This window comes from Streptomyces sp. NPDC059582 (assembly GCF_042735715.1).
Taxonomy (GTDB): Bacteria; Actinomycetota; Actinomycetes; order Streptomycetales; family Streptomycetaceae; genus Streptomyces.
Genome location: NZ_JBHWCC010000042.1, coordinates 1 through 55,473 on the forward strand (window position 1 = coordinate 1; position 55,473 = coordinate 55,473).

Here is a 55,473-nt window from a genome sequence, read left to right on the forward strand (position 1 = left end):
GGGTGTGGGGGGGCGTGGCTTTGGCGTGCCCTAGGGCCACCGGGGGTGTGATTGCCGCGGGCCCGGCCCGGTTTCGGGGGCGGGGCCCGCGGGCGTAGCTGGGTGTGACCGGCGGAGGATCAGCCGTAGGTGTAGAAGCCGGAGCCGGACTTCCGGCCCAGCCGTCCCGCGTCGACCATGCGCTGGAGCAGCGGGGGAGCGGCGTACAGCGGCTCCTTGTACTCCTCGTACATCGAGTAGGCCACCGAGGCGACCGTGTCCAGGCCGATCAGGTCGGACAGCTTCAGCGGGCCCATCGGGTGGGCGCAGCCCAGCTCCATGCCGTTGTCGATGTCCTCGCGGCTGGCGATGCCCGACTCGAACATCCGGATCGCGGAGAGCAGGTACGGGATCAGCAGCGCGTTGACCACGAAGCCGGACCGGTCCTGGGCGCGGATGGCGTGCTTGCCGAGCACCTTCTCGGCGAACAGCTGCGCCCGGCCGAGCGTGCCCTCGGAGGTGGTCAGCGCCGGGATCAGCTCGACGAGCTGCTGCACCGGGGCCGGGTTGAAGAAGTGGATGCCGACGACCTGGTCCGGCCGCGAGGTGGCGACCGCCAGCCGCACCAGCGGGATGGAGGAGGTGTTGGAGGCCAGGATGGCGTCCGGGCGGGTCACGACCTGGTCCAGGACCTGGAAGATCTCCGTCTTGACCTGCTCGTTCTCGACGACCGCCTCGATCACCAGATCGCGGTCCGCGAACTCGCCGAGGTCGGTGGTGAAGCTGAGCCGCGCCTGCGTCTGCGCCAGCTCCTCCTCGGAGATCTTGCCGCGCTCGGCTGCCTTGGCCAGGGAGGTGAACAGCCGGGTCCGGCCGTACTCCAGGGCTTCGCCCGTCGTCTCGGCGACCTTGACGTCCAGGCCGGAACGGGCGCAGACCTCGGCGATGCCCGCTCCCATCTGGCCGCAGCCCACCACTCCGACGCGTTCGATGTCGGTCACATCGTCCCTTTCGCTGCGCTGATCTACGGCTGGGGCAGAGCGCCGTGGTTCGGTGCCTGCTCCGTTCGTGCACGTTACCGCCAAGTATCGATGATCGATCGCCCGGGTGCGGCATTCTGGGGCGCGCAGACGGTCCGTGACGACGCGGATCCAGGGCGCACTGGGGGTGTACGGCATGGGGCGACCGACCCGGCGTGTCTTCGCGCTGGCGGCGCTGACGGCGCTGACGACCACAGGAGCGGCGGCGCGGACCGGGCCGCTGGACTCGGGGCGGCGGCGGGCCGCCGAGGAGATGCGGGGCGTGTGGCTGGCGACGGTGACCAACCGCGACTGGCCCTCCCGCTCCGGGCTGACGGCGGCCGCGCAGCGCACCGAACTGATCGCCCATCTGGACCGGGCGGTGCGCGACCGGCTCAACACGGTGGTCTTCCAGGTGCGGCCGTCGGCGGACGCGCTGTGGCCCTCCCCGCACGAGCCGTGGTCGCAGTACCTGACCGGCACCCAGGGCAAGAACCCGGGCTGGGACCCGCTCGGCACGGCCGTCACGGAGGCCCATGCCCGCGGGCTCCAGCTGCACGCCTGGTTCAACCCGTACCGGATCGCCCTGCACGCCGACCCGGCGCGACTGGTCGCCTCCCACCCGGCCAGGCGGCACCCGGACTGGGTGGTGCGGTACGGCGGGAAGCTGTACTACAACCCGGGGCTGCCCCAGGTGCGCGCCTTCGTCCAGGACGCGATGCTCGACGCCGTCGCCCGGTACCCGGTCGACGCGGTGCACTTCGACGACTACTTCTATCCGTATCCGGTGGCGGGCCAGAGCTTCGACGACGACGCCGCCTACGACGCGCACGGCGGTGCCTTCCCGAACCGGGCTGCCTGGCGCCGTGACAACATCAACCGGCTGGTGCGCGAGATGGCGGCCCGGGTCAAGCGGGTCCGGCCCGGCACCCGGTTCGGCGTGAGCCCCTTCGGGGTGTGGCGCAACGCCGCCACGGACCGGCTCGGCTCCGACACCCGGGCGGGCGTGCAGACGTACGACGACCTGTACGCGGACACCCGGACCTGGGTCCGCAAGCACTGGATCGACTACCTGGTCCCGCAGCTGTACTGGAACATCGGCCTGTCCGCCGCCGACTACGCCAAGCTCGTGCCCTGGTGGGCGGAGGTCGCGCGGGGCACGAAGACGCAGCTGTACCTGGGCGAGGCGCTGTACAAGGCGGGCGACCCGGCGCAGCCCAAGGCCTGGCAGGACCCGGCCGAACTGTCCCGTCACCTCACCCTCGCCGCGCGCCACCCGGAGGTGCGGGGGCACGTCTTCTTCGCCGCCCGAGAGGTGTCGAAGGACCGGATCGGGGCCATGGCGCGGGTGGTCGCCGACCACTACCGGCAGCCGGCGAAACCCCCGCGCTGACTCACCGGTCCCGGTTCGGGTGGCGGACCTCGCAGTCGGGACCGGGGGACATGACTGCCTCGTGCCCGTCGGCGAAGCGGACCCGGTAGGGCGGGTTGCCCTCCGTGCCCATCACCTCGACGACTTCCGACACCTGATCGTGCTGGCCGACCACCCTGCCGTGCTGGACAAGCTGGTCGCCTTTGGTTGCGCGCATCTCAGGACCTCCTCGCCGGTGCGCGCTCAGCCGCGCGCCCGCTGGGTGACGGCGATGCAGACGAGTACGGCGGCGGCCGTCAACGGGGCGGCCGGCGTGAGGTGCTCGCCGAGCAGCAGCACCGACCACACCAGTGTGAGCAGCGGCTGCGCCAACTGCAACTGGCTCGCCTTGGGGATGCCGATCGCCGCCATGCCCCGGTACCAGACGACCAGCCCCAGGAACTGCGAGCCGGCCGCGACCCACAGCAGCCCCGCGACACTGTGCGCGGTCAGGTGCGCCGGCCGGTGGGCGAGGGCGACGGCGGCGACGGGCAGGGTGAGGGGCAGGCACAGCACCAGCGCCCAGCCGATCACCTGCCAGCCCGGCAGCACCCGGGCCAGCCGGCCGCCCTCGGTGTAGCCGGCCGCGCACACCAGCAGGGCGCCGAAGAGGTACAGGTCGGCGGAGGACAGAGCGCCCCCGCTCTGCTGCGCGGTGAAGGCGGCCACGGCGGCGGCGCCCGCCAGCGACGCCACCCAGAAGGTGCGCGAGGGTCGGGCACCGACCCGCAGGGCGGACAGCAGCGCGGTGGTGAGCGGGAGCAGCCCGACCACGACGGCGGCGTGCGCGGTGGTGGACGTCTCCAGGGCGAGCGTGGTGAGCAGCGGGAAGCCGAGGACGACCCCGGCGGCGACGACCGCGAGCCCGGGCCAGTGCGCGCGGGCCGGCCGCGGCACGCGCAGCGCGAGCAGGCAGCCGCCCGCGATCACGGCCGCGAGGACGCTGCGCACGGACACCAGGGCCCAGGGGCCGAATCCCTCCAGGCCCCAGGCGGTGGCCGGGAAGGTGAGGGAGAAGGCGAGCACACCGAGGGCGGCCTGGGCCAGCCCCGCGGACGTTCCGGCGGAGGGGGTGTCGACCGCTATCCGGGTCGCGGTAGTAGCGCTACTCTGTGCTCTCATGCAAGAGCGTAGCAGTGTCGGTGAACTGGCGAATCAGCTGCGACGCGAGCTTGACCGCTACTCTCCTGGTGGAAAGCTCCCGTCGAGCCGGGCCCTCGTCGAACGGTTCCGGGTGAGCCCGGTGACCGTCTCGCGCGCCCTCGCGCAGCTGGCCGCCGAGGGGCTGGTGGTCACCCGGCCCGGAGCCGGCGCGTTCCGCGCGCGCCCGCGCGCCAGGACCGAACCCGTCGGCGACACCTCCTGGCAGGAGGTCGCCCTCAGCGCGGATGGCGCCGACCTCGTCCCGCGCACGGTGGACGCCTCCGGGGTCACGGTCTCGCTGGCCGCGCCGCCGCCCGGGGTGATCGAGTTCAACGGCGGCTATCTGCACCCCTCGCTCCAGCCCGAGCGGGCCATGGCCGCCGCCCTGTCACGCGCCGGGCGCCGTCCCGGGGCCTGGGGGCGGCCGCCCATGGAGGGGCTGCCGGAGCTGCGGGAGTGGTTCGCGCGCGGCATCGGCGGATCGGTCACGGCTGCCGAGGTGCTGGTCACGTCCGGCGGCCAGTCCGCGCTGACCACCGCGCTGCGCGCGCTGGCGCCGCCCGGCGCCCCGGTGCTCGTGGAGTCGCCCACCTACCCCGGCATGCTGGCCATCGCCCGTGCGGCGGGCCTGCGCCCGGTGCCGGTCCCCGTGGACGCCGACGGGGTGCGCCCGGACCTGCTCGCCGACGCGTTCCGGGCCACCGGCGCCCGCGTCCTCGTCTGCCAGCCGCTGTTCCAGAACCCGACCGGCGCCGTGCTCGCCCCGGCCCGCCGCGGCGAGGTGCTGCGCATCGCGCGCGAGGCGGGCGCGTTCGTCGTCGAGGACGACTTCGTCCGGCGGCTCGTGCACGAGGACGCGGGGGAGTTGCCGCGCCCGCTCGTCGCGGACGATCCGGACGGCGTCGTCGTCCATGTCGGTTCGCTCACCAAGGCCACGTCGCCGAGCTTCCGGGTCAGCGCCCTGGCCGCGCGCGGCCCGGTCCTGGAGCGGCTGCGCGCCATCCAGGTGGTCGACACCTTCTTCGTCCCCCGGCCGCTCCAGGAGGCGGCGCTGGAACTCGTCGGCTCGCCCGCCTGGCCGCGGCACCTGCGGGCGATCTCGGCGGAACTGCGCACCCGCCGCGACACGATGACGGGCGCCCTGCGCCTGCACCTGAGCGAACTCGCCCTGCCGCACATCCCGTCCGGCGGCTACCACCTGTGGCTGCGCCTGCCCGACGGCGCCGACGAGACCGCCCTGACCGCCGCCGCCCTGCGCGCGGGCGTCGCGCTGACCCCCGGCCGGCCGTACTTCAGCGCCGAACCCCCGGCCGGGCACCTCCGGCTGAGCTTCGCGGCGGTCGCGGGGACCGGCGAGATCACGGAGGGCGTACGGCGGCTGCGGACCGCTTGCGACGAGGTGCTGCCGCGATCGGGAAACCGTTCGACACGCGGTGTCTGAGCTTGTGAGGATCCCGCCATGACCGATACCCCGAGCCTCGCCGAGGGCTACGAGATCTCCACCGACCCCGACCGGATCGACGCCGAGCGCGTGCACCGCTGGCTGTCCGCCGACGCGTACTGGGCGATCGGCCGGCCGCGCGAGCAGCAGGACCGGGCGATCGCCGGGTCCCTCAACTTCGGGGTGTACGACACGGTTTCGGGTGAACAGGTCGCTTATGCGCGGGTTGTCACCGACCGGGCGACCTTCGCCTGGCTGTGCGACGTGTACGTGCATCCGTCGGTGCGGGGCAAGGGGATCGGTACGGCCCTGGTGGGAGCCGTGCGCGAGCAGGTCCGGCCGTACGGGCTGCGGCGCGTCCTGCTCGCCACCCACGACGCCCACGGGGTCTACGAGAAGCTGGGCTTTCGGGCGCTGGAGCGGCCCGACCGTTGGATGGCGCTCGTCTTCGAGTGAGGCTTTCGCGTGGATCGTCCGGTAGGTCCGGCAGGTCCTGACCTTGGGACAAGACTTGGCGCACCCTCGGTAAATCCCCGTCAGCACCCCTTGACCAGCGGACTCTCGCGGCTCACGATCGCCGCATGCCACTTCGGCTCACATTCGTCGCCGCCGCGCGCAGTTCCCCGTTGCTCGCGGAACGCTTCGAGGACGACCGGCCGCTGGACCAGGCGGGCTGGGAGGAGGTGCAGCGCGCCGCCGGCGGACTGCTGCCGCTCGCCGCCGCGGAGCTGCGCTACTGCTCGCCGACCCCGCGCAGCCGTGCCACCGGGGACGCCCTCGGCTACGCGCCGCTCGTGCAGCTCGCCCTGCGGGACTGTGACATGGGCCGCTGGCGCGGGCTGACCCTCGGTGAGGCGATGGCCCGGGAGCCGGAGGCCGTGGACGCGTGGCTCTCCGACCCGCGCTCCAACCCGCACGGCGGGGAGTCATTGCTCGCGTTCATCTCCCGGGTCGGCGGCTGGCTGGACACCCGCCCGGTCGAGGACGGCGGCCGTATCGTCGCCGTGGCCGAGCCCTCGGTGATCCGAGCCGCCCTGGTGTACGCCCTGAAGTCGCCGCCCTCGACGTACTGGAACGTCGACGTGCGCCCGCTGTCGACGATCACCGTCACGGGCCAGGCGAGCCGCTGGAACCTGCGCTTCGACCCCGGGTCCGCTCAGTCCTCGCGGACGTAGTCGGTGGTGAGGACGAGGTCCTTCGCGGGGCCGCCGACGCGCCAGACCGTGCGCCAGTGGCCGGCGTCCCGGACGGTGAACTCGCCCCGGTAGAAGTCGGCGGCGCAGGGGTGGTCGGCCACATACCGTCCTGACGACAGGTCCAGGTCGTGGAAGGCCCGCCCGTCCGCGAACCGTACGTCCGCCGTGCCCGGGGCCGCGCCGGGCAGGAACCGCAGGGTCCGCTCGGCGGGCCGGGCGACCCCCCGCCAGACGAAGACGCCGCTCTCGTGGTGCAGCAGCCCACCGCCGTCCAGCGGGCCGAAGACGGTGGCGCCCTCGAAACGGCCCTCGTCGCCGCCGCTGAGATCCCGCACGGTGCGCTCCACCCGCCAGCGCCCGGCCAGATGGGCCAGTACGTCGGGCACGGGCCAGAACTCGCCCATCGCCATCCCTCCTCGGTCGGCGCCTCGCGTCGCCGACGGCGGCGCGTCCCCGCCGTCGACCCTACGGGCTGTCGGACACCCCACTGACACGCTCATGCCCCCTTCGCGCCGGAGGCGGTGAGCACGCAGACGGCGACCGCGGTCGCGCCGGTGACCTCGACGTTCACCGGGGTCGCCGACCGGTTCACGTCCACCTTCCCCCTCCTCCCCGGCGAACTCCGTCACCTTCCTGCGGATCAGGCTGAGGTGGCCGGGTCCTCGGCGGGCCGCTGCCCCAGCGGCAGCAGCCCGCGCTCGGCGAACACCTGCTTCGCGGCGAAGGTCGCGTTCAGCGCCTTCGGCATGCCGCAGTAGACGGCGGAGTGCAGCAGCGCCTCGGTGATCTCCTCGGGGGTGAGGCCCACGTTCAGTGCCGCGTTCACGTGCACGTGGAGCTGGGCCTCGCAGCCGCCGAGGGCGGTCAGCATGCCCAGTGTCACCAGCTGGCGGTCGCGCGCGGCGAGTCCGGGACGGTCGTAGATCTCGCCGAAGGCCCAGGCGACGACCTGGTGGCCGAGTTCCGGGCTGACGTCCGCGAGGGAGTCGACGACCCGCCGGCCGGCCTCGCCGTCGACCCGGTTCAGGACCTCCAGACCGTGGGCGAAACGCTCGTCGCGGGTGGTGTGCTCGCTCATGTCCTGTCATCCGTTCCCGGCCGTTCCCCGGGGAGCGGCCCGTTCGTAGCGGTCGATCGTGTCGTCCGGCGCGCGGCGTTTCCGGCACGGTGCCTCGGTCGGGTCGGTCGACGCGAGGCGATGGCCCCGGCTGCGGGAGAGGGCTCTCCGCCGGTCATGGGAAGACCGTAGAACTTGGAGCGCGCTCCAAGACAAGCCGGCCGCCGTGCCACTTTCCTTCACTTCCGATCCCCGTGCGGGACTATTTCTGTTTCCCGGGTGTTCATCGTGACTTTCGTGAGATCCGCGTCCGATTTCGAAAGGACCCTCACCAATTCCCGACGGGGCACAACCATTCGGAATCCCAGTCCGTCTAAGGCGGCGAATCAGTAATGCGGGGGAGTGACACCCCTGGACGAGACGCCATGCGCGCCACTTCCCCTGGGAGCCTGCCGACAATGGAACGCCCGACTTTACCCACCGCCCTTTCGTGTGGCATTCCTCACAGGAGCCCGGGGCGTCGTCCGTACAGGAACAGGGTGTGAAACCGACCGTCCGTCCGGAGCCGCAGTCGGCGCCCGCGCCGCCCTCCGATCCGGCGTCCGACCGGACCCGAGAGCGCCGTACTCCGCTGTGGTCGCGCCGCCCGGCGGTCGGGCCGCAGCAGGCCGCCGCCCTGCTCGCGGCCGCTGTCGCGGTCCTCGTGTGCTGCGCCGCCGACGCCGTGGCACGCAGCTACCCCTTCGGGCCCCGCACCCGCAACGTCAGCGACCTGGGCAACCAGTACGTACCGTTCCACGCCCACCTGTGGGACCTGCTGCACGGAAGGGCCGACGGCGGCCTGCTGGTGAACTGGCAGTCCGGATTCGGCTCCAGCTTCCTGCCCGACCTCGGCACGTACCTCAGCAGTCCGTTCGCCCTGCTCGTGGTGGTGTTCCCGAGGGACGAGATCGACCTCGCGGTCTATGTGATCACCGTGCTCAAGACGGCGTGCGCCGGAGCGGCCATGGCCTGGCTGCTGCTCGCCCTGCGCCCCGGCCGCTGGTGGGCGGCGGGGCTGCTCGGCGCCTCCTACGCCCTGTGCGGCTGGAGCGTGCTGACGGCCGCGGTCAACCCCATGTGGCTGGACGGCCTCGTCGCCCTGCCGCTGCTGTGCCTGGTCGGCGAGTGGGCGCTGAACGGACGGCGACCGGTGCTCGGCACGCTGATCGTGGCGGTCGCCTGGATCGCCAACTTCTACACCGCGTACATGGCCACCCTCGGCGCCGGTCTGGTGCTGGCGCTGCGGCTGTGGCTGTCCGGCCTCCCGCCGCGGCGGCGGATCGCGGCGGCAAGCCGGGCGGGACTGAGCACCGTGCTCGGCATCGGCCTGGCCGCACCGCTGGTCGCCGTCGTGTATTTCGGGACCAGGCACGCACATCCGGGCCGGGTCACCCAGTTCAGGCCGCTGGCGACCGCGTACCTGCTGGCCCACCTGCTGCCGACGTCGTACAGCTTCAGCAGTCCGGCCGTCTACGTGGGCACGGCGGCGCTGCTGCTCGCCCTCGCCCTGCCCTTCCACCGGGCGGTTCCCCGGCGGGTGCGCGCCGGATGGACCCTGCTGGTGGTGGCGGTGACGCTGTCGATGCGATGGGAGCCGACCCACCTGGTCTGGCACGCCTTCGCCACCCCGCAGGGCAGCGCGTACCGGCAGACCTTCGTGCTGTGCGGGCTGCTGGTGATCTCCGCCTGGACCGCGCTCTCGTACGGCCCGCCCGACCTGCGCGCGCTGGGCGCGGCGGCCGGACTGCTCGCACTGATCACGGCCGTCGCGGCCGGAAGCGCACCGGCACGCCATTCCTTCACGCTGCCGATCGCCCTGCTCGCCGCCCTGGCCGCGCTGGCCGGGCTGGCCCTGTTGGGCCGGGCGGACGGCGGGTGGGGCATGGACGGCCGGCTCTGCACCGCGCTGGCCGCGGCCCTGCTTCTCGGCGGGCAGATCGGCGAGGCCACCGCAACCTCCGCCGTGGCCACGCGGGCGCGGGTCACCCACATGGACAACCACGTCCCCTGGGGCGCACGCCAGCAGACCCAGTCGGAGGCGATCGCCGGCGCCGACGACTGGCCCCGGTACCGCACCGAACCGGGCCGGGAACAGACCGTCGGCAACGACCCGATGGAGGTGGGGGGCCAGGGCGCCCAGTACTACAGCAGCCTCACCTCCGACGTCCTCAGCCGCACGCTCACCGCCCTCGGGGACGGCTGGACCTCGCGGGGCCGCAATGTGCAGAGCCTGGACAACGCCGTCACGGACGCGCTCTTCTCCGTCGGCGCCCGGGTGCACTCCCCGCCGGACCCGCACCAGACACGCTTCCCCCAGGACGGCAGCCGGACGACCGTGACCCGGCAGCAGGCGCCGCCCCTGGTCACGGTGCGGCCGTCCGGAGCCGGCACGCACGGGGGCCGTACGGACGTCCTCGCCTTCGGGCCGTCGCCGTACCGCAACCAGGAGCTGCTGCTGGGCACCCGCGTCTACACAGTGCCCCGCCTGACCGTGCGTACTGGCGACGGGACAGTCCCGGACCGCAGCGACGACTGGCGGCCGGGCCGGCGCCTGGAGGCCCTCCCGGACGCCACCGCCGCACGGCAGCCGACGATCACGGCCCGCTGCCGGGCCGGCAGCGAGGTCTACCTGTGGGCGCCGTACTTCTCGGGCACCGCACGCCTGGCCGACGCCTCCGTGCACGGCCCGAACGGACGGTTCCGGTCCGACTATCCCGTCACCATGATCGCCTCCATGCAGCGGCTCGGCCGGGTGCCCGCCTCCGGACAGCTGCGGATCGACCTGGCCCCGGACCGGCCGAGCCTCGTCCCGGACGGCGCGGTCGGCTGTCTGGACACCGGCCGGCTGCGCACCGCGGTCGAACGGCTCAAGGCCACCGGCGCCACCGAGGTGACCGTCTCCGACGGCACCGTCCGGGCCCGGCTTCCCGCGGGCAGCAGGGGAATCGCGGTCGTCGCGGCCCCGAGGATCGCCGGCTGGCGCTGCGCCACGGGCGACGGCGCCGCCGTACCCGCCCGGGACTACCACGGGCTGATCGCCGTGCCGCTCGACGGTTCCTCGACCAGCCTCACCTGCACGTTCCACCCGCCCGGTCTCCGGCTGGGCACGGCGGTCGGGGGCGTGGCACTGCTGGGCCTGGCCCTGCTCGGCGCCCTCACCGCCGTCCGCGGACGGCGTGCCGCGGCACGCTCCACGACCACTCGTCCACCCGCCCGCGCCGGCGCGCGACCGGCGCTCTGACAGCGCGCTCCAGGGGGAGAACCATGCTCATCTCGATCGTCGCACCCTGTTACAACGAGGAAGACGTCATCGAGCGTTTCCACGACCATGTCCAGCGGGTCGCGGACGAACTTCTGCCACGCGGTCACGACATGGAGTTCGTCTACGTCGACGACGGCAGCCGCGACCGCGCGGACGAACTTCTGCCACGCGGTCACGACATGGAGTTCGTCTACGTCGACGACGGCAGCCGCGACCGTACGCTCGCCGTCCTGAAGAGGCTCGCGGACCTCGACCCGCGCGTGCGGTACGTCTCCTTCAGCCGCAACTTCGGCAAGGAGGCGGCGCTGCTGGCCGGTCTGCGCCACGCCTCGGGAGACTCCGTGATCGTCATGGACTCCGACCTCCAGCACCCGCCGGCACTGATCACACGCATGGTGGAGCTGCACGGACAGGGCTACGACCAGGTCATCGCCAAGCGCACCCGCAGCGGCGACGGGATGCTGCGCACGGTCACCGCGCGCCTGTACTACCGGCTCGTCAACCGGCTCGTCGACGTGGAACTCGTGGACGGAGCCGGTGACTTCCGGCTCCTGTCCCGCCGTGTGGTGGACGCGATCCTGGCGCTCACCGAGACCAACCGCTTCTCCAAGGGCCTGTTCGCCTGGGTGGGGTTCCCCGCTGTCACCTTCGAGTACGAGAACGCCGTGCGCGAGCACGGCCGCAGCTCGTGGAGCTTCCGGGGCCTACTCAACTACGGAATCGACGGACTGCTCTCGTTCAACAACCGCCCGCTGCGGGCCGCCCTCTACCTTGGTATGACCCTGTTGCTGTGCGCCGGGCTGTACACGGCGTGGATCGTGGGCGCGGCGCTCGTCAACGGCGTGGAGACACCCGGCTACGTGACGGTCGTCACCGCCGTCACGGCCCTCGCGGGCGTCCAGATGACCATGCTGGGGGTCATCGGGGAGTACACGGGCCGGATCTACTACGAGGTGAAGGGGCGTCCGCACTTCCTGGTGAAGGCGACCAACGTGGAACGAGTGAAGGACCTGATTCCCTGATGCGCACCGCGACCTCGCGCCCTGTGACCTCGCGCCCGGTGCGGCGGCAGATTCTCACCTTCGCCGCGATCGGTGTGATCAACACGGCCACGTACTACGGTTTTTACCTCCTGTTTCTCATCCCCTTGCCTTATCTCGGCGCCCATGTGCTTGCGTTTCTTCTCAGCATGACCGGCTCCTTCTTTCTGAATGCGCGCTTCACCTACCGGACGCGGCCGACCTGGCGTAAATTCCTGCTGTTTCCCCTGACGAATGCGGCCAATTTCCTGATCACCACGGCAGGTGTGTACGTGATCGTCGGCGTCCTGCACCAGGGGAGCCGGTTCGCTCCCCTCGTCGCGTCCATGGCGGCGATCCCGGTGACGTTCGTGGTCTCCCGCTGGGTCATGGACTCCGAAGCGGGTGCCGTCCGGATGATTGCATAAACGTGCATCGCGACGTATAGTCATGCCATCCAGGAGGAGGGTGACATGGCGGTACGAGCAGCGGTGGCCGGGGCGAGCGGATACGCGGGCGGAGAGGTCCTGCGGCTGCTCCTGGCACACCCCGAGATCGAGATCGGCGCCCTGACCGGCAACTCCAACGCCGGGCAGGAACTGGGCGCGCTCCAGCCGCATCTGCTGCCGCTGGCCGACCGGGTGCTCCAGGAGACCACCCCCGAGGTGCTCGCCGGGCACGACGTCGTCTTCCTCGCCCTGCCCCACGGGCAGTCCGCCGCCGTCGCCGAGCGGCTCGGTCCGGACGTCCTCGTCGTCGACATGGGCGCCGACTTCCGGCTCAAGGACGCGGCCGACTGGGAGCGGTTCTACGGCTCCGCGCATGCCGGGACCTGGCCCTACGGCCTCCCCGAACTGCCGGGCGGCCGCGCCGCGCTGGAGGGGTCCAAGCGCATCGCGGTGCCCGGTTGCTACCCGACGGCCGCCTCGCTCGCCCTCTTCCCGGCGTACGCGGCCGGCCTGGCCGAGGCCGAGGCCGTGATCGTCGCCGCCTCCGGCACGTCCGGCGCGGGCAAGGCGCCCAAGGCCCATCTGCTCGGCAGCGAGGTCATGGGCTCCATGTCGCCGTACGGCGTCGGCGGCGGCCACCGGCACACCCCCGAGATGATCCAGAACCTCGGTGCGGCCGCCGGCGAGCCGGTCACCGTCTCCTTCACGCCCACGCTCGCCCCGATGCCCCGCGGCATCCTCGCCACGTGCAGCGCCAAGGCCCGGCCCGGCGTCACCGCCGAAGCCGTGCGCGCCGCCTACGAGAAGGCCTTCGCCGACGAGCCCTTCGTCCATCTGCTCCCCGAGGGCCGCTGGCCCGCCACGGCGTCCGTCTACGGTTCCAACGCCGTTCAGGTGCAGGTCGCATTCGACGAGGCGGCGGGCCGCATCATCGCGATCAGCGCCATCGACAACCTGACCAAGGGCACCGCGGGCGGTGCCGTCCAGAGCATGAACATCGCCCTCGGGCTCGACGAGACCACCGGGCTTTCCACGATCGGAGTCGCACCGTGAGCGTCACGGCAGCCAAGGGATTCACGGCGGCGGGCATCGCCGCCGGGATCAAGGCGAACGGCAACCCGGACCTGGCCCTCGTGGTCAACGACGGGCCCCGCCGCACCGCCGCCGGCGTCTTCACCTCCAACCGCGTGAAGGCCGCGCCGGTCCTGTGGTCCGAGCAGGTCCTCAAGAGCGGCCAGGTCTCCGCCGTCGTCCTCAATTCCGGCGGCGCCAACGCCTGCACCGGGCCGAAGGGCTTCCAGGACACGCACGCCACCGCGGAGAAGGTCGCGGACACGCTCGGCCACAGCGCCGCCGAGGTCGCGGTCGCCTCGACGGGACTCATCGGCGTACTCCTGCCCATGGACAAGCTCCTGCCGGGCGTCGAGGCCGCGGCCGCCACTCTGAGCGAGCACGGCGGCGAGAGGGCCGCCATCGCCATCAAGACCACCGACAGCGTCCACAAGACGTCCGTCGTCACCCGGGACGGCTGGACCGTCGGCGGCATGGCCAAGGGCGCGGGCATGCTCGCCCCCGGCCTGGCCACCATGCTCGTCGTCCTCACCACCGACGCCGACCTCGACAGCGACGTACTGGACGGGGCGCTGCGGGCCGCGACCCGCACGACCTTCGACCGCGTCGACTCCGACGGCTGCATGTCCACCAACGACACCGTGCTCCTGCTGGCCTCGGGGGCCTCCGGCGTCACCCCCGGGTACGCGGAGTTCGCCGAGGCCGTCCGCACCGTCTGCGACGATCTCGGTCAGCAGCTCATCCGCGACGCCGAGGGCGCCAGCAAGGACATCAAGGTCGAGGTGATCAACGCCGCGAGCGAGGAGGACGCCGTCGAGGTGGGCCGCTCCATCGCCCGCAACAACCTCCTCAAGTGCGCCATCCACGGCGAGGACCCCAACTGGGGACGGGTGCTGTCCGCCATCGGCACCACCTCCGCCGCCTTCGAGCCCGACCAGCTCAACGTGGCCATCAACGGCGTGTGGGTGTGCAAGAGCGGCGGCGTCGGCGAGGACCGCGACAAGGTCGACATGCGCTACCGCGAGGTGCACATCGTCGCCGACCTCGCGGCCGGTCCCGAGACCGCCACCATCTGGACCAACGACCTCACCGCGGACTACGTCCACGAGAACAGCGCGTACTCGTCATGAGCATCACGCGCAAGCACACCGCGCTGCCCAAGGCCCAGATCCTCATCGAGGCGCTGCCGTGGCTGACCCGGCACAACGGCAAGACCGTCGTCGTCAAGTTCGGCGGCAACGCCATGATCGACGAGGAGCTGAAGGCGGCGTTCGCGCAGGACATCGTGTTCCTGCGGCACGCGGGTCTCAAGCCCGTCGTCGTGCACGGCGGCGGCCCGCAGATCAGCGCGGCCCTCGACCGGCACGGCATCGTCAGCGAGTTCAAGGCGGGCCTGCGGGTCACCACCGAGGACGCCATGGACGTCGTGCGCATGGTGCTCGCCGGACAGGTCCAGCGCGAGCTGGTCGGGCTGCTCAACCAGCACGGCCCGCTCGCCGTCGGCCTCACCGGCGAGGACGCGCACACCATCACCGCAACCAAGCACCGGCCCGAGATCGACGGCGAACTGGTCGACATCGGGCGGGTGGGCGAGATCACCTCGATCGACACGGGCGCGATCGAGGCACTGCTCGCCGACGGCCGCATCCCGGTCGTCTCGTCGATCGCCCGTAGTCAGGATGACGGACATGTCTACAACGTCAATGCTGATACGGCGGCTGCGGCACTCGCTGCGGCACTGGGAGCCGAAACCCTCATGGTCCTCACGGACGTCGAGGGTCTCTACGAGGACTGGCCGCACAGCGACGAGGTGATCAGCCGCCTCACCGCTTCCCAGCTGGAGAAGCTCCTGCCGGAGCTGTCCTCCGGCATGGTGCCGAAGATGGAGGGCTGTCTGCACGCCGTACGCAACGGCGTCACCACCGCCCGTGTCATCGACGGCCGGGTCCAGCACTCGATCCTGCTGGAGATCTTCACCGACGAGGGCATCGGCACGATGGTCGTGCCGGACGACGAGGGGGACGCATGACCGGCACCGCGACCAACGCGGAGCTCACCCAGCGGTGGCAGGGCGCTCTCATGAACAACTACGGCACCCCGCGACTGCCCCTCGTGCGCGGTGAGGGCACCCGGCTGTGGGACGCCGACGGCAAGGAGTACGTCGACTTCGTCGGCGGTATCGCGGTCAACGCCCTCGGCCACGCGCACCCGGCGGTCGTCGATGCCGTCAGCAGGCAGATCGCCTCCCTCGGCCATGTCTCCAACCTCTTCGTCGCCGAACCGCCCGTCGCCCTCGCCGAACGGCTGCTCCAGCACTTCGGCCGCGACGGCAGGGTCTACTTCTGCAACTCCGGCGCCGAGGCCAACGAGGGCGCCTTCAAGATCGGCCGGCTGACCGGGCGGACCCACATGGTCGCCACCGACGGCGGCTTCCACGGCCGCACGATGGGTGCCCTCGCGCTCACCGGCCAGTCCGGCAAGCGCGAGCCGTTCCTGCCGCTGCCCGGCGATGTCACGCACGTGCCCTACGGCGACGCGCAGGCGCTGGCCGCCGCGGTCACCGAGGAGACCGCGCTGGTGATCATCGAGCCCGTCCAGGGCGAGAACGGCGTCGTCGTCCCGCCGGCCGGCTATCTCAAGGCCGCCCGGGCGATCACCGCCGCCGCCGGGGCGCTGCTCGTCCTCGACGAGGTGCAGACCGGTGTGGGCCGTACCGGGCACTGGTTCGAGTACCAGGCCCACGAGGGCGTCCTGCCGGACGTCGTCACCCTCGCCAAGGGCCTCGGCGGCGGACTGCCGCTCGGCGCGACCGTCGCCTTCGGAGACGCCGCCGAACTGCTCCAGCCCGGTCACCACGGGACGACCTTCGGCGGCAACCCCGTCGCCTGCGCGGCCGGACTCGCCGTCCTCGACACCATCGAGAAGGACGGCCTCCTCGAGAACGTCAAGAACCAGAGCGAAAAACTGCGCGACGGAATCGAGTCTCTCGGGCACCCGTTGATCGACCACGTCAGGGGCGCGGGCCTCCTCCTGGGTATCGTGCTCACGGAGCCGCTCGCGCAGAAGGCGCAGCAGGCGGCTCAGGACGCCGGCTTCCTCGTGAACGCGCCCGCACCCGATGTCGTACGGCTGATGCCGGCGCTGAATCTCGGCGACGACGACGTGGACGCGTTCCTCGGGGCGCTGCCCGGCGTGCTGGACGTGGCCAACGGGGACGGACGATCCGGGGAATGAGACGACGATGAGCCAGGCGCAGGATCACGAGCAGACCGGGGGGCCCGCCCTGCCGCAGACCCGCACCGCCCGTCACCGGCGGATCGTGGACATCCTCAACCGGCAGCCGGTCCGTTCCCAGAGCCAGTTGGCGAAGCTCCTCGCCGACGACGGACTGACCGTCACCCAGGCGACGCTCTCCCGGGACCTCGACGAGCTGAACGCGGTGAAGATCCGCAACACGGACGGCGACCTCATCTACGCGGTCCCCAGCGAGGGCGGCTTCCGCACCCCGCGGGCCCCGCTGGGTGAGTCGGCGAAGGAGGAGCGGATGCGGCGCCTCTCGCAGGAGCTGCTGATCTCCGCGGAGGCCTCCGCCAACCTCGTGGTCCTGCGCACCCCTCCGGGGGCGGCGCAGTTCCTGGCCTCGGCGATCGACCAGGCCGAACTGCACGACATCCTGGGCACGATCGCGGGCGACGACACACTGATGCTGATCAGCCGGAACCCGACCGGGGGCCAGGCCCTGGCGGACCACCTGCTGCGACTGGCCCAGAACGGCCACTGAGGCGCCTTGCGCCGGAGCCGGGCTCTTCGGCTCCGCGAGGGGTCCGGTGCTCCTTGCCCTGGGGGGTCCGGGCACTGCGTGCGGGGTTCCTGGCGCTGCGCGCGACGGCGGTTCCGGGCACCGTGTGCGCCGGGTGTGCCGGGTGTTCCGCGGCGCGCGGAGCCGGACGCCGCCCGCTGCTGAGGCTATGTCAGGTGCCCTCGTGTCGCGGGGGCTTGCGGGCTTCTCGTCGTGCGGGGGTGTCGGCCGTCCAGTCAGGCGGGGATTCGGGCGGTGCGTGCCGTGGTCGCATCGGGTGTTTCTGGGATGAGCGCATCGGGCGCTGCCCGTTAGTGAGGGTGTGTCAGGTGTTGCCCTCGTGTTGCAGGGGATTGCGGGCTTCTCGTCGTGCGGGGGTGTCGGCCGTCCAGTCAGGCGGGGATTCGGGCGGTGCGTGCCGTGGTCGCATCGGGTGTTTCTGGCGTGAGCGAATCGGACGCTGCCCGTTGCTGAGGGCGTATCAGGTGCTCGCGTGCCGTGGGGAATTGCGGACACCTCGTCCTGTGAGGGTGTCAACTGCCCGGTACTGCGGGGGTCGGGCCGTCCCTGCCGCACGGTTGGCGGGTTTCCGTGTTCCGTGTCACGAGGGGCCGAGGCTTCCGCGTCCCGAAGGACCGAGGTTTTCGCGCTGTGAGGGACCGAGGTTTCCGAGCCGCGAGGGGCCGATTCCGTGCCCCGAGGGCATCCGGCGGCCCGTGCTCGTGAGGGTATTCCGCGACCCTTGCTCGTCAGGGCATCCGGCGGCCCGTGCTCGTGAGGGAACCGGCCAATTCGTGCCGCAGGCGGGGCCGCGCGTCCCAACTGGTGTGAGCCGCCGTCCCGTTGTCGCCGGAGGAGCGGGCGAAGCGCCGGGAACCGGGTCGGCTCCCGGGCGGCGGGGGCGATGGCCTCGGCCGACCGACCGGCCACGGGACCGGACGGTGCGCGTACGTGCCGAGGCCGTCGCTGCCCGGTGGCTTGCGGCGTATCCGCGCTCATGTCGGCGAGGTCAGCCCAGCCGTGCCCCGAGCCCCCCGGTGCACCGCACCTCGTCGCCGGCCGTGATCAGCAGCGCCTCCACGTCCGGCAGGCCCTCCAGCCAGTTCAGCGCCTCCCGCGAACCCATCGCGAACGCGGCCGTGGCCCAGCAGTCCGACCAGGTCAGCGACGGGCCGACCACGGTCACGGCCACCAGGTCGGTCACCGCGGAGCGTCCCGTACGCGGATCCACGATGTGCGCGCCCCGTTCGGCGGTGCCGGACGTCGCCACCGCCAGCCGGTCCGTCCCGGCCGCGGAGATCACCGCGGCCAGCCCGCCGGGCCGGAGCGGATCGGACACGCCCACGCGCCAAGGCCGTTGCGGCCCCGGAGCACCGCGCAGCTGGACGTCCCCGCCGCCGTTCACACTCACGCCGGTCACCCCGGGTACCGCCGCCAGCAGCCCGGCGGCCCGTTCGGCGGCCCAGCCCTTGACGATCCCGGTCGGGTCGAGGCGCCCCTGGTACGACATGCTGAACCAGCCGTCGCTCACCCGCTCCGCCTCGGCGCCCAGTTCCAGCACCTCGGCCACCTCGGGAGCGCACTCCTCGACGGACAGCTCACCGCGGGCCAGCCGGGAGACCTGGCTGCTGTCGCGGTAGGTGCTGAACACCTCGTCGGCCCGGTGCAGTGCGGCGACGGCCTCGTCGAGCGCGTCCCGTACGGCATCGGTCTCGCCGCCCCGGACGTCGAAGGAGAAGACGGTCCCCATGACCTCCTCCGCATGGCGAACCGGGGCGGGCGCTTCCGCGGACTCGGCCACCGACTCAGCCACCGGCCTGGTCCAGTGCCGACTGGAGCGACTGCTTGTAGCCGGTGCTGGTGTAGGTCGCCCCGGACACCGCGTCGATGTCCGAGCTGCCGGCCGCGACGGCCTCCTGGTTGAGCTTGGGCACGGCCAGTTCGGTCTTCTGGGTGCTGGTGCCGCCGCTGGGCGCCTGGAGCGCCTCCGCCTTGGTGATCTTGCCGCCGCTGACCGTGATACGGACCTGGACCGGACCGTACTGGGTCTGGGCCACACGTCCGGTGAGGATACGGACCTGCGCGGCCGGGGCGGACGCGCCGCCGGCCCCGGCCGACCCGCCGGCGGTCCTGGCCTTGTCCAGTGCCGACTGGAGGGACTGCTTGTAGCCGGTGCTCGTGTACGTGGCCCCGGAGACCGCGTCGATCTCGGCGCTCTGCGCGGCGACGGCCTCCTGGTTGAGCTTGGGCACGGCCAGTTCGGTCTTCTGGGTGCTGGTGCCGCCGCTGGGAGCCTGGACGGCCTCGGCCTTGGTGATCCTGCCGCCGCTCATGGTGAGCCGCACCTGGACGGGGCCGTACTGGGTCTGGACCACGTTTCCGGTGACCGCGTCCGCTCCGGCGGCCTCGGCGCCGCCCTGGGCGGACTCCTGCGCGGCGGCCGTCTGCTGGGGGGCCGTGCCGCCGGCCGCCTGCGCGGCGCCCGGGTCGGACGCCGGCTTCAGCGACAGCAGCAGCACGATTCCGGACACGGTGGCGGCGGTGGCGAGCACCACACGCCGAAGGGGGTGGCTCTTCTTCATCGCTCCTGACTCCCGTCGCTCACATCTCGAACGACTCGTGATGGATGCGGCGGGCGGGGACCCCCGCGCCGCGCAGCGCCTCGTACACCTGCTGGGCGAAGCCGGGCGGCCCGCACATGAAGACGTCGTGGCGGTCGATGTCACCGATCTTCCGGCGCAGGCTCTCCGCCGAGATGTCGGGCCGTTCGCCGTCGGGACTGTTGACCGCGTACATCAGCCGCGCTCCCCGCTCACCGGCGATCTTCGACAGCTCGTCCCACAGCGCCAGATCCTGGGTGCTGTTGGCCCGGTAGAGCAGGGTGATGTCGCCGGCCGCGCCGGGCAGGGTCTCGAACAGGGCCCGCATCGGGGTGATGCCGACGCCGCCCGCGACCAGCAGCACCTTGCCGCGGCTGCGCCGGGACGCGGTCAGCGCGCCGTACGGGCCCTCGGCCCACACCCGGGTGCCGGGAGTGAGCTCGCGCAGCCCGGCGCTGTGGTCGCCGATCGCCTTCACGGTGATCCGGAGCATGTCCGGGCGGGGCGCCGCCGACAGCGAGTACGGGTGCGAGCTGAACCGCATGCCCGGTGCCAGGAACCGCCAGCGGAAGAACTGCCCGGCCTCCGCACCCATCCGGTGCAGCTTCTTCCCGCCGATCAGCACCGACACGATCCCCGGCGTCTCCTCGATGACCGCCTCGACCCGCATCCGGTGCCGCAGGTTCAGCCGGATCGGCGTGAGGATCCGGTACCAGAGCACCAGCGCCGTGACCGAGCCGTACAGCACGTACCACGCGGTCTTCGCGACCGGCTCGACGGCGAAGTCGTTGCCGGTGGTGATCTGGTGCCAGAACGTCAGGAACACCGCCGCGTACGTCATCAGATGGATGTGGTACCAGGTGTCGTACGGCATCAGCTTGCGGATCCCGCCGACCGACACCAGCCCGATGAGGACCAGCAGGCCCGTGCCGATGGCGGCCTTGCCCATGTCCGGCAGCTGGTTGACCGAGTCGATCGTCTGCTGGACGATGTCGCCGAGCGACTTGCCGGCCTGGAGCGCGTAGCCCCACATCGTGAGGAAGACGTGCGCGATGACCAGACTGAGCGTGTAGCGCCCGCTCATCGCGTGCCAGCGGGCCACCCGGTCGGAGCCCACCCGGCGCTCCAGCGCGGGGACGCGGGCCATCTGCAGGACGACGAGCGCCATCAGGTATCCGGCGAGCAGGCCGGTGATCCGGCCCGCGTTGAGGATCCTGCTGCTGTTGTCGGCGATCGACGGTGTGTTGTGCCACCACAGCCACAGCACGCCCACCGCGCCCGCCCACACGGCGAGCAGCAGGGGGACGGCAGGGGAGCGGCGCGGACGGATGCGGCGCATCGTCTGGCGTCGGGCGGCACGGCCGCCCGCGAGCGTGGTGGTCACGGTTCCTCCGTGGGGACTTGACCCTTGGCCCACAGATACGTGCCGCGACTGCCGAGTGTTCAGCCTGCTGGAGAGTCGAATGCGAAGGCGAGTGACCGATGGGGAGCGTCAGTACCGCGTGATCGCCGTCGGTCCGTCGTCGGTGCCGATCGCGATGTGCGGACGCAGCGCGGGGTCGGCCCAGCGCAGCAGCGCGCGCATCGCGTCCGACGGTACCGAGACGCATCCGGCGGTCGCCCCGGACCCGTTGACGTGCAGGAAGATTCCGGCGCCGCGCCCGCGTACGCGTTCGTGGTAGTTGAAGCCGATGACGAGCGCGTACGCGTACTGCGTCCGGTACGAGATCAAGTGCTCGGACTCGGCGGCCCGGCAGTCGGACGGGCGGGGCTCGGTCCAGCGGTTGTAGGACCGGGAGTCGTTGTCCTGGCACCACCAGGACTCCGCCCGCACCGGCCGGTACCCGAGCGCGGTGCCGACCGGCGCCTTCTCGACGCCGAACGCGAACGGCAGGTCGTACAGCCCGGTCGGCGTCGTGTTCGTGCCCTGCGCCCGTGAGGCGCCCTCGACCAGTCCCTTCGCCCCGAACCTGGCCGGCGCGGAACCGGCCCGCACCCACCGCCCGTTGCGCAGGTCCCACCAGGTGAGCGTGCCGGACGTCGAACCGGTGTCCGGTGCCTGAGCGGTGATCAGCTGGGTGCCGCCCCCGGTGTCCGCCAGCAGCGCGGGCAGCGGCGGCCGCGCATCGGGCGCGGCGGCACCCAGCATCAGAAGGGACAGGGAGACGAGACCGGCGACGGCACCAGAGCGCATGCTCAGACGCTAGACGGCGGCAGCGGCAACGGCAGCCCGGGTAGTCCATCCAGGCTGGTCGCCACGTGGTCCTTCTTCTGGAAGTAGTCGTTCAGCGAGTCGTCGTCCTCGCGGGCGAAGCGCCTGGCGTGCAGGTCGCGGTCCTCGTCGTACGTCATGAGGGGCACCGCGTACCCGCAGGTGTCGCGCACGAGTTCGGCCCTCACCACGATGATCGCGCGCAGGCCGTGCGGGGTGGGGTCGATGTCCGGGAAATGGGCGAGGAGCTCGTTGAAGCGGGGGTCGTCACGGAAGACCGGCTCCCCGTGGCCGTGGACGCGCACGATGTTCGGCGGCCCCTGGAACGCACACCACATCAGGGTGATCCGGCCGTTCTCGCGCAGGTGCGCGATGGTCTCGGCGTTGGATCCGGCGAAGTCGAGGTAGGCGACGGAGTGTTCGTCGAGTACGACGAGCGAGCCCCTGAGGCCCTTGGGGGAGAGGTTGACCGTACCGTCGCCGGACAGCGGGGCGGTCGCGGTGAAGAAGAGGGGCTGCTCCTCGATGAACGTGCGGAGCCTGCCCTCGATGCGTTCGTAAGTCTTTCCCATGTCTAACGATTATCGACGAACACCCTCGCGCCCGTCCCCAGGAATCGCCGGGTCCCGTTACGGCTCGTCGGGGCCGCTCTGCGTTCGTCGTGGCCGCCTGCCCTTGCCGTGGCCGCCGCTTGCCGTGGCCGCCCCGGCCGGCGCTCATTCGGGGCGGCCACAGCTGCCTGTCACCTCGCTGTTCGAGGGTGCAGGCGGCCGGCGAGTCCAGGCCCTGGGGCTTGGCGGCGGTACGGCCGATGGAGAGGGCGATCCGGTCGATGGCCGAGACGCGCTCGTCCTCGAGCGGGCCGAGGACGGCGTTCGGGACGAAGTCGGGTCCGCCCCGGCCGACGGTGTCGACGAGTCGCTTGTTCGCTTCGTCGATCTGGGTCCGGAGCAGGGCGAGGTTGGGGTCGACCTCGGCCTGCGCGGTGGCGGGGATCGCGGGCAACCGCGAGGCGACGTCCGGGCAGGTGATGGTGCCGGCGTCCGCCAGGGTCCGGGCGTTCGTGCTGTCGTTCCCGGACGGCTCTCCGGCCCAGGCGGAACCGGCGATGACCGCGCCGGACAGCACCAGGCGGCGGCGCCGCCGATGGACGCGACGCGGCGCTTGTCGTACTTCGGCAAAGCCCTGGACACGCGGATGCCTCACCAGGGTCGGGGGGTGTCTGTCGTCCCTCGGTCGACGCGGCGCCTGCGGCGGACAGGAATACGAGAAAGCGGTTTCCCGCGTTCAGGTGACCGCGGAGAAGTCCGCACGGACCGGGACGCGATGCACTCCCGCCACCCACCGCGGGCGCCCGCCCCTGACCCCCCGCCCCTGATTGACGAATCATGCAGAGTTCTGCATACTCATGCATAGAGCAGGCGGAGCCTGACGCGGACCTCGCACATCACCACCTTCGAGGAGCAACCCAAGTGAGCAGCAACAGCGGTGACGTACGGCTCTGGGGCGGCCGTTTCGCCGACGGTCCCGCCGAGGCCCTGGCGAAGCTGTCCGCGTCCGTCCACTTCGACTGGCGTCTCGCGCCCTACGACATCGCGGGTTCGCGTGCCCACGCGCGCGTGCTGCACAAGGCGGCGCTGCTCACGGACGACGAGCTGACCCGGATGCTGGCCGGCCTCGACCTCCTGGAGTCGGCGGTGGCGGACGGCTCCTTCGTCGGCACGGTCGCCGACGAGGACGTGCACACCGCCCTGGAGCGGGGCCTGCTGGAGCGCCTCGGCCCCGACCTCGGCGGCAAGCTGCGCGCCGGCCGGTCCCGCAACGACCAGGTCGCCACCCTCTTCCGGATGTACCTGCGCGACCACGCCCGGATCATCGGCGGCCTGATCGCCGACCTCCAGGACGCGCTGGTCGGCCTGGCGGAGGCCCACCCGGACGTGGCGATGCCCGGCCGCACCCACCTCCAGCACGCCCAGCCGGTGCTCTTCGCCCACCATGTGCTCGCCCATGTCCAGTCGCTGTCCCGGGACGCCGAACGCCTGCGCCAGTGGGACGAGCGGACGGCCGTCTCGCCGTACGGCGCCGGGGCGCTCGCGGGCAGCAGCCTCGGCCTGGACCCGGAGTCGGTGGCCGCGGACCTCGGCTTCGAGCGCGGCAGCGTCGGCAACTCCATCGACGGCACGGCCTCCCGTGACTTCGCCGCCGAGTTCGCCTTCGTCACCGCGATGATCGGGGTCGACCTCTCCCGGATCTCGGAGGAGATCATCATCTGGAACACGAAGGAATTCTCCTTCGTGACCCTGCACGACGCGTTCTCCACGGGCTCGTCGATCATGCCGCAGAAGAAGAACCCCGACATCGCCGAGCTGGCGCGCGGCAAGTCGGGACGCCTGATCGGCAACCTGACCGGCCTCATGGCCACGCTCAAGGCGCTCCCGCTCGCGTACAACCGCGATCTCCAGGAGGACAAGGAGCCGGTCTTCGACTCCTGCGACCAGCTGGAAGTCCTGCTTCCGGCCTTCACCGGCATGATCGCCACCCTCACCGTGCACCGCGACCGCATGGAGGAGCTGGCCCCGGCCGGTTTCTCCCTCGCGACCGACATCGCCGAGTGGCTGGTCAAGCAGGGCGTGCCGTTCCGCGTGGCGCACGAGGTCGCGGGCGAGTGCGTGAAGGTCGCCGAGGCCGACGGCAAGGAACTCGACGGCCTGACGGACGAGCAGTTCGCGAAGATCTCCCCCCACCTCACCCCCGAGGTCCGCTCGGTCCTCAACGTCCCCGGCGCCCTCGCGTCCCGCAACGGCCGGGGCGGTACGGCCCCGGAGGCGGTCGCCGTGCAGCTCGCCGAGGTGAAGGCGGACGTGGCGGCGCAGCACACGTGGGCCGACGCCCGCCGGTGAGCGACCGCGCACCCTCCTCCTGAATGTCCGGAACCGGCGCCACCCTGACAACTCGGTGTGGCGCCGGTGCAGTTGTCCGGAGCGGGGCGGTCATGGGGCGGGGACGTCCGGCCGTGCGCGTGGCCGCACTGCCGGCCACGACAGCGCGGGGTGCGGCGACTCACGCCGACCGGCCGGCCGAGGCGCTGCGCGTACGGCGCCGTCGGCGGCGACGGCCTCGGCGGTGTGGACGCCGTCGCGGTCGCGGCCGACAGCGGACAGGTGCGCCACACGTTCGAGCCCGGCGTCCGCTACAACGTCGAGTGCGGCAGGGTCATCGTCAGACCGGGACCGTCCCTCCAGGGCGCCCACGCCAACCTCCTGCGTGCCGAGCCGGCCGGCCTGGTGCGGGAGGCGGCGCCGCCCGGGTGAGGGCGGGTTACGTTGGTCGTGAGCCGCATGGAGCCACCGGAACGGAGCACGCGATGCCTTTCGACCGCCTGAGCGCAGCGACGACTCCCACCGCCCACCTCGGTCTCGGCCTCGCCGCCGTCGGCCGTCCCGGTTACATCAACCTCGGCCGGGAGCGGGACCTGCCGTCCGTCCGCAGCGTCGACGCCCTGCGCGAGCGCACCCACGAACTCCTCGACGCCGCCTACGCCCAGGGTGTGCGGTACTTCGACGTCGCCCGCTCCTACGGCCGTTCCGAGGAGTTCCTCGCCGACTGGCTGAACGCGCGTCCCGGCCTCGACGGCGTCGTCGTCGGCAGCAAGTGGGGCTACACCTACACCGCGGGCTGGTCCACCGACGCCGAACGGCACGAGGTCAAGGACCACGGCGTGCGGACGTACGAGAGGCAGCGCGCCGAGACCGCCGCCCTGCTCGGCGACCGGCTCGACCTCTATCAGATCCACTCGGTGACCCCGGACAGTCCCGCCCTCACCGACAAGGAGCTCCACGCGAAGCTCGCCGAGACCGCCGCCAACGGCGTCACCATCGGCTTCTCCACCAGCGGCCCGGCCCAGGCCGACGCCATCCGTGCCGCGCTCGCCGTGACAGTCGACGGCGAGCCCCTCTTCCGTACCGTCCAGTCGACGTACAACGCCCTGGAGACCTCGGCCGGACCCGCTCTCGCCGAGGCGCGCGACGCGGGACTCACGGTGATCGTCAAGGAGGGCATGGCCAACGGGCGGCTCGCGCAGCCGTACGCGCCGGACGCGTTGCGGGAGGTGGCGGAGCGGACGTCCCTCGGGTGCGACGCGGTCGCCCTCGCCCTGGTCCTGCGCGAGCCCTGGGCCGGGGTGGTCCTCTCCGGTGCCGCGACCGCCGACCAGCTCGCCTCCAACCTGCACGCGGCCGTCGTCGACCTCGACGAGGACCAGTTGGCCCGGCTGGCCACGCTCGTGGAGGAGCCGCACGCGTACTGGGAGCGGCGCGGGCGACTGCCCTGGCACTGATGAGGCACCCCTCGCACCGCCGAGCGTGATCGTCTCCGGCGCGCCGCGCCCGGTGTCCATGAGGCACACGCGCCCACGATGAGACAAGTGTGTCTCATTTGGTCTATCCTTGTCTCATGGCCGTCGATCGTGACCACGTGCTGCGCAGCGCAGCCGCCCTGCTGACCCGCAAATCCACCGCGACCATGGACGAGGTCGCCAAGGCCGCCGGAATCAGCCGGGCCACCCTGCACCGCCAGTTCGCCGGGCGGGACGTGCTCGTCCGGGCGCTGGAGTCGCTCGGCATCGCCGAGTGCGAGGCCGCGCTGGACGCCGCCCGCCTGGACGAGGGCCCGGCCCGCGACGCCGTGCACCGGCTGGTGCGCGCCATCGAACCCGCCGCCGGGCTGCTGGCCTTCCTCTACACCGAGAACCAGCTGTTCGAGGGCGAGGAGCAGAACGCGGGCTGGACCCGGATCGACGACCGCATCGCGGCCCTGTTCCGCAAGGGGCAGGCGACCGGCGAGTTCCGCATCGACCTCACCCCGGCCTGGCTGACCGAGGCGCTGTACGGCCTGCTGGCCTCGGCCGCCTGGGCGGTCTCGGAAGGCCGGGTCGCCGCGAAGGACTTCACGCACATGACCGTCGAACTGCTTCTGGGCGGCGCGCTTCGACGGGACGAACCACGGAGAGAGGAATCATGACCAGCACCCTGCGGCCGGCGGCCACGACGGAGGCGGTGCGGCGCCCGGGCCGATGGCTCGCGCTGTGCGTCCTCGTGCTCGCCGTGCTGCTGGTGGCCGTGGACGCGACCGTCCTCGGCCTCGCGACCCCCTATATCAGCGAGGACCTGGAGCCGACCGGCACCCAGCTCCTGTGGATCGGCGACGTCTACTCCTTCGTCATCGCGGGTCTGCTCGTCTCCATGGGCAGCCTCGGCGACCGCATCGGCCGCAAGCGGATCCTGCTCGGCGGCGCCACGGCGTTCGGCGCGATATCCGTCCTGAACGCCTACGCGACCACGCCGGAGACGATGATCCTGGCCCGGGCGCTGCTCGGTGTCGCCGGTGCCACCCTGATGCCGGCCACTCTGGCCCTGATCCGCAACCTCTTCCACGACCCGCGTGAGCGCAGCCTCGCCATCGGTATCTGGGGTGCCGCCGCCTCTGCGGGCACGGCGATCGGACCGATCGTCGGCGGCTTCCTGCTCGAGCACTTCTGGTGGGGTTCCGTCTTTCTGATCAACCTGCCCGTGATGGTCGTCCTCGTCCTCGTCGGCATCAGGCTGCTGCCGGAGTCCCGCAACCCGAACCCCGGCCCCTGGGACCTCATCAGCGTGGTGCTGTCCCTGGTCGGCATGATCGGTGTCGTGTACGCGGTCAAGGAGGCCGCCACCCACGGACTCACCTGGGAGACATGCGCCGCGGGCCTGCTGGGCGCGTCCGCCCTGTACGGGTTCATCCGGCGTCAGCTCACCATGCCGACCCCGCTGCTCGACATGCGGCTGTTCCGCAGCCGCGGTTTCAGCGGTGCCGTCCTCGCCGATCTGCTGACCGTGCTGGGCCTGTCCGGCCTGGTGTTCTTCCTCTCCCAGTACCTGCAACTCGTCCAGGGCAGGGGCCCGTTCGAGGCCGGCCTGGCCGAGTTGCCCGCCGCGATCGGCGCGGTGGCGGCCGGTCTGGTCGCGGGTCGCGCGGCACGGCGCTTCTCGGTGCGGGCCGTGGTCTCGGGCGGTCTGGCCGCCGTAGGGCTCGCGCTGGCCGCGCTCACCGTGCTGGACCGGTCGACGGGCTACCCGCTGCTCGGCACCGCCCTGCTCGTCGTCGGTGTCGGCGCAGGCTTCTCCTTCACCGTCACCGCCGACGTGATCCTCTCCAGCGTGCCGAAGGAACAGGCGGGCGCCGCGTCCGCGGTCTCCGAGACGGCGTACGAACTGGGCGCGGCCCTCGGCATCGCCGTACTCGGCTCCATCATGACGGGCGTCTACCGCGACTTCACGGGGCCTGCGGGCACCCCGGCCGCTGCGCACGAGTCCCTGGGCGGCGCGGTCGAGTCGGCGGCACACCTGCCCCCGGACACCGCGGAGCGACTTCTGACCGCGGCTCGCGAGGCCTTCGTGCACGGGCTGAGCCTGGCGGCGGGCGCGGGCGCGGCGGTACTGCTCGCGACGGCGGCGGCAGCCTGGTTCCTGCTGCGCGACCAGCGGCTGTGACAACCGACCCGAGCGGGCGGGGGGCGGAACGTAGAACCCACTGAAAGGGGCGCGGGGAAGTGTGCTAAAAGGGGCGCGGGGAACTGCGCAAAACCACACCGCACCCGCGCCCAGAAGCCGACCGCAGCGACCGTGACGACCGCAGCGACCGTGACGACCGCAGCGACCGCGGCGAGCGCAGCGCTACGCGGCCTTCGCCTTCGTCGCGTACATGTCCACGTACTCCTGCCCGGAGAGCAGCATGACCTCGGTCATCACGGAGTCCGTCACGGCCCGCAGTACATAGCGGTCCCGGTCCATCCCCTCGTAGCGGGAGAACTCCATCGGCTCCCCGAACCGGACCGTGACCCGGCTCGGCCGGGGCATCCCGGACCCGCCCGGCTGGATCTTGTCCGTGCCGATCATGGCGAAGGGGACGACGGGCGCCCCGGTCATCAGTGTCAGTCGCGCGATACCGGTACGCCCGCGGTAGAGGCGGCCGTCGGGCGAGCGCGTGCCCTCGGGGTAGATGCCGAAGACCCGGCCCTCCTCCAGGATCCGACGGCCGGTCATCAGCGCCGCGACCCCGCCCTTGCCGCCGTCCCGGTCGACCGGGATCATGCCGACGCCGGTGAAGAACCACGCCATCAGCCGGCCCTTGAAGCCCTTACCGGTGACGTACTCGTCCTTGCCGATGAAGCAGACCTGGCGGTCGCAGACGAGCGGCAGGATCATCGAGTCGATGAACGTGACGTGGTTGCCGGCCAGGATGACCGGGCCCTCGCCGGGAATGTGCTCCACACCCTCCACCTGAGGGCGGAACATCAGGCGCATGACCGGTCCGAGCACTGCCTTGATGAGCGTGAAGCGGGACAACGGACCCTCCGGGGTCGAGAGACGGCCGAGCGAAGTGTGTGTCAGTGCAGGTGAGGACGATACTCGCGGCCCCCGGGGTGGCGCACATCGGGTTCACCGAGGTCTTACGCACTGTTGACGTACGTTTACCTGCGGTGCAGCTCCGCCACCCCCGCGTAACGCGACCGCGACGCTGTGGGCCATGTGGCGGACATCGCGCGGTTCGCACCGCCCGACCGCGCCGGGCGGATACTGTTCGCGTACCCCCGCCGCCGGAGCCGAATCCGACACACCGTCACGACCCGCCGACGACACGCCATCCGGTGTCATCCACGTGTTCGACGCGGAGCCTCCCTTCGGTCATGTCCACGCCCCTACGATCGGCGCGCACGGACGAGCCGACGGTAGGAGGACGCTCATGGGTACGCAGGGTTCACAGGAGCCGCAGGGGCCGAACGAGGAGACGACCAGGACCGGACGTCGGGCGCTGCTCGGCGCGGCGGTCCTCGGCGCGAGCGCGGTGGTCCTGGGCACCGCCGGCACGGCGAGAGCCGACGCGCGGCACGGGGGACGCGGCTTGAAGAGCCTGCCCGTGCCGACCGTCATCGGCCACCGCGGTGCCAGCGGCTACCGTCCCGAGCACACCTTCGGCTCCTACCAGCTGGCCCTCGACCTGGGTGCCGACGTCGTCGAGGCCGGTGACCTGGTCCCGACCAAGGACGGCCACCTCGTCTGCCGGCACGAGCCGGAGATCGGCGGCACCACGAACGTCGCCGACCACCCGGAGTTCGCCGACCGCAAGACCACCAAGGTCCTCGACGGCGTCCCCACCACCGGCTGGTTCACCGAGGACTTCACGCTCGCCGAGCTGAAGACCCTGCGGGCCGTCGAGCGCATCCCGGCCAACCGCCCGCACAACACCCTCTACAACGGCCGCTGGGAGATCCCCACCTTCGAAGAGGTGCTCCGCTGGCAGGACGAGCAGACCCGTAAGCGCGGCAAGCAGGTCTGGATCTACCCGGAGACCAAGCACCCCACCTACTTCCGCAAGCTCGGTCTGGGCCTGGAGGAGCGGGTCGCCAAGCTGCTGCGCAAGTACAACAAGGACAAGTGGAACTCGCCGGTCATCCTCCAGTCCTTCGAGCCGACCAGCATCCAGCGCCTGAACCGGCTCGTCGACAACCCGCTCGTCGTGCTGCTGTCCACCGCGAACAGCCGCCCCTGGGACTTCGTCGAGACGGGTGACCCGCGCACGGTCGCCGACCTCATCAGCCCCGCGGGCCTCAGGGAGATCGCCGGCTACGCGCAGGGCATCGGACCGACCCTGGACCTGGTCGTCCCGCGGGACGCGAGCGGCAACCTCGGCACGCCGACCACCCTGGTCAAGGACGCGCACGCGGTGGGTCTGATCCTGCACCCCTACACCATGCGCAACGAGAACCCCTTCCTGCCCACGAACTTCCGCAAGGGCACCGACGCCGATGGCTACGGTGACGCCTTCGGCGCCTTCAAGGCCTACTTCGCGACCGGTATCGACGGTGTCTTCACCGACAACGCGGACACCGGCGTGCTGGCCCGCGCGGACTTCGTCAACGGCTGATTCCCCGTTGGAGTGACAGTCGGCCGCCCGGGCAACCCGCCGCCCGGGCGGCCGCGTCGTGCCGCACATGAAGCACGACATGCTCACCACCCTGCGCCCGCTGCTCGCCGCCGAGGCCTCCGCCGAGGCGCACGCCTCGGGAACCGAGGCGGTCGACCTGGAACAGGCGGTCTGGCTCCGCCTCCTGGAGCGCCTCGCTGTCGACGCGCCGCCCTCCGACCCCCAGGGCTGGCTGCGCAGGGCCGTCCGCTCCGAGGCGCGCCGCACCCGCCGCCGGGCCCGCCGTGAACGGCCGTACGCCACCGAGCCCGTCGCCGACGACGGCCGCGACCCTGAGCAACTCGCCCTCGGCGCCGCCCGCCACCGCGCCCTGCGCGACGCGGTGCGCCGGCTGCCCGGCCGCTGCCCCCGGCTGCTGGAGGCGTTGCTGGCGCCGGAGGACCTCACCTACCGGGAGATCGCGGGGGAGTTGGGTATCTCACAAGGCAGTCTGGGACCGGAACGTTCCAAATGTCTGGGATGTCTGAGGCGTTTGCTCGCGCCGGAGGTTGCGGCCCGCGGAGCACGGGGATAGGAGTGAGGGACAACAGGCGATCAGGTGAGCGGGAGGCGTGCGCACATGGGCATGAGCGTGACCATCTCGGTGGCGACCGAGCAGGACGTGGAGCAGATCTTCAGGCTGCAGTACCTGTGCTTCCAGAGCGAGGCGGCGCTGTACGGCAACTACCGCATCGACCCGCTGGTGCAGAGGCTCGACTCGGTCCGCGCGGAGGTCGACTCCGACTGCGTCTTCGTGGCCCGCCTCGGCGAGGAGGTCGTCGGCACGGTGCGCGGCCGGATCACCGAGGACGGCGCGGCCTCCATCGGCAAGCTCTGCGTCCACCCCCGCCTCCAGGGTCACGGCATCGGCGCCCGGCTGCTCCGCGCGGCCGAGTCGGCTCTCGCCGAGGAGCGCGGCGCCAAGAAGTTCCGCCTGTTCGCCGGCCACCGCAGCGAGGGCAACCTGCGCCTGTACCGCCGGGTCGGCTACGAGACGGTGGGCACGTCGAAGGGCGACGACGGCGTACCGATGATCGTCCTGGAGAAGCCGGCGGAGACGTACGCGACGACCGCCTAGCGCGGCCCGGGGGTCGCTGCCGCCGCCGCCCGTCCCCGGTGCGCGCCTCAGTCCCGGGTGCCCGCCCTGCGGAGCCAGTACAGCGCCGACAGCGGCAGCAGCACGGGGATGAACACGTACCCCATGCCGTACTTCGACCACACCGTCGCGTCCGGGAACGCCGAGGGGTCGACCAGGGTCCAGGTACCGACGATCAGAACGCCCGCGAGCTCGGCGGCGCAGCACACCAGCGCCGCCCTGCGGGCCCGGTCCCCACCGCGCACCAGCGAGTACGTGATGAAGCCGTACACCACGCCCGCCACCGCCGACAGCGCGTAGGCCAGCGGCGCCCGGTCGAACTCGGTGGCGATCTGGTAGACGGACCGCGACACCGCGCCGACGACCATCACGCCGTACAGCCAGACCAGCAGAATGCCCGGCCCGCCGATGAGCCGCGCCGGCTTCTCGTTCACCTCGGTCATCTCAGCCTCCCCAGATGTCGAAGAGCCGCACTTCGAGGACGGCGAGGACGACACCGCCGGCCGCGACCGTCGCCGATCCCCACCGGGTCCGCTCGGCCAGCGACATGAAGCCGGCGGCCGGGACGCACGCGAACGCGCCCACCAGATACGCCACGAAGATCGTCGTCCCCTGTTCCGCCTGCTCGCCCCGCGCCAACTGCACGATCCCGACCACCAGTTGGACCACGGCCAGCAGTGAGACCACGGCCATCCCGATGAAGTGCCAGTCCTTCGTCGGCTGGTCACGATAGGCCGCCCAGCCGCACCAGGCGGCGAGCAGCAGCGCGGCGACACCGATCGCCGACGTCAGGGCATCAAGCATGGAGCGACCCTATTACGGCCCAAAAGGACCGCCGCGTGCGGCCCCGGCCGACGGCCGCCCGGTCCGGTCCCGCCGGGGCCGCACGCGACGGCGCCGTAGGGTCTGGACCATGACGTTCCACGCACAAGCCCTCCTTTTCGACAACGACGGCACCCTCGTCTCCTCCCTCGCCTCCGTGCGGCGCTGCTGGACCCGGTGGGCCCAGGAGTACGGGATCACCGCCGAGGACTTCGCGGGGGTCGCGCTGCACGGCCGGACGGCCGTGGAGATAGCCGCCGACCTGCTGCCCGCCGAGATCGTGCCGGAGGCCGTCGCGCGGATCGAGCTGCTGGAGGTGGAGGACGTGCCAGGCGGTGGCGTCGAGCTGCTGCCCGGGACCAGGGACTTCCTCGACTCGCTGCCCGCCGACCGGTGGGCCGTCGTCACCTCCGCCACCCTGCGGCTCGCCCAGGCCCGGCTCGACGCCGTCGGCATCCTGCCGAAGACGCTGATCGCCGCCGACGACATCACGCGCGGCAAGCCCGACCCCGAGCCCTACCTGCTCGCCGCCCACCGCCTCGGCGTCGACCCGGCCCACTGCGTCGTCTTCGAGGACGCCCCCGCCGGGCTGGAGGCGGGGCGCGCGGCCGGCATGGCCACCGTGGCCTTGGCCACAACCCACCGGGCCCACGAGCTGGACGCCGACTTGGTGGTGAAGGACCTGTCGGCCTTGTCGGCACTGGTCACCGAGGGCGGAGTGGAGATCTCCGTCCGCCGCTGACCGCTGTCCGCCGCTGTCCGGCATGTGGACAGCGGCGGAGGGTCAGGGCCGTACGTCTGGTTTACTGATCGCATGACCACGACGAGCAGCCGCACCCTTGCGACCGAGGCGACCATGACGCCCGGTGCTCGTTGTATGTGTCGAATGTGCGCCTTCTAGAGGGCCCCCGCACCACCCGGTCTCGCGCCCCGAAGCGAGAGGACGTGGCCTGTCCGCACGACGTGTGTCGTACGTGACGGACGCCGCCCGCGCACATGTTCTCCCCGGTTCCATCGCCACCGCGAGAACCGTGCCGCGTCCCTGAACGAATGCACCCGTGCCCGGGCACACCCACGCCCGCGCACTCGACAGTGACGGAATCTCCAGTGATCACCACCACGGGCCTGACCAAGGTCTACCGCTCCCGCGGCCGTGAGGTCACCGCCTTGGACGGCGTCGACCTGCACGTGCGCGAGGGAGAGGTGTACGGCGTCATCGGCCAGTCCGGCGCCGGCAAGTCCTCGCTCATCCGCTGCGTCAACCTCCTCGAACGCCCCACCGCCGGCACGGTCACCGTCGCCGGACAGGACCTCACGGCCCTGGCCGGACGCGGACCCCGCGCCGGCAAGGAGCTCCGCAGCGCGCGCAGCCGTATCGGCATGGTCTTCCAGCACTTCAACCTGGTGTCCTCCCGGACCGTTCAGGACAACGTCGAGCTGCCGCTCGAAATCCTCGGGAAGTCAGGGAAGGAACGTTCCCGCAAGGCGCTGGAACTCCTCGACCTCGTCGGCCTCGCAGACCAGGCCAAGGCCTACCCGTCCCAGCTCTCCGGCGGCCAGAAGCAGCGCGTGGGCATCGCCCGCGCCCTGGCCGGCGACCCGAAGGTGCTGCTCTCCGACGAGGCCACCAGCGCCCTCGACCCGGAGACCACCCGCTCGATCCTCCAGCTGCTGCGCGACCTGAACCGGCAGCTGGGCCTGACCGTCCTGCTCATCACGCACGAGATGGACGTCGTGAAGTCGGTCTGCGACTCGGCGGCCCTGATGGAGAACGGCCGCATCGTCGAGTCCGGCACGGTCAGCGACCTGCTCGCCACCCCGGGCTCCGAGCTGGCCGCCGCCCTGTTCCCCGTCGGCGGCCAGGCCACCGGCGCCGACCGCACCGTCGTCGACGTCACCTTCCAGGGCGAGAGCGCCACCCAGCCGGTCATCTCCCAGCTCTCGCGCACCTACAACATCGACATATCGATCCTCGGTGCCGCCATCGACACCGTGGGCGGCCTCCAGGTCGGCCGGATGCGCATCGAACTGCCCGGCGGCTACGAGGACAACGTCGTGCCCATCGGCTTCCTGCGCGAGCAGGGACTTCAGATCGACGTGGTCGACAACCGGGCGCAGACGCCCGCGCTGGTCAAGGAAGGTGCGAAGTGAGCTGGTCCGAGATGCAGCCCCTGCTGTCCCAGGCGTGTTGGGACACGCTCTACATGGTCGGCTGGTCCACGCTCATCGCCGTCGTCGGCGGCCTTCCGCTCGGCGTCCTGCTCGTCCTCACCGACCGGGGCGGACTCCTTCAGAACGTCCTGGCCAACAAGGTCATCGGGCAGGTCGTGAACGTCGCCCGCTCGATGCCCTTCATCATCCTCATGGTCGCGCTGATGAACTTCACGCGGTCCATCACGGGGACGACCATCGGCCGTGAGGCCGCCATCGTGCCGCTCGCCATCGGCGCGATCCCCTTCTTCGCCCGGCTGGTCGAGACGGCTGTCCGCGAAGTGGACGGCGGGCTCGTCGAGGCCGTACAGGCGATGGGCGGCAACACCTGGACGGTTGTGCGCAAGGTCCTCGTACCGGAGTCGCTGCCCTCCCTCATCTCCAGCACCACCACCACGATCGTCGCCCTCATCGGCTACTCCGCGATGGCCGGCACGGTCGGCGCCGGCGGCCTCGGGGACATCGCCATCCGCTACGGCTACCAGCGCTTCGAGACCCAGCTGATGTGGATCACGGTGGCGATCCTCGCCGTCGTCATCTCGCTGATCCAGTTCGCCGGCGACTACGCGGCCCGCTCCCTGCACCGCCGCGGCGGACAGAGCGGTGCCGCGCCGAAGCTCCGCCTGCTGAAAGCCGCCACGGCGACCAGCAAGACCGTCTGACCCGCGCCACACCCCACCTCGAGTTCTCCCCGCACCTCGCACCACGGACTTCCCCCGCACCACCAACCGGCGGGGGCGCACCACCCACTAGGAAAGGCACTTTTCGTGCGTAACACCGCCAAGATCACCGCCGCCGTCCTCGCCGCCGGAGCCCTCACCCTCGGACTCTCCGCCTGCGGTTCGGAGAAGGACTCCGCCTCCTCCTCGTCCGACTACAGCGGACCGCTGGTCGTCGCCGCGAGCCCGACCCCGCACGCCCAGATCCTCGACTTCGTCAAGGACAACCTGGCGAAGAAGGCGGGCCTCGACCTGGAGGTCAAGGAGTTCACGGACTACGTCACCCCGAACACGGCGACGGAGGACGGCTCCGTGGGTGCCAACTACTTCCAGAACCAGCCGTACCTCGACGACTTCAACAAGAAGAACGGCACTCACATCGTTCCCGTCGTCACGGTCCACCTGGAGCCGCTCGGCCTCTACTCCCACAAGTTCAAGAGCGCCGACGCCCTGAAGGACGGCTCGACCGTCGCCGTTCCGAACGACACCGTCAACGAGGCCCGCGCCCTCAAGCTGCTCGCCGCCAACGGGCTCATCACCCTGAAGGCCGGCGTCGGCACCGAGGCGACCCCCGCCGACATCACCAAGAACCCCAAGAACCTCAAGTTCAAGGAGCTGGAAGCGGCCCAGACCCCGCGCTCCCTGGACGACGTCGACGCCGCCGTCATCAACGGCAACTACGCCATCGAGGCCGACCTGAAGCCCTCGAAGGACGCCCTCGTCCTCGAGTCCGCCACGGACAACCCGTACGGGAACTTCCTCGCCGTGGAGAAGGGCAACGAGAAGGACCCGCGGGTGCAGAAGCTCGCGAAGCTCCTCACCTCCCCCGAGGTCAAGAAGTTCATCCAGGACAAGTACGACGGCTCCGTCATCCCGTCGTTCTAGTACGGCTCACCGCACCACGGGGTCCACTCCCCGACGGGAGTCGACCCCGTGGTGCGGTCCGGTGCTTTCATGCTGCATGCTGGGCAGTTCAGCAGCACCTGACGATTCGACGGTTACGGAGCGGCGCATGACGAGCACCTTCCCCAACATCTCCATCAGCACGGAGCGGTTGGTGCTGCGTCCCCTCGACGAGGACGACGTCGCGTCCCTGGCCGAGATGATGAACGACGAGCAGATCGCGGCCTGGACGAGCGTGCCCCAGCCCTTCACCCGGGACGGCGCCCGCACCTGGGTCAGCACCTACGCGCCCGCCGAGCGCGTCGCGGGACGGGGCCTCGACCTCGCCGTCACGGAGTTCCTCACTCAGCGGCTGGTCGGCATCATCCAGCTCGGCAAGACCAACTGGCACGTCCGGTCCACCGAACTGTCGTACATCGTCGCCTCCTGGGCACGAGGCGAGGGCTATGCCTCCGAGGCGGCCCTCGCCACCGCCCAGTGGCTCTTCACGGACCAGAAGTTCGAGCGCATCGAACTGCGCACGGCGGCTGACAACACGGCCTCGCAGCAGGTCGCCCAGAAGATCGGCTGCATCAGCGAGGGCGTCCTGCGCAACGCCTGCATAGCGCGTACCCGCACCGAGGACGGCATCTGGGTCGACGTGCGCACCGACTTCATCGTCTGGAGCCTGCTGCCGGAGGACCTGGAGGGGGCGGGGGAGCAGCTCTCCGACAGCGGCAGCTTCACGTCGTCCACCGCCTACACCGACTGGAACTGAACCCGCACCCCGCCACCAGGTACCCTCACGGAGCCCCCTTGCGGGCTGTCCCCCTGACGACCTGCGCGAGACCCCTGGAGACTGGACGATGGCCGACCGGGTCACGGTGATCGGCTGGGACGGCTCGCCGCTGACCACCACGGCACGCGCGGCCCTGGGTGCGGCCACGCTGGTCGCGGGCGCGGCCCACCACCTGGCACTGCCCGAGATTCCGCCCGCCGCCGAACGCATCCGGCTGGGCAGCGTGGAGCTCGCCGCCCGTCGCATCGCCGGGCATCGCGGTACCGCGGTCGTGCTCGCCGACGGCGACCCCGGCTTCTTCGGTGTCGTACGGACCCTGCGCGCGCCCGACTTCGGGCTGGAGGTCGAGGTCGTCCCCGCGGTCTCCTCGGTGGCCACCGCGTTCGCCCGAGCCGGGATGCCCTGGGACGACGCCCATGTGGTCGTCGCACACCGCCGTACGCTGCGACGCGCGGTGAACGTATGCCGAGCGCATGCCAAGGTCGCGGTCCTGACCTCACCCGGCGCCGGACCCGCCGAACTCGGCCTCCTCCTGGAGGGCGTCCACCGCACCTTCGTGATCTGCGAGGAACTCGGCACCGACCGCGAACAGGTCTCCGTCGTCACCTCGGACAAGGCCGCCGACCACACCTGGCGCGACCCGAACGTCGTCATCGTCATCGGCGGCCCCGCCGGCCGGGGCGCCCCGGGCGAGGGCGGCGGCTGGATCGCCGGCCGCGACCCGGCCGCCGGACCACGGGGCTGGACACTGCCCCCGGAGGCCTACGACGGACCGCTCGGCGAGGGCGAGACGGATCTGCTCCGCGCCGCCCAACTCGCCCGGCTCGGCCCCCGGGTCGGCGACCTCGTGTGGGACATCGGCTGCGGCAGCGGCGCCTTCGCCACCGAGGCGGCCCGGGCCGGCGCCGCCGTCATCGCCGTCGACCGCGACCCTCGGGCCTGCGCCCGCACCGACGCCGCCGGGCGCCGGCACGGGGTCCAGCTCCAGATCGTCCACGGCAGCGCACCGCACGTCCTGGAGCGCCTGCCCGAACCCGACGTGGTCCGCGTCGCCGGCGGGGGTGCCGCCGTGGTCTCCGCGGTCGCCGACCGCCGCCCGCAGCGCATCGTCACGCACGCGGCCAACCGGGACGCGGCCGAAGTCATCGGCCGGGACCTCACGGAGCACGGCTACGACGTCGAGTGCGCCCTCCTCCAGTCCGTCGAACTGGACACCCGGGCCTGGACGGAGACCGAGCGGAGCGTCACGTTCCTGCTCAGCGGTGTGCTGCCGGATCGCGCCCCGTGATCCTGTTGTCGTACCGCGCGCGGTAGGCTGGCCGATCGTTGTACCGCTCCCGGTGGCCCGGAACTTCGTTCATCAATGTCCGGAAAACCCGCCCGTTTTGGGGTGAGTGTGGTACGGCGGAACCGGAGGACGCGCAACGTGGCGCAGTCCACAGCGAGCTGTCGCGGATCAACCTGTCGTGACGGCGGAACGGCCGGGACAATGCCACCTAATGGCTTTGTCGCCTTTTACGGTCGGCTCGTTCGTGCCGCTGGGCATGCACGCTCGTTCTTCACTGCGGGGGCGGTCGGTGCGCCGTTTCCGGTGAGCTGGTCGTAGAGGCACTAACCGATGGGCGAGGGGTACGCATGACCGACACCGGCCAGATCCCGGGCGAGGGGCTGCCGGAGAACTCAGGCATGGTGGAGCAGCCGGGCGTCCCCGCGCCGGGTGCGTACACCTACCTCTCCGAGACCACCGCCGAGGACGAAGACCTGTTGCTGCTGCCGGGCGCCCAGAGCGCCTGGGGCAACGAGGTGGCTCCGCCGGCGCCGGAACCGGTCGTCGAGACCGTCCACGAGCCGAGCCCGCACGAGCTGGCCGGCCGGGACAGCGGCTCGGTCGACCTGAGCGGCGTTCGGCTGCCCAACCCGACGCCTCCTGCGACGCCCGTCCAGCCCCGCAGGCCCCTGCACCTCGGTCCGCAGATCCCCGACACCTCGGCCAGCCCGGTCCGTTCCCTCGCCGACCGTGGCCCGGCGGGCGCGCCCGTACGGCAGCCGGGCCCCGCGACGACCGGCCCCGAGTACCTCGACGTCCCGCAGCTGCGCGAGATGCACCCGCAGGCCGCCGCGCCCTGGGGTGCCCAGGTGGTGGCACAGCCGTCGGCGGATCTCGGGGTGAATCCTGCGGAAACGGTTGTTCCCGTCGGTGAACACCAGCCCGAACCGGTCGGCGCGGCCCAGGCCGTCATGGCCCGGATCGCCACGGAGGCGGTCGCGGCGACCGCCCAGCCGGAAGAGACGGACGCGGAGTTCCGGGACGGCCGGGCCGATCAGGCGGTGCCGGTCCCGGTGGCCGTGGACCAGATGCCGCCGCAGACGCAGGACGGCGGGCACGCGGCCGCCGCCGGGCTCTCCGGTCCGGTCACCGCGCCCGCGTTCGCCGCGGAGCCGGCGGAGCCCGTGGAACACGTGGAGCCCGTGGCAGGGCACTTCCCCGTGGCCGGTTCCGGCGGGGACGCCGGTCAGGTTCCGGGACGGGACGGCCTCGCGGACGCCGGTCGGTTCGCCGGCCCGGAGTCGGTCTTGGAGACCGGTCAGGTTCAGGGCGCCGAAGGTGTCGTGCGGACGGGTCTGACTCCCGGCCCGGAGACGGTCGCGGAGGCCGGTCAGGCTCCGGGGCCCGAGGGCGCCGCGGACGGCGGTCGGACGGCCGGCCCCGAATCGGTCGAGCCCGTCACGCCCGTCGAGCCCGTCGCTGACGCGGGTCACGTCCCCGGTGCGATCCCGGGCGCCGAGACCGCACCGGACGCCGTACCGGCCCTCGGTGCCGCCGTAGGCGCGGATGCCGTGCAGGGCCAGGACGCGGAGGGAATGTCGCCTGCCGCTGCCGCTGCCGCTGCCGCTGCCGCTGCCGCCGTCGACGCAGACCCCGTGCAGGACCCCGCCGCCGCGTCGGTCCCGGACGCCGGGTACACCCCCGGCGGCGCGGTGGCCGTGGACGGTGCGCAGGCTCCCGACGGCGTCGTGGTCATGGGCGCGGGGCAGGGTCCCGTGCTGCCCGCCGCGCCGGTTCACGATCAGGTGCCGGAAGCTGTCGTCCCGATGGCCGCCGCCCACACGTCCGAGCCGGTGTCGGCCCCCGACCCCGTGCCCGCCGCTCCGGCGGACGTCGCTACGCCGCAGAGCCCGCAGAGCTTCGAAGCCGTGGCGGTCCCGCAGATCGCGCAGGTCGTCGAACCCACGGCGGCCGAACCCACGGCGGCCGAACCCACAGCGGCCGACTACGCGGCGGCCGAGGCCCCGCAGGCCCAGGAGCCGGCCGCGTACGAGAACGTGCCCGTGCCCGCCCCGGGTCCCGAATCGGTCGAGCCCGTTTCCGCGCCGGAGGCCGTGGCGTTCGCGCCCGCCCCGTCGGTGCTGGACGCCGCCCAGCCGCCGCACCCGGCCCACGACACCCCCGCGCCCGCCGGGCCGGCGCCCGACCACACGGCCCCCGTGGCCGCCGACGCTCCTGGTGAGGCCCACCCGTCGGACCCCTCGGCCACGGACCTGCCCGGCGCGGTTCTGCCGGAGCACCGGCCGGACGGGACCCTGGGCCAGTTCGTCCCCGTGGACGGTATGGTGCCGACCACCCCGCACCTCGCCCCGACCCCGCCGCACCCCCTCGTCCTGCCCGCGGAAGAACTCCGGGCGACGGCACCGCAGGCGGCGGAAGCACAGGCTCCGGAACCACAGGCTCCGGAACCCGTCGCCACCGTCCCGGCCCCGAGGGCGGCCGACCCCGATCCCGCCCAGATCGCCGGGGACCCGGACCTCGACGTCGTACAGCGAGCGGAGGACCTGGACACCAGGGCCGCCGAACAGGAATACCAGGAATACCAGGAAGAAGAGAGCACGGCCGCAGTGGAAGAAGTACGAGAGTCCACCGGCCCTGCGGCCCCCGGCTACGCCGACGCCGAGCGCGAGGCCGTGCTGCGCGTGATGCGCGAGCGCCGAGACATCCGCAACGGCTTCCGCAGCGACCCGATCCCGCACGAGGTGCTGCTGCGTGTCCTGGAGGCCGCCCACACGGCCCCGTCCGTGGGGCACTCGCAGCCGTGGGACTTCGTGGTGATCCGTTCGGCCGAGACGCGCCGCACGATGCACGAACTGGCCATGCGCCAGCGCGAGGCCTACGCCAAGTCGCTGCCCAAGGGCCGGGCGAAGCAGTTCAAGGAACTGAAGATCGAGGCGATCCTCGACACCCCCGTGAACATCGTCGTCACCGCCGACCCGACCCGCGGCGGCCGGCACACCCTCGGCCGGCACACCCAGCCGCAGATGGCCCCGTACTCCTCCGCGCTCGCGGTGGAGAACCTCTGGCTCGCCGCCCGCGCCGAGGGCCTCGGCGTCGGCTGGGTCAGCTTCTTCGACGAGCGCGAGATGGTCCGCGCCCTCGGCCTGCCCGACCACCTGGAGGTCGTCGCCTACCTGTGCGTCGGGTACGTCGACGAGTTCCCGGACGAGCCCGAGCTGATGCAGGCCGGCTGGTCCAAGCGCCGTCCCCTGTCGTGGGTCGTGCACGAGGAGACGTACGGTCGTCGCGCGCTGCCCGGCGAGGACCCGCACGACCTGCTCGCCGAGACCGTCGCCGGGATCCGCCCGCTGGACGCCAAGGCGCTCGGCGAGGCCTGGGAGCGGCAGAAGCGCATGACGAAGCCGGCGGGCGCGCTCGGCATGCTGGAGATCATCTCCGCGCAGCTGTCCGGCCTGTCCCGGCAGTGCCCGCCGCCGATCCCGGAGCCCGCGGCCGTCGCGATCTTCGCGGGCGACCACGGCGTGCACGCCCAGGGTGTGACCCCCTGGCCGCAGGAGGTCACGGCCCAGATGGTGGCCAACTTCCTGGGCGGGGGAGCGGTCTGCAACGCGTTCGCCGCTCAGGTGGGCGCCGAGGTCTGCGTCGTCGACGTGGGCGTCGCCGCGGACCTCCCCGCCACCCCGGGTCTGCTGCCGCGCAAGGTGCGCGCGGGCACGTCCGACATGACCACCGGCCCCGCGATGACCCGCGAGGAGGCCAAGCAGGCCATCGAGGTGGGCATCGAGACCGCCCGCGACCTGGTGGCGGCCGGCAACAAGGCACTGCTCACGGGCGAGATGGGCATCGCCAACACCACCGCGTCGGCCGCGCTCATCTCGGTCTTCACGGGCGTCGACCCCGCCGAGGTCACCGGCCGTGGCACCGGCATCAACGACGAGACCCTGGCCCGCAAGACCGAGGTCGTGCGCCGTGCCCTGGAACTCCACCAGCCGGACCCGGCCGACCCCATCGGCGTCCTCGCGGCCATCGGCGGCTTCGAACACGCGGCGATGGTCGGTCTCCTGCTGGGCGGCGCCTCCCTGCGTACCCCGGTGATCCTGGACGGCGTGAGCGCGGGCGCCGCCGCCCTGGTCGCCCGGGCGATCGCCCCCGAGGTCCTCGCCGCCTGCATCGCGGGCCACCGCAGCGCCGAGCCGGGACATGTGGCCGCCCTCAACAAGCTGGGCCTGCGCCCGCTGGTCGACCTCGACCTGCGCCTCGGCGAGGGCACGGGCGCGCTGCTCGCGCTCCCGCTGGTCCAGAGCACGGCACGGGCGATGCACGAGGTGGCGACGTTCGACTCCGCGGGCGTCACCGAGAAGTAGCCGACGGCGGGGGTGGGGCGGCCGGGCGTCCGTCGCCTGCCCCCACCCCCCGCCGTAGGCTGAACCCACGGCTAAAATCCGCACGTCAGGGCCGCTCCAGAGCCGTAGCGCCCATCGCACCGCCAGGACGAGGAGCCGCCCCTCATGGCCGAACACCCCGCCTACCCCGTAGGCCTCCGCCTCACCGGCCGCCGAGTGGTCGTCCTCGGCGGCGGCCAGGTCGCCCAGCGCCGTCTGCCGGCGCTGATCGCGGCGGGCGCGGACATCGTGCTGGTGTCGCCCGAGGCGACCCCCTCCGTCGAGGCCATGGCGGACGCGGGCGAGATCGCCTGGCAGCGACGCCCCTACGCCGACGGCGATCTCGCGGACGCCTGGTACGCGCTGATCGCCACCAGCGACCACGAGGCCAACACCCGGGCCTCCGCCGAGGCCGAGACGCGCCGCGTCTGGTGTGTCCGCTCCGACGACGCCGACGCGGCCACCGCCTGGACCCCGGCCACCGGGCACAGCGAAGGCGTCACGGTGGCCGTGCTCACGACGGACGCGCGCGGCCGCGACCCCCGCCACACCGCCGCCATCCGCGACGCCGTCGTCGAGGGTCTGCGCGACGGCACCCTCGTCGCCCCGCACCACCGCACCCGCACGCCGGGCGTCGCCCTCGTCGGCGGCGGCCCCGGCGACCCGGATCTGATCACGGTCCGCGGCCGCCGGCTGCTCGCCGAGGCGGACGTCGTCATCGCGGACCGCCTCGGCCCGCGCGACCTGCTGGCCGAACTCCCGCCGCACGTCGAGGTGATCGACGCGGCGAAGATCCCGTACGGGCGGTACATGGCCCAGGAGGCCATCAACAACGCGCTGATCGAGCACGCCAAGCAGGGCAGGTCCGTGGTCAGGCTGAAGGGCGGCGACCCGTACGTCTTCGGGCGCGGCATGGAGGAGCTCCAGGCGCTCGCCGAGGCCGGCATCCCGTGCACGGTCGTCCCGGGCATCTCCAGTTCGATCTCGGTGCCGGGCGCGGCCGGCATCCCGGTCACCCACCGCGGCGTCGCACACGAGTTCACGGTGGTCAGCGGCCATGTCGCCCCTGATGACGAGCGCTCGCTGGTCGACTGGGCCTCGCTCGCCAAGCTGACCGGTACGCTTGTCGTCCTCATGGGCGTCGACAAGATCGGGAAGATCGCGGAGACGCTCGTCGCGCACGGCAGGTCGCCGGACACCCCCGTCGCCCTGGTGCAGGAGGGCACGACGCCCGCCCAGCGGCGCGTCGACGCGACCCTCGCGACCGTCGCCGAGACCGTTCGTACGCAGGACGTGAGGCCCCCGGCCGTCGTCGTCATCGGCGATGTCGTCGCCGTGGGTCTCCGCACCTCCGCGTAACCCCGGGTAACACAACCCGTTCCGAGCCGTTGGCACCGCACCCAGGACAAGGCAGTATCACCCTGTGGCCGATCTCATCACCGTCGAGGACCCCGACGACCCGCGCCTGCGCGACTACACGGGCCTGACCGACGTCGAGCTGCGCCGCAAGCGCGAGCCCGCCGAGGGCCTGTTCATCGCCGAGGGCGAGAAGGTCATCCGCCGGGCCAAGGACGCCGGGTACGAGATGCGCTCGATGCTGCTGTCCGCGAAGTGGGTCGACGTGATGCGCGACGTCATCGACGAACTCCCGGCCCCCGTCTACGCGGTCAGCCCGGAGCTCGCCGAGCAGGTCACCGGCTACCACGTGCACCGCGGCGCGCTCGCCTCCATGCAGCGCAAACCGCTGCCGACGGCGGCCGAACTCCTGCGCTCCGCCCGCCGGGTGGCCATCATGGAGTCGGTCAACGACCACACCAACATCGGCGCGATCTTCCGCTCGGCGGCCGCCCTCGGCATGGACGCGGTCCTACTCTCCCCGGACTGCGCCGACCCCCTCTACCGCCGCTCCGTCAAGGTCTCGATGGGCGCGGTCTTCTCGGTCCCGTACGCCCGTCTCGACACCTGGCCCAAGGGACTCGACTCGGTCCGCGAGGCGGGCTTCACACTGCTCGCCCTCACCCCCGACGAGAAGGCCAGGTCCCTCGACGAGGCCGCCCCGCACAGGATGGACCGGGTGGCCCTGATGCTCGGCGCGGAGGGCGACGGCCTGTCCACCCAGGCCCTGGTCGCCGCCGACGAATGGGTCCGCATCCCCATGGCCCACGGCGTCGACTCCCTCAACGTGGGCGCGGCGGCAGCGGTCGCCTTCTACGCGGTCGCGACGGGCCGCCCACAGTCCTGACGGTCCAGGGCGGTCGGAGCCACCCGGGGTGCTCCGCCCGGCGGGATGCCCCGGACCGCTGTCCGCCCGCACGGCCGCCCCTTACGGCTGTCCGGGCGCTCGCCCGAAGGGGCGTCTTCGTACGGCTGTCGCAACCGGCTGTCCGCCCCGTGGGTGCCGTCTTCCACGCCCCCTCACGGGCCGCCCGCGGTCCTGACCGTCCGGGGTGGTCGGGAGCGGTCGGGGTCACTTCGGGTCGTTCGCCCGGACAGTCGACTGGTACCGCTGCTTCATCAGCTCCGCGTTCGACGGCTCCGGAGGCTGCGGCCGCGTCGTCGACCGGCGTACGACGTCGTCGCCGCCCCCGAGCCCGCGGGCCGGCCCCTGACAGCCCTGCACCACGGCGATGCCCACCGCGACGAGCAGCGTCACCACGACGAACACGAACAACCGCTGGCGCAGCAGGCGCGGATTGGCCGGCCTCCGACCGGCCCCGGTGGTCCTCGGCGCCGGACGGCCCGTACCACTGCGCGGCGCCGTTCGACTGCCGCTGCCGGACCGGGTGTCGCGCGAGGCCGGGGTGGGCCGTGCCCCGGAACGGGACGGCGTGCTGCCGCCACGAGAGGAACTGCCACCGCGCGACGGGGTGTTTCCACCGCCCCGGACGGTCGGCGCCGGACCGCGCGAGGGCGTGGCACCCCGGGGCGGCGGAGTCCCCTGCGCGCCCGGCTGCCCCTGCGGCCGCCGTTGGGTGGCCCGCAACTGCTCGGGGTAACTGGGCCCGGCGAGCCGTCCGGTGGGCCGGTCCGCGTCGGCCGTGCGCGGACCGGGCGGTCGTCCGTCGGCCAGGCCCTGGGCCTCGCGGGCCGCGATCTCCTTGAGACGCAGCGACAGTTCGAGCGTGCTGGGCCGCTCCTCGGGGTCCTTCGCGAGACAGGCGCGCACGAGGGGAGCCAGCGCGTCGGGCACACCGTCCAGATGCGCCTCCTCGTGCACCACGCGGTACAGCATCACCTCGGAACTGCCGTGCCCGAAGGGCGAGTCGGCCGTGGAGGCGTACGCGAGCGTGGCACCCAGCGAGAACACGTCCGTCGCCGGGGTGACAGCGGCCCCGCGCACCTGCTCCGGGGCGAGGAAGCCGGGGGAGCCGACCGCGGTGCCGACATGCGTGAGCGTGGAGGCGCCGGTCGCCCAGGCGATACCGAAGTCGATGATCCGCGGCCCCTTCGGGGACAGCAGGATGTTGGACGGCTTCAGGTCCCGGTGCACCACCCCGGCCTCGTGCACGGCGACCAGCCCCTCCGACAGGGCGGCGCCGATAGCGGCGGCCTCGGCCGCGCTCAGCGGCCCGTCGTCGGCGACCTTGTCGTGCAGGGAGGGGCCGGGCACGTACTGCGTGGCGAACCAGGGACGCTCCGCGTCCAGGTCCGCCGCCACCAGCCGGGCCGTGCATCCGCCGCGGATCCGCCGCGCCGCCGAGACCTCGCGCGCGAACCGCGAGCGGAACTCCTGATCCTCCGCCAGATCGGGCCGGATCACCTTGAGCGCGACCCGCTGCCCCTTCTTGTCGGAGCCCAGATAGACGACACCCATCCCGCCCGCGCCCAGCCGTCTGTGAAGCCTGAACGAGCCGACGACGCGCGGGTCCTCGCGCCTCAGGCGCATCATCGCCATGTTCATCCCCGCTGCCCGGTCCGTGTGACGTGGCACAGCTTACGTTTCCACAGCCGCCTGCGCGCAGAGGCCGCGCCCTCTCGGCCCGACGGATTGTCAGTGCCCGGTGGGAGAATTGAAGAGTGGTCAGGGAGCGTGCGCACAGCGGGGCCTTGCGCTGTGCCCACCGCCAACCACTCGTCACAGAAGGGGGATTGAGCCCGTGAAGGGTGACCGCGTGGAGATAGTCGTGGACGCCGGTGACACGACTCGGACGTACGAGGTGGTGGCGAGCAGGGCGGGCCGCCGAGTGGAGACGGCGATACGCCGAGGGGTGGTGGAAGTGAGCGAAGTCACCCGAAACGGCTCGGTCGTCCGTACGGCCCGTTTCATGGCGAACCGGGTCCTGGCGCTCGTCGAGCAGCCGGTGCCCCGTGAGGACAGCTCGGAAAAGGCGGGGCACACCGGACGCCCCCTCCGGGAAGACCCCGAGACCTAGGACCTCGTCTCCACCCAGGGGAGTACTTCGCAGGTCATCGCTCATCCTCGGGGAGGCCCGCCAATCGGTACGAGGGCATGACGCCCGGCGGACGCCCCGCGCCTAGATTTGAGGTCAAGCGGCGGGTGCAGCACTCGTCCCCCGAGGTCAGACACCCGCCGCTGTCAACGACAACTGAGAACGGTCAGGAGAGGGACCATGGCCTACACGGCACCGCGGGCGTTCATCCGCACCGAGGGGCGCACCACGCGCCCGCGCCGGACAGGCCGTCGCCACCCCTTGGTGGCGACGCTCATGGCCCTCCCCCTGGCGGCGCTGCTCCTCCTCGTCTTCGACGGCTGGGAGACAGTGGCGACACAGGCGTCGTCCGTGGGAGTGATGCTGGGGCGCTGAGCGGCGACCCCAGGCCCGGAAGAGCGGTCCGGGTTGGGACATCAACCCATGAAACCCCGTGGGGACGGGGGTGCGGCGGACGGCAAAAATGCCGGCGCAGCTGGGGAGCTGCGCCGGCATTGCTTTTCCCGTGCGTGCCGGGGCACCTCTCGGCCCGCGGGATCAGATTGCGTACGCTCCCGGCCAGAACCGTACGACGCTGGGGGACCCGTGACCGCCGACCTGCTGCCCACACTGACCGCGAAGGCCAGGACGGCGGCCCACGTGAACGGCAGCCGCTGCGCGTGCGGCGCCCTCACGACCCTCGCCGACCGCCCCGACGCCACCGTCGTCCGGCACGCCGGCATCGTCGCCAAGGCGCACGCCCCGGACACCGACCCGACCGAACTGGCCCTGCGCCTCGCCGTCGCCGCCGGTCTCCCGAACGTCCTGCTGTCTCCGCTGGACCCGAGCCCGACGCCGCTCGACGGCCGGCTCGTGACCCTCTGGCCGTACGGCACCCCGGTGGACCCGGACGACCCCGACGCCGCTCCCTGGGAGGCCGCCGCCACCCTCCTCGCCCACCTCCACCGAACCCCCGCTCCGGCCGCGTCCGCCCCGACGGTCGCAGACCCGGCCGCCGCCGCCCGTGCTTCTGTGGCGCCGCCCTCGACGGCCCCCGACCCGGCCGCCGCTGCCTCGATCGCACGTGCCTCGGCCGCCGCCCCCGCCCCTGCCTCTGCGGCACCCGCCTCGATCCACCCCGTCGCGCCCGCTCCGACCACGCTGCCCCGACTGCCCGCCCCCGCCCCGCCGCCCCCGATGCGCGGCCCCGTCAAGGCGGCCCGCGCCATCGCCCTGCTGCGTGCCCCGGGAGCCCCGCACCCTGCCGTCGCCCCGGTTCTCCAGGCCTGGGCCACCCTCCCGGCCTGGGCGCGCGCCGAGGCCCCCATGCCCGACCGCGCGACCCTCTGCCACGGAGACCTCCACCTCGGCCAGCTCGTACGCCACCCGGCCCCGGACGGCCCCTGGAGGCTGATCGACGTCGACGACCTCGGCGTGGGCGTCCCCGCCTGGGACCTGGCCCGCCCGGCGGCCTGGTACGCCTGCGGGCTGCTCGCGCCCGACGAGTGGACCCGCTTCCTGACCGCCTACCGCGCGGCGGGCGGTCCCGCCGTCCCCGCCGAGGGCGATCCGTGGCCCGCCCTGGACGTCCCGGCCCGGGCCCTCACCGCGCAGAGCGCGGCCCGGGCCGTCGGCAAGGCGATCGCCGCCGACCGTCCGCTGGACGAGGTGGAGCTGTCCCTTGTCGACGCATGTGCCCGAATGAGTCCGATCCCCCCGGAGTTGGGCGGCGACTTCGCGAAGTAGGGTGCAACCGACCGCAGCCGGACAGAGTCTGTCCTGGCGAAACACGAAGCAGGATCGACCGGCGAGGAGTTGAGCCGACCATGCAGTGTCCGAAGTGCCATGCGCCGATGCACACGTACAACCGCAACGGTGTCCAGATAGAGCAGTGCAGCGGCTGCCGGGGGATCTTCCTCGACTACGGCGAGCTGGAGGCGCTGACCCGCGTGGAGTCCCAGTGGTCGCAGCCCGCCCCGCCGCCGGGCGCCCCGCAGGCCTACCCCGCCGCACCGCAGGCGCCCGCCTGGGGTGCCCCGCACGGCGGCGGCCACCACGGTGGTGGGCACTACGGCGGCCACCACCGCCACAAGAGCTTCGGCCACATGCTCTTCTCGTCCTGAGACGACGATTCCCCCGGCCGTACGAGACGGCCGGGGGAATCGGTGTGTGGACGATACTGGGATTGAACCAGTGACCTCTTCCGTGTCAGGGAAGCGCTCTCCCGCTGAGCTAATCGTCCTCGGGACCACGATGACTCCGAGGAGCTGATCATGGGCACTGCGTGCGCGATACTGGGATTGAACCAGTGACCTCTTCCGTGTCAGGGAAGCGCTCTCCCGCTGAGCTAATCGCGCGGGGATCCTCGCGGATCGAGACCCTCACGGGCCAGTGGACGATACTGGGATTGAACCAGTGACCTCTTCCGTGTCAGGGAAGCGCTCTCCCGCTGAGCTAATCGTCCTTGGAGGTGGAGACGGGATTTGAACCCGTGTAGACGGCTTTGCAGGCCGTTGCCTCGCCTCTCGGCCACTCCACCAGGAGTGTAGGGGATCGGGAAAACCCCTGTTCCTTCGAGCGGACGACGAGGCTCGAACTCGCGACCTCAACCTTGGCAAGGTTGCGCTCTACCAACTGAGCTACGTCCGCCTGTCGTTTCGGTCGGCTTCCGCGTCCCGGCGACGTGTTGAACTCTAGCGGATTCCCGGGCCAGCACAAAAACGCGTTTGCGCAGCGTGCTGCCCTGAGTCCACCTGCGGTACCTGCTCAGGCCCCCCGCCGGGACACGGCCGGGTCACCCGCAGGTCACCCGCCTAGACTCGACAGCGTGCTCGACCTCCCTCCCCTCGCCCGCTTCGGTGACCGCGTCGCCACCGGCCTGCTCGATGTCACCAGCGACCCCACGGCGCTCGAATCCACCGGGTTCTGGGCCGTCTGCGCCGACTTCGAGGGCCGTCTGACCTGCGCTCGCTTCGCGGAGGTACGGGAGGTGCCGGTACCCGCCCCGGTACCGGGCGAGTGGCACGGCCCGGCGGTCGCCGACTGGACGTCCTCCCTCGACCGTGCCGCGTACACGGCCGCCGTCCGTCGTATCCGCGAGTACATCGCGGCCGGCGAGGTCTACCAGGCGAACCTCTGCCGCGTCCTGTCCGCGCCCGTCGCGCCGGACGCCGACGTGGCCGCCCTCACGGCACTGCTCGCCCGCGGCAACCCGGCGCCGTACGCGGGAACGATACGGCTGCCCCGGCACGGCGTGGAGATCGCCACCGCCTCGCCCGAACTGTTCCTGCGCCGCACCGGCCGCGCGGTCGAGTCCGGGCCGATCAAAGGCACCGGCCGCACCGAGGCGGACCTCCTGGAGAAGGACTACGCCGAGAACGTGATGATCGTGGACCTGGTCCGCAACGACATCGGGCGCGTCTGCGCCACCGGCAGCGTCACCGTCCCAGACCTGTGCGCCCTGGAGAAGCACCCCGGCCTGGTCCACCTCGTGTCCACGGTCCGCGGTGAGCTGCGCCCCGGTGCGGGCTGGCCGGAACTGCTCGCCGCGGCCTTCCCGCCCGGCTCGGTGACCGGCGCTCCCAAGTCCAGTGCCCTGCGGATCATCGCCGCCCTGGAGCCGGCACCGCGCGGCCCGTACTGCGGCGGCGTCGGCTGGGTCGACGCCGACCGGGGCGAGGGCGAGCTGGCCGTCGGTATCCGCACCTTCTGGATCGACCGGGCCGAGGGTGCCCTGCGGTTCGGCACCGGAGCCGGCATCACCTGGGGGTCCGATCCCGAGGGGGAGTGGCGGGAGACCGAACTGAAGGCGTCCCGGCTGCTCGCGGTAGCGTCGGGAGCGTACGAGGCAAGCGCAGATGGAGAGGCACTGAAGTGAAGATCTGGCTCGACGGTGGGCTGCAGGACACCGAGTCCGCCCGCGTCTCCGTCTTCGACCACGGGCTCACCGTGGGCGACGGCATCTTCGAGACGGTCAAGGCGGTCGACGGCAGGCCGTTCGCGCTCACCCGTCACCTCGACCGGCTCACCCGCTCCGCGCGCGGCCTGGGCCTGCCCGACCCCGACCTCGACGAGGTCCGCCGCGCCTGCGCCGCCGTCATCGAGGCCAACCCGATGCCGCTCGGCCGGCTGCGCATCACGTACACCGGCGGCCAGGGCCCGCTGGGATCCGACCGCGGTGAGCACGGCCCGACCCTGGTCGTCGCCCTCGGCGAGACCACCCGCCGCCCCGACTCCACCGCCGCCGTCACGGTCCCCTGGACCCGCAACGAACGCGGCGCGCTCACCGGCCTGAAGACCACCTCGTACGCCGAGAACGTCGTCGCGCTGGCCCGCGCCCACCGGTCCGGCGCGTCCGAGGCCCTGTTCGCCAACACGGTCGGCCGGCTGTGCGAGGGCACCGGATCCAACGTCTTCGTCGTCCTGGACGGCGAGATCCACACCCCGCCGGTCGCCTCCGGCTGCCTCGCGGGCATCACCCGCGCGTTGACGGTCGAGTGGACGGGCGCCAAGGAGACCGACCTGCCGCTGGACGTCCTGGAGCGGGCCGATGAGATCTTCCTGACCTCCACACTGCGCGACGTCCAGGCCGTGCACCGCGTCGACGAGCGCGAACTCCCGGGCGCGCCCGGCCCGGTGACCGCCAAGGCCATGCGGATCTTCGACGAGCGGTCCGGGGACGACCTCGATCCGTGACGCGGGATACGCGGGCGCGGGAAACGCGGGCGCGGGAAACGCTGACGCGCGAGGTGCTGACGCGGGATACGCGGGCGCGCGAGGTACGGGCGCGGGAGGTACCGGAGATATTCGGCTGCCCCGGGGCTCGGCACCGGGTAGAACACCGGTGATGACCACGACCCTGCGGCCGACCGAGCCGCTCCAGCGCGCCGCCGACGGACGGCGTTCACGCCGCTACCAGGTATGCGTGAACAGCCGCCCCGTGGGCGGGATTCGCCTCGACACCTCCCCGAGTCTCGGTGACTCGGTGGCCCGTATCCTGGACCTGCGCATCGAGGAGCCGGACCGACGGCGCGGCCGGGGCACGGTGGCCGCGCTCGCCGCGGAGGAGGTGGCGCGCGGCTGGGGCTGCCGACAGATCCAGGCGAGCGTCCCGGCCGACGCCCCGGCGGCGCTGCGGCTCGCCGAGACCCTGGGCTACGTCCCGCGCAACCGCATCATGGCCAAGCCGCTCGGCGACACCCCGCCCGCTCTGCCCGCCGGCAGCCGGGCGAGGCCCATGACGGAGACCGAGTTCGAGGCCTGGTACGCGCGTCAGTCGCAGGAGTACGCGCGCGACTGGATCGAGCGGGGCGTACCCGAGGCCGAGGCCCACGCCAAGGCGCGCCGCGACCAGGAGCAGCTGCTGCCGCGAGGACTCGCCACCCCTGACACGACCCTCGACGTCCTGGAGCACGAGGGGACACGGGTGGGCATCCTGTGGCTGGCACTGCGCGAGGACGACGCCTTCGTCTACGACGTCGAGACCGAAGCCGCCCACCGCGGACGCGGACACGGCCGTACGCTCATGCTGGTGGCGGAGATCCGGGCGATCGCCGCCGGCCGGCGCGTCCTCGGGCTCAACGTGTTCGCGGGGAACACCCCGGCCGAGCGGCTGTACGAGTCGCTCGGCTACGGGACGCGGGACCACGTCCTGTACAAGCCTCTGCTGTAGGACGCTCCGTCCGGCTCCGGCTCTGATCGCGGCTACTCGGCCAGCAACCGGTCCGCGATCTCCTCGATGCGCTCGCGCAGTCCCGTCTGGTCCTTGCCGCCGTCGAGGCGTTCGCCACCGATGACGTAGGTGGGGGTGCCGGTCACGCCGATGGCCTTGCCCTCGGCCTGGTCGGCGTCGACGATCAGGATGTGGCGCCCGTCGACCAGCGCGGTGTCGAACTCCTCCGCGTCCAGCCCGAGTTCACCGGCCACCTCGACCAGGAAGGGCTCACCCTCGCGGTCGAGCTCCTCGACCCGGCCGAGCACCGCCTCCACGTACGCCCATCCCTGTCCCTGCTCCACGGCCTCCTCGGCGGCCTGTGCCGCGGCGAAGGCGTGCTTGTGCTTCTCCAGCGGGAAGTGCCGCAGCCGCAGTTCCAGCCGGTCGCCGTAGCGCTCCCGCAGGGCGCGGAGATCGACGAGGGCGCTACGGCAGTCCGAGCACTGGAGTTCGCACCACACGTCGAGTACGGCGGTGGCAGCGGGACGTTCGGGGGAGGAGTCACTCATACCCCCAGTCTCCCAGCCTTCCGCCGACCACCCCAAACGGGACGACGGGGGCGGCGGGTCCGGCGGGGGCGGCGGGCCGGCCGGCTGCCGGGTCCATCAGGACCGGAGGCCGCGACCGGGACCGCCATGACCGCGGAGGCCATCGGGGCTACCAGGGCTACCGGGGTCTCGGCGACCTCCGGAGCCACACGCGCCGCGTCAGCCGTCGGGACGCGCGGTTCGACCGGCCGCGAAGGCCGACGGATTCGTCCGTGACCGCGACCGGGACCTTCGGAGGAGTCGACCCGGAGATGTCCCTGATGTCGGACCGGAACATGGCCCGACAGGGGCAAGGCGGTGCAGGATGGAGGGGACGAAGTGCCCCCTGCCCGACCCCTGCCTGGAGGACCGGATGATTGCCGAGACCGTCTGTTCCGCCGTCTCCGCGGCGGGCCTGGGCATCGCGGTGGTCACGGCCTACCGCAAGCGGTTCCTCGCGGCGGCCCGTATCGCCGCCTACTCGCTCGTCCCCATCGGCCTGGTGCTGACGGGCGTCGTCGGCTGGGCCGCCGACACCGCCTTCAGTCCCAGCGCCTGGGTGGGCTTCGGCGTGCTCGGCGGGGCCTGGGCGCTGTTCGCGACCACACGGGCGGTGGAGCGTCGCGGCGGCGGCAGCCGGAAGCAGCGCAAGGAGGCCCGCTCGGCGGCCCGGCGCGAGGCCGTGGAGCCGTCCGCCTCGGCACCTTCGCTGGGACCGGCCACGCGCCCGGCCGCCCGGCCCGCGACGCCACCCCGCAAGGACTCCGCGGACGACTTCAGCGACATCGAGGCCATCCTCAAGAAGCACGGCATATGACCTGGGGGAGCGCGGCGCGGACCAGGGCACGGGCGGACTGAAACGACACAGAAGGTCCGCGCGGGTCCGAAAACGATCACACCCTGTGCACGGTGTGATCATGACCTGACCCGGACGTCACGGAATCCGGCGAACTCCCGCTCACTACGGGCGTGTTGATCGCGTCGGCGGGGTCCGCTGCGTCATCATCGCGGCGAGATGCTGGACACGACACAGAGCGATGCCGCGCCGCCGCAGGACGAGCCGCGCGGATGTCTCTTCGCCCTTTCCCAGCCACCGCTGATGATCTTCCTTGCGGTGATCGGGTGTCTGCTGCTCATGGCTTCGTTGCACGACCTGCTGATGCTGTGAGCCGTACCCGCGTTCCCCGGCGCCACCCGCCGGGGATCGCGTCGCATCCCTCGAACAGAACCCCAGTGGGACCTCGGCCCGCAGCCCGCCGCGGGACCTCAGCCCGCCGCTTCCTTGCGTCGCGCCCGGTACGCGGCCACGTGCAGTCGGTTGCCGCAGGTGCGGCTGTCGCAGTAGCGCCGGGAACGGTTGCGGGAGAGGTCGACGAAGGCGCGCCGGCAGTCCGGTGCCTCACAGCGGCGCAGCCGCTCCTCCTCCCCGGCCACCACGAAGAACGCCAGTGCCATCCCGCAGTCGGCCGCGAGGTGGTCGGCGACGGACGCGCCCGGGGCGAAGTAGTGCACGTGCCAGTCGTAGCCGTCGTGGTCCGTCAGCCGGGGCGTGGTGCCCGCGGCGGCGACCAGGTCGTTGATCATTCCGGCCGCCGTCCGGGCGTCCGGAGCCGCGAAGATCGCGGCGAACCGCCCGCGGATCCGGCGCACCGCCGACAGGTCGAACTCCGACAGCACTCCGACATCGCTCATGTCGTGCCTTCGTACGAACTCCGTGAGAGCCGGGACGTCCGCCAGCCCGTCCGGGGTCGTCTCGTCCTCCGGTGCGGTGTTGACCAGATCCACCACGGCGTCGAGGGCACACCGGGTGTCGTGGGTGATCAGCACGTTTCGCTCCCTGGCCTGAAGGTGGGCGGGCGCCCGCCGATGCTGGCCGATGGTAGTGGCTCCGACAGCCACCGCGACGGCCCTGCGCCCGGCACGTGCCCGCCGGGGGAGCGCCCCGGCCGGACCGGTGCTCCCGG

At 72.2% G+C, this 55,473-nt stretch carries 53 protein-coding genes, 5 tRNA genes and 1 pseudogene; 38 read left to right on the plus strand and 21 right to left on the minus strand.

Annotated elements, in window-relative coordinates; all coding sequences use genetic code 11:
• Positions 1 to 119 precede the first annotated feature (119 nt).
• Complete coding sequence (locus ACFV0T_RS29655) at positions 120 to 980, minus strand: 3-hydroxybutyryl-CoA dehydrogenase (RefSeq protein WP_385785599.1); 861 nt, start codon at positions 978 to 980, stop codon at positions 120 to 122.
• Positions 981 to 1,155: 175 nt separating this feature from the next.
• Here ACFV0T_RS29655 and ACFV0T_RS29660 point away from each other — a divergent pair, with 175 nt between their 5' ends.
• Entirely contained in the window at positions 1,156 to 2,391 is a 1,236-nt protein-coding gene (locus tag ACFV0T_RS29660) for a glycoside hydrolase family 10 protein (RefSeq protein WP_385785602.1), read from the plus strand.
• Position 2,392: 1 nt separating this feature from the next.
• On the opposite strand, the gene ACFV0T_RS29665 is transcribed toward ACFV0T_RS29660, so the two are convergent.
• Positions 2,393 to 2,587, minus strand: coding sequence for a DUF1918 domain-containing protein (locus ACFV0T_RS29665; protein ID WP_385785604.1), 195 nt, complete (start codon positions 2,585 to 2,587; stop codon positions 2,393 to 2,395).
• Positions 2,588 to 2,613: 26 nt separating this feature from the next.
• Complete coding sequence (locus ACFV0T_RS29670; protein WP_385785607.1) at positions 2,614 to 3,531, minus strand: DMT family transporter; 918 nt, start codon at positions 3,529 to 3,531, stop codon at positions 2,614 to 2,616.
• On the opposite strand from ACFV0T_RS29670, the gene ACFV0T_RS29675 reads away from it, so the two are divergent.
• The 3 genes from ACFV0T_RS29675 to ACFV0T_RS29685 all read left to right on the plus strand — a co-directional run bounded on the left by ACFV0T_RS29675 (position 3,530) and on the right by ACFV0T_RS29685 (position 6,168).
• Positions 3,530 to 4,993, plus strand: coding sequence for a PLP-dependent aminotransferase family protein (locus tag ACFV0T_RS29675; protein ID WP_385785610.1), 1,464 nt, complete (start codon positions 3,530 to 3,532; stop codon positions 4,991 to 4,993). The two genes, ACFV0T_RS29670 and ACFV0T_RS29675, sit on opposite strands and share 2 nt — an antisense overlap.
• Positions 4,994 to 5,011: 18 nt before the next feature.
• A complete protein-coding gene (locus ACFV0T_RS29680) occupies positions 5,012 to 5,449 on the plus strand; it encodes a GNAT family N-acetyltransferase (RefSeq protein WP_385785612.1) in 438 nt (145 codons plus the stop codon).
• A gap of 125 nt (positions 5,450 to 5,574) precedes the next feature.
• Positions 5,575 to 6,168 carry a histidine phosphatase family protein gene (locus tag ACFV0T_RS29685; protein ID WP_385785615.1) on the plus strand — a complete coding sequence of 198 codons (594 nt, stop codon included), beginning with the start codon at positions 5,575 to 5,577 and terminating at the stop codon, positions 6,166 to 6,168.
• Here the strand turns inward: ACFV0T_RS29685 and ACFV0T_RS29690 are convergent.
• Together ACFV0T_RS29690 and ACFV0T_RS29695 are read right to left on the minus strand one after the other, a co-directional pair.
• The gene (locus ACFV0T_RS29690; protein WP_385785618.1) at positions 6,150 to 6,593 is read right to left on the minus strand and encodes a DUF6314 family protein; all 444 of its coding nucleotides are present in this window, start codon (positions 6,591 to 6,593) and stop codon (positions 6,150 to 6,152) included. The genes ACFV0T_RS29685 and ACFV0T_RS29690 overlap by 19 nt on opposite strands.
• Before the next feature lie 236 nt (positions 6,594 to 6,829).
• Positions 6,830 to 7,267 (minus strand): carboxymuconolactone decarboxylase family protein, encoded by a 438-nt coding sequence (locus tag ACFV0T_RS29695; RefSeq protein ID WP_385785620.1) that lies wholly within the window; start codon positions 7,265 to 7,267, stop codon positions 6,830 to 6,832.
• Between the two features lie 520 nt (positions 7,268 to 7,787).
• Here ACFV0T_RS29695 and ACFV0T_RS29700 point away from each other — a divergent pair.
• Genes ACFV0T_RS29700 through ACFV0T_RS29735 form a run of 8 tightly spaced genes read left to right on the plus strand, consistent with a single transcriptional unit; the run spans position 7,788 to position 16,870 of the window.
• Positions 7,788 to 10,529, plus strand: coding sequence for a YfhO family protein (locus tag ACFV0T_RS29700; protein WP_385785622.1), 2,742 nt, complete (start codon positions 7,788 to 7,790; stop codon positions 10,527 to 10,529).
• A gap of 23 nt (positions 10,530 to 10,552) precedes the next feature.
• Complete coding sequence (locus ACFV0T_RS29705) at positions 10,553 to 11,572, plus strand: glycosyltransferase family 2 protein (RefSeq protein WP_385785624.1); 1,020 nt, start codon at positions 10,553 to 10,555, stop codon at positions 11,570 to 11,572.
• Complete coding sequence (locus tag ACFV0T_RS29710; protein WP_385785627.1) at positions 11,572 to 11,997, plus strand: GtrA family protein; 426 nt, start codon at positions 11,572 to 11,574, stop codon at positions 11,995 to 11,997. Before ACFV0T_RS29705 ends, ACFV0T_RS29710 begins: the two co-directional genes overlap by 1 nt.
• Before the next feature lie 45 nt (positions 11,998 to 12,042).
• The gene (gene argC, locus ACFV0T_RS29715; protein ID WP_385785630.1) at positions 12,043 to 13,071 is read left to right on the plus strand and encodes an N-acetyl-gamma-glutamyl-phosphate reductase; all 1,029 of its coding nucleotides are present in this window, start codon (positions 12,043 to 12,045) and stop codon (positions 13,069 to 13,071) included.
• The gene (gene argJ, locus ACFV0T_RS29720; protein WP_385785631.1) at positions 13,068 to 14,219 is read left to right on the plus strand and encodes a bifunctional glutamate N-acetyltransferase/amino-acid acetyltransferase ArgJ; all 1,152 of its coding nucleotides are present in this window, start codon (positions 13,068 to 13,070) and stop codon (positions 14,217 to 14,219) included. The genes argC and argJ overlap by 4 nt, the downstream gene beginning before the upstream one ends.
• The gene (gene argB / locus ACFV0T_RS29725) at positions 14,216 to 15,118 is read left to right on the plus strand and encodes an acetylglutamate kinase (RefSeq protein WP_385785634.1); all 903 of its coding nucleotides are present in this window, start codon (positions 14,216 to 14,218) and stop codon (positions 15,116 to 15,118) included. The genes argJ and argB overlap by 4 nt, the downstream gene beginning before the upstream one ends.
• Complete coding sequence (locus ACFV0T_RS29730) at positions 15,115 to 16,323, plus strand: acetylornithine transaminase (RefSeq protein ID WP_385785637.1); 1,209 nt, start codon at positions 15,115 to 15,117, stop codon at positions 16,321 to 16,323. Before argB ends, ACFV0T_RS29730 begins: the two co-directional genes overlap by 4 nt.
• 7 nt (positions 16,324 to 16,330) lie before the next feature.
• Positions 16,331 to 16,870, plus strand: coding sequence for an arginine repressor (locus tag ACFV0T_RS29735; protein ID WP_385785639.1), 540 nt, complete (start codon positions 16,331 to 16,333; stop codon positions 16,868 to 16,870).
• A gap of 1,027 nt (positions 16,871 to 17,897) precedes the next feature.
• Here ACFV0T_RS29735 and ACFV0T_RS29740 read toward each other — a convergent pair.
• The 5 genes from ACFV0T_RS29740 to ACFV0T_RS29760 form a co-directional block, all read right to left on the minus strand.
• Positions 17,898 to 18,638 (minus strand): FAD:protein FMN transferase, encoded by a 741-nt coding sequence (locus ACFV0T_RS29740; protein WP_385785641.1) that lies wholly within the window; start codon positions 18,636 to 18,638, stop codon positions 17,898 to 17,900.
• A 55-nt stretch (positions 18,639 to 18,693) separates the two neighbouring features.
• The gene (locus ACFV0T_RS29745) at positions 18,694 to 19,470 is read right to left on the minus strand and encodes an FMN-binding protein (RefSeq protein ID WP_385785643.1); all 777 of its coding nucleotides are present in this window, start codon (positions 19,468 to 19,470) and stop codon (positions 18,694 to 18,696) included.
• Positions 19,471 to 19,489: 19 nt separating this feature from the next.
• Positions 19,490 to 20,872: a ferric reductase-like transmembrane domain-containing protein gene (locus ACFV0T_RS29750; protein ID WP_385785645.1), complete on the minus strand. Its 1,383-nt coding sequence runs from the start codon at positions 20,870 to 20,872 to the stop codon at positions 19,490 to 19,492.
• Between the two features lie 108 nt (positions 20,873 to 20,980).
• Complete coding sequence (locus tag ACFV0T_RS29755; protein WP_385785648.1) at positions 20,981 to 21,682, minus strand: L,D-transpeptidase; 702 nt, start codon at positions 21,680 to 21,682, stop codon at positions 20,981 to 20,983.
• Positions 21,683 to 21,684: 2 nt separating this feature from the next.
• On the minus strand, positions 21,685 to 22,272 hold the full coding sequence (locus ACFV0T_RS29760; RefSeq protein WP_385785651.1) for a pyridoxamine 5'-phosphate oxidase family protein: 588 nt from the start codon (positions 22,270 to 22,272) through the stop codon (positions 21,685 to 21,687).
• A gap of 900 nt (positions 22,273 to 23,172) precedes the next feature.
• Between ACFV0T_RS29760 and argH the strand changes: the two genes are divergently transcribed.
• The 5 genes from argH (at position 23,173) to ACFV0T_RS29785 (ending at position 28,227) form a co-directional block, all read left to right on the plus strand.
• The gene (argH, locus tag ACFV0T_RS29765; protein WP_385785653.1) at positions 23,173 to 24,600 is read left to right on the plus strand and encodes an argininosuccinate lyase; all 1,428 of its coding nucleotides are present in this window, start codon (positions 23,173 to 23,175) and stop codon (positions 24,598 to 24,600) included.
• A gap of 150 nt (positions 24,601 to 24,750) precedes the next feature.
• Positions 24,751 to 25,011 (plus strand): hypothetical protein, encoded by a 261-nt coding sequence (locus ACFV0T_RS29770; RefSeq protein ID WP_385785656.1) that lies wholly within the window; start codon positions 24,751 to 24,753, stop codon positions 25,009 to 25,011.
• A 53-nt stretch (positions 25,012 to 25,064) separates the two neighbouring features.
• Entirely contained in the window at positions 25,065 to 26,036 is a 972-nt protein-coding gene (locus ACFV0T_RS29775; RefSeq protein ID WP_385785657.1) for an aldo/keto reductase, read from the plus strand.
• Positions 26,037 to 26,152: 116 nt separating this feature from the next.
• Positions 26,153 to 26,719 (plus strand): TetR/AcrR family transcriptional regulator, encoded by a 567-nt coding sequence (locus ACFV0T_RS29780; RefSeq protein ID WP_385785660.1) that lies wholly within the window; start codon positions 26,153 to 26,155, stop codon positions 26,717 to 26,719.
• Positions 26,716 to 28,227 (plus strand): MFS transporter, encoded by a 1,512-nt coding sequence (locus tag ACFV0T_RS29785; protein ID WP_385785663.1) that lies wholly within the window; start codon positions 26,716 to 26,718, stop codon positions 28,225 to 28,227. Before ACFV0T_RS29780 ends, ACFV0T_RS29785 begins: the two co-directional genes overlap by 4 nt.
• Positions 28,228 to 28,410: 183 nt before the next feature.
• Here the strand turns inward: ACFV0T_RS29785 and ACFV0T_RS29790 are convergent.
• Positions 28,411 to 29,170: pseudogene (locus ACFV0T_RS29790) on the minus strand (lysophospholipid acyltransferase family protein).
• 309 nt (positions 29,171 to 29,479) lie between these two features.
• Here ACFV0T_RS29790 and ACFV0T_RS29795 point away from each other — a divergent pair.
• The 3 genes from ACFV0T_RS29795 to ACFV0T_RS29805 all read left to right on the plus strand — a co-directional run bounded on the left by ACFV0T_RS29795 (position 29,480) and on the right by ACFV0T_RS29805 (position 31,778).
• Positions 29,480 to 30,661 carry a glycerophosphodiester phosphodiesterase gene (locus ACFV0T_RS29795; RefSeq protein WP_385785665.1) on the plus strand — a complete coding sequence of 394 codons (1,182 nt, stop codon included), beginning with the start codon at positions 29,480 to 29,482 and terminating at the stop codon, positions 30,659 to 30,661.
• A gap of 67 nt (positions 30,662 to 30,728) precedes the next feature.
• The gene (locus ACFV0T_RS29800) at positions 30,729 to 31,235 is read left to right on the plus strand and encodes an RNA polymerase sigma factor (RefSeq protein ID WP_385785668.1); all 507 of its coding nucleotides are present in this window, start codon (positions 30,729 to 30,731) and stop codon (positions 31,233 to 31,235) included.
• Positions 31,236 to 31,280: 45 nt separating this feature from the next.
• Entirely contained in the window at positions 31,281 to 31,778 is a 498-nt protein-coding gene (locus ACFV0T_RS29805) for a GNAT family N-acetyltransferase (RefSeq protein WP_385785671.1), read from the plus strand.
• Positions 31,779 to 31,825: 47 nt separating this feature from the next.
• Here ACFV0T_RS29805 and ACFV0T_RS29810 read toward each other — a convergent pair whose 3' ends face one another.
• Together ACFV0T_RS29810 and ACFV0T_RS29815 are read right to left on the minus strand one after the other, a co-directional pair.
• Complete coding sequence (locus tag ACFV0T_RS29810; protein WP_385785674.1) at positions 31,826 to 32,239, minus strand: hypothetical protein; 414 nt, start codon at positions 32,237 to 32,239, stop codon at positions 31,826 to 31,828.
• A gap of 1 nt (position 32,240) precedes the next feature.
• Positions 32,241 to 32,600: a hypothetical protein gene (locus ACFV0T_RS29815; RefSeq protein ID WP_385785677.1), complete on the minus strand. Its 360-nt coding sequence runs from the start codon at positions 32,598 to 32,600 to the stop codon at positions 32,241 to 32,243.
• A 109-nt stretch (positions 32,601 to 32,709) separates the two neighbouring features.
• Here ACFV0T_RS29815 and ACFV0T_RS29820 point away from each other — a divergent pair, with 109 nt between their 5' ends.
• The 9 genes from ACFV0T_RS29820 (at position 32,710) to ACFV0T_RS29860 (ending at position 45,141) form a co-directional block, all read left to right on the plus strand.
• Positions 32,710 to 33,360 carry an HAD family hydrolase gene (locus ACFV0T_RS29820; protein WP_385785679.1) on the plus strand — a complete coding sequence of 217 codons (651 nt, stop codon included), beginning with the start codon at positions 32,710 to 32,712 and terminating at the stop codon, positions 33,358 to 33,360.
• 365 nt (positions 33,361 to 33,725) lie between these two features.
• Positions 33,726 to 34,769, plus strand: a complete 1,044-nt coding sequence (locus ACFV0T_RS29825; protein WP_385785682.1) for a methionine ABC transporter ATP-binding protein — start codon at positions 33,726 to 33,728, stop codon at positions 34,767 to 34,769.
• Entirely contained in the window at positions 34,766 to 35,491 is a 726-nt protein-coding gene (locus ACFV0T_RS29830) for a methionine ABC transporter permease (protein ID WP_385785685.1), read from the plus strand. The genes ACFV0T_RS29825 and ACFV0T_RS29830 overlap by 4 nt, the downstream gene beginning before the upstream one ends.
• 105 nt (positions 35,492 to 35,596) lie before the next feature.
• Positions 35,597 to 36,433, plus strand: a complete 837-nt coding sequence (locus ACFV0T_RS29835; RefSeq protein WP_385785688.1) for a MetQ/NlpA family ABC transporter substrate-binding protein — start codon at positions 35,597 to 35,599, stop codon at positions 36,431 to 36,433.
• 127 nt (positions 36,434 to 36,560) lie between these two features.
• Positions 36,561 to 37,208: a GNAT family N-acetyltransferase gene (locus tag ACFV0T_RS29840; protein WP_385785691.1), complete on the plus strand. Its 648-nt coding sequence runs from the start codon at positions 36,561 to 36,563 to the stop codon at positions 37,206 to 37,208.
• An 88-nt stretch (positions 37,209 to 37,296) separates the two neighbouring features.
• The gene (gene cbiE / locus ACFV0T_RS29845) at positions 37,297 to 38,517 is read left to right on the plus strand and encodes a precorrin-6y C5,15-methyltransferase (decarboxylating) subunit CbiE (protein WP_385785694.1); all 1,221 of its coding nucleotides are present in this window, start codon (positions 37,297 to 37,299) and stop codon (positions 38,515 to 38,517) included.
• Positions 38,518 to 38,864: 347 nt separating this feature from the next.
• Complete coding sequence (gene cobT / locus ACFV0T_RS29850) at positions 38,865 to 42,881, plus strand: nicotinate-nucleotide--dimethylbenzimidazole phosphoribosyltransferase (RefSeq protein WP_385785697.1); 4,017 nt, start codon at positions 38,865 to 38,867, stop codon at positions 42,879 to 42,881.
• Between the two features lie 144 nt (positions 42,882 to 43,025).
• Positions 43,026 to 44,258 carry a uroporphyrinogen-III C-methyltransferase gene (gene cobA, locus ACFV0T_RS29855; RefSeq protein WP_385785700.1) on the plus strand — a complete coding sequence of 411 codons (1,233 nt, stop codon included), beginning with the start codon at positions 43,026 to 43,028 and terminating at the stop codon, positions 44,256 to 44,258.
• Positions 44,259 to 44,322: 64 nt separating this feature from the next.
• The gene (locus ACFV0T_RS29860) at positions 44,323 to 45,141 is read left to right on the plus strand and encodes a TrmH family RNA methyltransferase (RefSeq protein WP_385785703.1); all 819 of its coding nucleotides are present in this window, start codon (positions 44,323 to 44,325) and stop codon (positions 45,139 to 45,141) included.
• Positions 45,142 to 45,366: 225 nt separating this feature from the next.
• On the opposite strand, the gene ACFV0T_RS29865 is transcribed toward ACFV0T_RS29860, so the two are convergent.
• Entirely contained in the window at positions 45,367 to 46,800 is a 1,434-nt protein-coding gene (locus tag ACFV0T_RS29865) for a protein kinase (RefSeq protein ID WP_385785801.1), read from the minus strand.
• Between the two features lie 196 nt (positions 46,801 to 46,996).
• Between ACFV0T_RS29865 and ACFV0T_RS29870 the strand changes: the two genes are divergently transcribed.
• The 4 genes from ACFV0T_RS29870 to ACFV0T_RS29885 all read left to right on the plus strand — a co-directional run bounded on the left by ACFV0T_RS29870 (position 46,997) and on the right by ACFV0T_RS29885 (position 49,392).
• Entirely contained in the window at positions 46,997 to 47,272 is a 276-nt protein-coding gene (locus tag ACFV0T_RS29870) for a hypothetical protein (protein WP_385785706.1), read from the plus strand.
• A gap of 198 nt (positions 47,273 to 47,470) precedes the next feature.
• Positions 47,471 to 47,665, plus strand: a complete 195-nt coding sequence (locus tag ACFV0T_RS29875) for a hypothetical protein (protein ID WP_385785709.1) — start codon at positions 47,471 to 47,473, stop codon at positions 47,663 to 47,665.
• A gap of 264 nt (positions 47,666 to 47,929) precedes the next feature.
• Positions 47,930 to 49,015: a phosphotransferase family protein gene (locus ACFV0T_RS29880; protein ID WP_385785803.1), complete on the plus strand. Its 1,086-nt coding sequence runs from the start codon at positions 47,930 to 47,932 to the stop codon at positions 49,013 to 49,015.
• 80 nt (positions 49,016 to 49,095) lie between these two features.
• A complete protein-coding gene (locus ACFV0T_RS29885; RefSeq protein WP_385785711.1) occupies positions 49,096 to 49,392 on the plus strand; it encodes a zf-TFIIB domain-containing protein in 297 nt (98 codons plus the stop codon).
• 47 nt (positions 49,393 to 49,439) lie between these two features.
• Here the strand turns inward: ACFV0T_RS29885 and ACFV0T_RS29890 are convergent.
• The 5 genes from ACFV0T_RS29890 to ACFV0T_RS29910 form a co-directional block, all read right to left on the minus strand.
• Positions 49,440 to 49,511, minus strand: a tRNA-Val gene (locus ACFV0T_RS29890).
• Between the two features lie 43 nt (positions 49,512 to 49,554).
• A tRNA-Val gene (locus tag ACFV0T_RS29895) sits at positions 49,555 to 49,626 on the minus strand.
• Positions 49,627 to 49,661: 35 nt separating this feature from the next.
• Positions 49,662 to 49,733 (minus strand) — tRNA-Val (locus ACFV0T_RS29900).
• 1 nt (position 49,734) lies between these two features.
• A tRNA-Cys gene (locus ACFV0T_RS29905) sits at positions 49,735 to 49,808 on the minus strand.
• A 37-nt stretch (positions 49,809 to 49,845) separates the two neighbouring features.
• Positions 49,846 to 49,918, minus strand: a tRNA-Gly gene (locus tag ACFV0T_RS29910).
• Between the two features lie 178 nt (positions 49,919 to 50,096).
• On the opposite strand from ACFV0T_RS29910, the gene ACFV0T_RS29915 reads away from it, so the two are divergent.
• The 3 genes from ACFV0T_RS29915 to ACFV0T_RS29925 all read left to right on the plus strand — a co-directional run bounded on the left by ACFV0T_RS29915 (position 50,097) and on the right by ACFV0T_RS29925 (position 52,940).
• On the plus strand, positions 50,097 to 51,146 hold the full coding sequence (locus tag ACFV0T_RS29915; protein ID WP_385785713.1) for a chorismate-binding protein: 1,050 nt from the start codon (positions 50,097 to 50,099) through the stop codon (positions 51,144 to 51,146).
• Positions 51,143 to 51,964 (plus strand): aminotransferase class IV, encoded by an 822-nt coding sequence (locus ACFV0T_RS29920; protein WP_385785716.1) that lies wholly within the window; start codon positions 51,143 to 51,145, stop codon positions 51,962 to 51,964. Before ACFV0T_RS29915 ends, ACFV0T_RS29920 begins: the two co-directional genes overlap by 4 nt.
• A 151-nt stretch (positions 51,965 to 52,115) precedes the next feature.
• Entirely contained in the window at positions 52,116 to 52,940 is an 825-nt protein-coding gene (locus ACFV0T_RS29925) for a GNAT family N-acetyltransferase (protein ID WP_385785717.1), read from the plus strand.
• 32 nt (positions 52,941 to 52,972) lie between these two features.
• Here ACFV0T_RS29925 and ACFV0T_RS29930 read toward each other — a convergent pair whose 3' ends face one another.
• On the minus strand, positions 52,973 to 53,491 hold the full coding sequence (locus ACFV0T_RS29930) for a DsbA family protein (protein ID WP_385785719.1): 519 nt from the start codon (positions 53,489 to 53,491) through the stop codon (positions 52,973 to 52,975).
• Between the two features lie 391 nt (positions 53,492 to 53,882).
• Between ACFV0T_RS29930 and ACFV0T_RS29935 the strand changes: the two genes are divergently transcribed.
• Positions 53,883 to 54,326, plus strand: coding sequence for a hypothetical protein (locus ACFV0T_RS29935; protein WP_385785805.1), 444 nt, complete (start codon positions 53,883 to 53,885; stop codon positions 54,324 to 54,326).
• Positions 54,327 to 54,524: 198 nt separating this feature from the next.
• Positions 54,525 to 54,677 (plus strand): hypothetical protein, encoded by a 153-nt coding sequence (locus ACFV0T_RS29940; protein ID WP_371672706.1) that lies wholly within the window; start codon positions 54,525 to 54,527, stop codon positions 54,675 to 54,677.
• A gap of 98 nt (positions 54,678 to 54,775) precedes the next feature.
• On the opposite strand, the gene ACFV0T_RS29945 is transcribed toward ACFV0T_RS29940, so the two are convergent.
• Positions 54,776 to 55,336, minus strand: a complete 561-nt coding sequence (locus ACFV0T_RS29945) for a CGNR zinc finger domain-containing protein (RefSeq protein WP_385785721.1) — start codon at positions 55,334 to 55,336, stop codon at positions 54,776 to 54,778.
• Positions 55,337 to 55,473: the final 137 nt, after the last annotated feature.

Bases quoted from the DNA above. Each gene is read 5' to 3' on its own strand.
- ACFV0T_RS29755 (WP_385785648.1), bottom strand. From the start codon at position 21,682: ATGCGCTCTGGTGCCGTCGCCGGTCTCGTCTCCCTGTCCCTTCTGATG.
- cobT (WP_385785697.1), top strand. From the start codon at position 38,865: ATGACCGACACCGGCCAGATCCCGGGCGAGGGGCTGCCGGAGAACTCA.
- ACFV0T_RS29745 (WP_385785643.1), bottom strand. From the start codon at position 19,470: ATGAAGAAGAGCCACCCCCTTCGGCGTGTGGTGCTCGCCACCGCCGCC.
- ACFV0T_RS29665 (WP_385785604.1), bottom strand. From the start codon at position 2,587: ATGCGCGCAACCAAAGGCGACCAGCTTGTCCAGCACGGCAGGGTGGTC.
- ACFV0T_RS29685 (WP_385785615.1), top strand. From the start codon at position 5,575: ATGCCACTTCGGCTCACATTCGTCGCCGCCGCGCGCAGTTCCCCGTTG.
- ACFV0T_RS29800 (WP_385785668.1), top strand. From the start codon at position 30,729: ATGAAGCACGACATGCTCACCACCCTGCGCCCGCTGCTCGCCGCCGAG.
- ACFV0T_RS29730 (WP_385785637.1), top strand. From the start codon at position 15,115: ATGACCGGCACCGCGACCAACGCGGAGCTCACCCAGCGGTGGCAGGGC.
- ACFV0T_RS29740 (WP_385785641.1), bottom strand. From the start codon at position 18,638: ATGGGGACCGTCTTCTCCTTCGACGTCCGGGGCGGCGAGACCGATGCC.
- ACFV0T_RS29875 (WP_385785709.1), top strand. From the start codon at position 47,471: ATGGCCTACACGGCACCGCGGGCGTTCATCCGCACCGAGGGGCGCACC.
- ACFV0T_RS29885 (WP_385785711.1), top strand. From the start codon at position 49,096: ATGCAGTGTCCGAAGTGCCATGCGCCGATGCACACGTACAACCGCAAC.
- ACFV0T_RS29805 (WP_385785671.1), top strand. From the start codon at position 31,281: ATGGGCATGAGCGTGACCATCTCGGTGGCGACCGAGCAGGACGTGGAG.
- ACFV0T_RS29785 (WP_385785663.1), top strand. From the start codon at position 26,716: ATGACCAGCACCCTGCGGCCGGCGGCCACGACGGAGGCGGTGCGGCGC.
- ACFV0T_RS29670 (WP_385785607.1), bottom strand. From the start codon at position 3,531: ATGAGAGCACAGAGTAGCGCTACTACCGCGACCCGGATAGCGGTCGAC.
- cobA (WP_385785700.1), top strand. From the start codon at position 43,026: ATGGCCGAACACCCCGCCTACCCCGTAGGCCTCCGCCTCACCGGCCGC.
- ACFV0T_RS29660 (WP_385785602.1), top strand. From the start codon at position 1,156: ATGGGGCGACCGACCCGGCGTGTCTTCGCGCTGGCGGCGCTGACGGCG.
- ACFV0T_RS29865 (WP_385785801.1), bottom strand. From the start codon at position 46,800: ATGAACATGGCGATGATGCGCCTGAGGCGCGAGGACCCGCGCGTCGTC.
- ACFV0T_RS29705 (WP_385785624.1), top strand. From the start codon at position 10,553: ATGCTCATCTCGATCGTCGCACCCTGTTACAACGAGGAAGACGTCATC.
- ACFV0T_RS29675 (WP_385785610.1), top strand. From the start codon at position 3,530: ATGCAAGAGCGTAGCAGTGTCGGTGAACTGGCGAATCAGCTGCGACGC.
- ACFV0T_RS29935 (WP_385785805.1), top strand. From the start codon at position 53,883: ATGATTGCCGAGACCGTCTGTTCCGCCGTCTCCGCGGCGGGCCTGGGC.
- ACFV0T_RS29925 (WP_385785717.1), top strand. From the start codon at position 52,116: ATGACCACGACCCTGCGGCCGACCGAGCCGCTCCAGCGCGCCGCCGAC.
- ACFV0T_RS29795 (WP_385785665.1), top strand. From the start codon at position 29,480: ATGGGTACGCAGGGTTCACAGGAGCCGCAGGGGCCGAACGAGGAGACG.
- ACFV0T_RS29815 (WP_385785677.1), bottom strand. From the start codon at position 32,600: ATGCTTGATGCCCTGACGTCGGCGATCGGTGTCGCCGCGCTGCTGCTC.
- cbiE (WP_385785694.1), top strand. From the start codon at position 37,297: ATGGCCGACCGGGTCACGGTGATCGGCTGGGACGGCTCGCCGCTGACC.
- argB (WP_385785634.1), top strand. From the start codon at position 14,216: ATGAGCATCACGCGCAAGCACACCGCGCTGCCCAAGGCCCAGATCCTC.
- ACFV0T_RS29735 (WP_385785639.1), top strand. From the start codon at position 16,331: ATGAGCCAGGCGCAGGATCACGAGCAGACCGGGGGGCCCGCCCTGCCG.
- argC (WP_385785630.1), top strand. From the start codon at position 12,043: ATGGCGGTACGAGCAGCGGTGGCCGGGGCGAGCGGATACGCGGGCGGA.
- ACFV0T_RS29930 (WP_385785719.1), bottom strand. From the start codon at position 53,491: ATGAGTGACTCCTCCCCCGAACGTCCCGCTGCCACCGCCGTACTCGAC.
- ACFV0T_RS29820 (WP_385785679.1), top strand. From the start codon at position 32,710: ATGACGTTCCACGCACAAGCCCTCCTTTTCGACAACGACGGCACCCTC.
- ACFV0T_RS29680 (WP_385785612.1), top strand. From the start codon at position 5,012: ATGACCGATACCCCGAGCCTCGCCGAGGGCTACGAGATCTCCACCGAC.
- ACFV0T_RS29780 (WP_385785660.1), top strand. From the start codon at position 26,153: ATGGCCGTCGATCGTGACCACGTGCTGCGCAGCGCAGCCGCCCTGCTG.
- ACFV0T_RS29760 (WP_385785651.1), bottom strand. From the start codon at position 22,272: ATGGGAAAGACTTACGAACGCATCGAGGGCAGGCTCCGCACGTTCATC.
- ACFV0T_RS29710 (WP_385785627.1), top strand. From the start codon at position 11,572: ATGCGCACCGCGACCTCGCGCCCTGTGACCTCGCGCCCGGTGCGGCGG.
- ACFV0T_RS29840 (WP_385785691.1), top strand. From the start codon at position 36,561: ATGACGAGCACCTTCCCCAACATCTCCATCAGCACGGAGCGGTTGGTG.
- ACFV0T_RS29775 (WP_385785657.1), top strand. From the start codon at position 25,065: ATGCCTTTCGACCGCCTGAGCGCAGCGACGACTCCCACCGCCCACCTC.
- ACFV0T_RS29810 (WP_385785674.1), bottom strand. From the start codon at position 32,239: ATGACCGAGGTGAACGAGAAGCCGGCGCGGCTCATCGGCGGGCCGGGC.
- ACFV0T_RS29940 (WP_371672706.1), top strand. From the start codon at position 54,525: ATGCTGGACACGACACAGAGCGATGCCGCGCCGCCGCAGGACGAGCCG.
- ACFV0T_RS29695 (WP_385785620.1), bottom strand. From the start codon at position 7,267: ATGAGCGAGCACACCACCCGCGACGAGCGTTTCGCCCACGGTCTGGAG.
- ACFV0T_RS29690 (WP_385785618.1), bottom strand. From the start codon at position 6,593: ATGGGCGAGTTCTGGCCCGTGCCCGACGTACTGGCCCATCTGGCCGGG.